At 63.9% G+C, this 56,802-nt stretch carries 51 protein-coding genes and 1 pseudogene (1 of these 52 only partly in view); 20 read left to right on the plus strand and 32 right to left on the minus strand.

Annotated features, from left to right (window positions below; genetic code table 11):
• A pseudogene (locus tag Q3C01_RS20000) lies at positions 1-318 on the plus strand (flagellar biosynthetic protein FliO); the annotation flags it as partial.
• On the plus strand, positions 315-1,070 hold the full coding sequence (gene fliP / locus Q3C01_RS20005) for a flagellar type III secretion system pore protein FliP (RefSeq protein ID WP_458147025.1): 756 nt from the start codon (positions 315-317) through the stop codon (positions 1,068-1,070). The pseudogene Q3C01_RS20000 and the gene fliP, both read left to right, overlap by 4 nt.
• A gap of 112 nt (positions 1,071-1,182) precedes the next feature.
• On the opposite strand, the gene Q3C01_RS20010 is transcribed toward fliP, so the two are convergent.
• The gene (locus Q3C01_RS20010) at positions 1,183-1,419 is read right to left on the minus strand and encodes a hypothetical protein (RefSeq protein ID WP_458147026.1); all 237 of its coding nucleotides are present in this window, start codon (positions 1,417-1,419) and stop codon (positions 1,183-1,185) included.
• A 95-nt stretch (positions 1,420-1,514) separates the two neighbouring features.
• The gene (locus Q3C01_RS20015) at positions 1,515-5,228 is read right to left on the minus strand and encodes a tetratricopeptide repeat protein (protein ID WP_458147027.1); all 3,714 of its coding nucleotides are present in this window, start codon (positions 5,226-5,228) and stop codon (positions 1,515-1,517) included.
• Between the two features lie 243 nt (positions 5,229-5,471).
• Between Q3C01_RS20015 and Q3C01_RS20020 the strand changes: the two genes are divergently transcribed.
• The gene (locus tag Q3C01_RS20020; RefSeq protein ID WP_458147028.1) at positions 5,472-8,267 is read left to right on the plus strand and encodes a UPF0182 family membrane protein; all 2,796 of its coding nucleotides are present in this window, start codon (positions 5,472-5,474) and stop codon (positions 8,265-8,267) included.
• A gap of 323 nt (positions 8,268-8,590) precedes the next feature.
• Here the strand turns inward: Q3C01_RS20020 and Q3C01_RS20025 are convergent, their stop codons facing one another.
• The 3 genes from Q3C01_RS20025 to Q3C01_RS20035 form a co-directional block, all read right to left on the minus strand.
• Positions 8,591-9,454 (minus strand): tetratricopeptide repeat protein, encoded by an 864-nt coding sequence (locus Q3C01_RS20025; RefSeq protein ID WP_458147029.1) that lies wholly within the window; start codon positions 9,452-9,454, stop codon positions 8,591-8,593.
• A 51-nt stretch (positions 9,455-9,505) separates the two neighbouring features.
• Positions 9,506-10,174, minus strand: a complete 669-nt coding sequence (locus tag Q3C01_RS20030) for a FecR family protein (protein WP_458147030.1) — start codon at positions 10,172-10,174, stop codon at positions 9,506-9,508.
• Between the two features lie 399 nt (positions 10,175-10,573).
• A complete protein-coding gene (locus Q3C01_RS20035; RefSeq protein ID WP_458147031.1) occupies positions 10,574-11,098 on the minus strand; it encodes a hypothetical protein in 525 nt (174 codons plus the stop codon).
• A gap of 15 nt (positions 11,099-11,113) precedes the next feature.
• Here Q3C01_RS20035 and Q3C01_RS20040 point away from each other — a divergent pair, with 15 nt between their 5' ends.
• Together Q3C01_RS20040 and Q3C01_RS20045 are read left to right on the plus strand one after the other, a co-directional pair.
• Positions 11,114-13,783, plus strand: a complete 2,670-nt coding sequence (locus tag Q3C01_RS20040; protein WP_458147032.1) for a VCBS domain-containing protein — start codon at positions 11,114-11,116, stop codon at positions 13,781-13,783.
• Positions 13,784-13,931: 148 nt separating this feature from the next.
• Positions 13,932-14,120 (plus strand): hypothetical protein, encoded by a 189-nt coding sequence (locus Q3C01_RS20045; RefSeq protein ID WP_458147033.1) that lies wholly within the window; start codon positions 13,932-13,934, stop codon positions 14,118-14,120.
• 1,637 nt (positions 14,121-15,757) lie between these two features.
• On the opposite strand, the gene Q3C01_RS20050 is transcribed toward Q3C01_RS20045, so the two are convergent.
• The 4 genes from Q3C01_RS20050 to fliL are packed head-to-tail and all read right to left on the minus strand — an operon-like array spanning position 15,758 to position 18,703.
• The gene (locus Q3C01_RS20050; RefSeq protein ID WP_458147034.1) at positions 15,758-16,534 is read right to left on the minus strand and encodes a MotE family protein; all 777 of its coding nucleotides are present in this window, start codon (positions 16,532-16,534) and stop codon (positions 15,758-15,760) included.
• Between the two features lie 7 nt (positions 16,535-16,541).
• On the minus strand, positions 16,542-16,985 hold the full coding sequence (locus tag Q3C01_RS20055; protein ID WP_458147035.1) for a DUF6468 domain-containing protein: 444 nt from the start codon (positions 16,983-16,985) through the stop codon (positions 16,542-16,544).
• Complete coding sequence (fliM, locus tag Q3C01_RS20060; protein ID WP_458147036.1) at positions 16,982-18,184, minus strand: flagellar motor switch protein FliM; 1,203 nt, start codon at positions 18,182-18,184, stop codon at positions 16,982-16,984. The genes Q3C01_RS20055 and fliM overlap by 4 nt, the downstream gene beginning before the upstream one ends.
• 18 nt (positions 18,185-18,202) lie before the next feature.
• Entirely contained in the window at positions 18,203-18,703 is a 501-nt protein-coding gene (fliL, locus tag Q3C01_RS20065) for a flagellar basal body-associated protein FliL (RefSeq protein ID WP_458147037.1), read from the minus strand.
• 386 nt (positions 18,704-19,089) lie between these two features.
• Here fliL and flgF point away from each other — a divergent pair, with 386 nt between their 5' ends.
• Genes flgF through flgH form a run of 4 tightly spaced genes read left to right on the plus strand, consistent with a single transcriptional unit; the run spans position 19,090 to position 22,539 of the window.
• Positions 19,090-19,851 carry a flagellar basal-body rod protein FlgF gene (gene flgF, locus Q3C01_RS20070; RefSeq protein ID WP_458147038.1) on the plus strand — a complete coding sequence of 254 codons (762 nt, stop codon included), beginning with the start codon at positions 19,090-19,092 and terminating at the stop codon, positions 19,849-19,851.
• Between the two features lie 21 nt (positions 19,852-19,872).
• The gene (gene flgG / locus Q3C01_RS20075; protein ID WP_449377073.1) at positions 19,873-20,661 is read left to right on the plus strand and encodes a flagellar basal-body rod protein FlgG; all 789 of its coding nucleotides are present in this window, start codon (positions 19,873-19,875) and stop codon (positions 20,659-20,661) included.
• 9 nt (positions 20,662-20,670) lie between these two features.
• Entirely contained in the window at positions 20,671-21,771 is a 1,101-nt protein-coding gene (gene flgA, locus Q3C01_RS20080; protein WP_458147039.1) for a flagellar basal body P-ring formation chaperone FlgA, read from the plus strand.
• Between the two features lie 3 nt (positions 21,772-21,774).
• Entirely contained in the window at positions 21,775-22,539 is a 765-nt protein-coding gene (flgH, locus tag Q3C01_RS20085; RefSeq protein ID WP_458147040.1) for a flagellar basal body L-ring protein FlgH, read from the plus strand.
• 282 nt (positions 22,540-22,821) lie between these two features.
• On the opposite strand, the gene Q3C01_RS20090 is transcribed toward flgH, so the two are convergent.
• The 5 genes from Q3C01_RS20090 to Q3C01_RS20110 all read right to left on the minus strand — a co-directional run bounded on the left by Q3C01_RS20090 (position 22,822) and on the right by Q3C01_RS20110 (position 27,344).
• Positions 22,822-23,601 (minus strand): 2-keto-4-pentenoate hydratase, encoded by a 780-nt coding sequence (locus Q3C01_RS20090; protein WP_458147041.1) that lies wholly within the window; start codon positions 23,599-23,601, stop codon positions 22,822-22,824.
• Between the two features lie 89 nt (positions 23,602-23,690).
• Positions 23,691-24,719, minus strand: a complete 1,029-nt coding sequence (locus Q3C01_RS20095; protein WP_458147042.1) for an SDR family oxidoreductase — start codon at positions 24,717-24,719, stop codon at positions 23,691-23,693.
• A gap of 376 nt (positions 24,720-25,095) precedes the next feature.
• Entirely contained in the window at positions 25,096-25,905 is an 810-nt protein-coding gene (locus Q3C01_RS20100; protein WP_458147043.1) for a phytanoyl-CoA dioxygenase family protein, read from the minus strand.
• 247 nt (positions 25,906-26,152) lie between these two features.
• Entirely contained in the window at positions 26,153-26,518 is a 366-nt protein-coding gene (gene dksA, locus Q3C01_RS20105) for an RNA polymerase-binding protein DksA (protein WP_085966600.1), read from the minus strand.
• Between the two features lie 214 nt (positions 26,519-26,732).
• Positions 26,733-27,344: an NAD(P)-dependent oxidoreductase gene (locus Q3C01_RS20110; protein ID WP_458147044.1), complete on the minus strand. Its 612-nt coding sequence runs from the start codon at positions 27,342-27,344 to the stop codon at positions 26,733-26,735.
• 129 nt (positions 27,345-27,473) lie between these two features.
• Between Q3C01_RS20110 and Q3C01_RS20115 the strand changes: the two genes are divergently transcribed.
• On the plus strand, positions 27,474-27,845 hold the full coding sequence (locus tag Q3C01_RS20115) for a winged helix-turn-helix transcriptional regulator (RefSeq protein ID WP_027526331.1): 372 nt from the start codon (positions 27,474-27,476) through the stop codon (positions 27,843-27,845).
• Between the two features lie 188 nt (positions 27,846-28,033).
• Here Q3C01_RS20115 and Q3C01_RS20120 read toward each other — a convergent pair whose 3' ends face one another.
• Positions 28,034-28,447 carry a flagellar assembly protein FliX gene (locus Q3C01_RS20120; RefSeq protein WP_458147045.1) on the minus strand — a complete coding sequence of 138 codons (414 nt, stop codon included), beginning with the start codon at positions 28,445-28,447 and terminating at the stop codon, positions 28,034-28,036.
• Positions 28,448-28,717: 270 nt separating this feature from the next.
• On the opposite strand from Q3C01_RS20120, the gene Q3C01_RS20125 reads away from it, so the two are divergent.
• The 4 genes from Q3C01_RS20125 to Q3C01_RS20140 all read left to right on the plus strand — a co-directional run bounded on the left by Q3C01_RS20125 (position 28,718) and on the right by Q3C01_RS20140 (position 31,251).
• A complete protein-coding gene (locus Q3C01_RS20125) occupies positions 28,718-29,842 on the plus strand; it encodes a flagellar basal body P-ring protein FlgI (protein WP_458147046.1) in 1,125 nt (374 codons plus the stop codon).
• Entirely contained in the window at positions 29,842-30,207 is a 366-nt protein-coding gene (gene flgJ, locus Q3C01_RS20130) for a flagellar assembly peptidoglycan hydrolase FlgJ (protein WP_458147047.1), read from the plus strand. The genes Q3C01_RS20125 and flgJ overlap by 1 nt, the downstream gene beginning before the upstream one ends.
• A 12-nt stretch (positions 30,208-30,219) precedes the next feature.
• Positions 30,220-30,735, plus strand: coding sequence for a hypothetical protein (locus tag Q3C01_RS20135; RefSeq protein WP_458147048.1), 516 nt, complete (start codon positions 30,220-30,222; stop codon positions 30,733-30,735).
• Between the two features lie 153 nt (positions 30,736-30,888).
• Positions 30,889-31,251: a hypothetical protein gene (locus Q3C01_RS20140; protein WP_458147049.1), complete on the plus strand. Its 363-nt coding sequence runs from the start codon at positions 30,889-30,891 to the stop codon at positions 31,249-31,251.
• Here the strand turns inward: Q3C01_RS20140 and Q3C01_RS20145 are convergent.
• The 4 genes from Q3C01_RS20145 to Q3C01_RS20160 all read right to left on the minus strand — a co-directional run bounded on the left by Q3C01_RS20145 (position 31,248) and on the right by Q3C01_RS20160 (position 35,745).
• The gene (locus Q3C01_RS20145; protein WP_458147050.1) at positions 31,248-31,613 is read right to left on the minus strand and encodes a hypothetical protein; all 366 of its coding nucleotides are present in this window, start codon (positions 31,611-31,613) and stop codon (positions 31,248-31,250) included. The two genes, Q3C01_RS20140 and Q3C01_RS20145, sit on opposite strands and share 4 nt — an antisense overlap.
• Positions 31,614-31,622: 9 nt before the next feature.
• Positions 31,623-31,991 (minus strand): flagellar biosynthesis regulator FlaF, encoded by a 369-nt coding sequence (gene flaF, locus Q3C01_RS20150; RefSeq protein WP_458147051.1) that lies wholly within the window; start codon positions 31,989-31,991, stop codon positions 31,623-31,625.
• Positions 31,992-32,282: 291 nt separating this feature from the next.
• Positions 32,283-33,893, minus strand: coding sequence for a flagellin N-terminal helical domain-containing protein (locus Q3C01_RS20155; protein ID WP_458147052.1), 1,611 nt, complete (start codon positions 33,891-33,893; stop codon positions 32,283-32,285).
• Positions 33,894-34,140: 247 nt separating this feature from the next.
• Entirely contained in the window at positions 34,141-35,745 is a 1,605-nt protein-coding gene (locus tag Q3C01_RS20160; RefSeq protein WP_458147053.1) for a flagellin N-terminal helical domain-containing protein, read from the minus strand.
• 326 nt (positions 35,746-36,071) lie between these two features.
• Between Q3C01_RS20160 and flbT the strand changes: the two genes are divergently transcribed.
• Positions 36,072-36,509, plus strand: coding sequence for a flagellar biosynthesis repressor FlbT (flbT, locus tag Q3C01_RS20165; protein ID WP_458147054.1), 438 nt, complete (start codon positions 36,072-36,074; stop codon positions 36,507-36,509).
• 76 nt (positions 36,510-36,585) lie between these two features.
• On the opposite strand, the gene Q3C01_RS20170 is transcribed toward flbT, so the two are convergent.
• The 9 genes from Q3C01_RS20170 to Q3C01_RS20210 form a co-directional block, all read right to left on the minus strand.
• Positions 36,586-38,088, minus strand: coding sequence for a pyridoxal phosphate-dependent decarboxylase family protein (locus tag Q3C01_RS20170; RefSeq protein ID WP_458147055.1), 1,503 nt, complete (start codon positions 38,086-38,088; stop codon positions 36,586-36,588).
• Complete coding sequence (locus Q3C01_RS20175) at positions 38,085-39,338, minus strand: ATP-grasp domain-containing protein (RefSeq protein ID WP_458147056.1); 1,254 nt, start codon at positions 39,336-39,338, stop codon at positions 38,085-38,087. Before Q3C01_RS20175 ends, Q3C01_RS20170 begins: the two co-directional genes overlap by 4 nt.
• A 1-nt stretch (position 39,339) precedes the next feature.
• Positions 39,340-40,920 (minus strand): hypothetical protein, encoded by a 1,581-nt coding sequence (locus tag Q3C01_RS20180; RefSeq protein WP_458147057.1) that lies wholly within the window; start codon positions 40,918-40,920, stop codon positions 39,340-39,342.
• Positions 40,921-40,929: 9 nt separating this feature from the next.
• Positions 40,930-41,712: a hypothetical protein gene (locus Q3C01_RS20185; protein WP_458147058.1), complete on the minus strand. Its 783-nt coding sequence runs from the start codon at positions 41,710-41,712 to the stop codon at positions 40,930-40,932.
• A gap of 71 nt (positions 41,713-41,783) precedes the next feature.
• The gene (locus Q3C01_RS20190; RefSeq protein WP_458147059.1) at positions 41,784-43,685 is read right to left on the minus strand and encodes a flagellar protein; all 1,902 of its coding nucleotides are present in this window, start codon (positions 43,683-43,685) and stop codon (positions 41,784-41,786) included.
• 20 nt (positions 43,686-43,705) lie between these two features.
• A complete protein-coding gene (gene flgK / locus Q3C01_RS20195; protein ID WP_458147060.1) occupies positions 43,706-45,574 on the minus strand; it encodes a flagellar hook-associated protein FlgK in 1,869 nt (622 codons plus the stop codon).
• A gap of 38 nt (positions 45,575-45,612) precedes the next feature.
• Positions 45,613-47,391, minus strand: coding sequence for a flagellar hook protein FlgE (locus Q3C01_RS20200; RefSeq protein ID WP_458147061.1), 1,779 nt, complete (start codon positions 47,389-47,391; stop codon positions 45,613-45,615).
• A 179-nt stretch (positions 47,392-47,570) separates the two neighbouring features.
• Positions 47,571-48,083 carry a peptide-methionine (R)-S-oxide reductase MsrB gene (msrB, locus tag Q3C01_RS20205; RefSeq protein WP_458147062.1) on the minus strand — a complete coding sequence of 171 codons (513 nt, stop codon included), beginning with the start codon at positions 48,081-48,083 and terminating at the stop codon, positions 47,571-47,573.
• Positions 48,084-48,180: 97 nt separating this feature from the next.
• Complete coding sequence (locus Q3C01_RS20210) at positions 48,181-49,647, minus strand: NAD(P)/FAD-dependent oxidoreductase (RefSeq protein WP_458147063.1); 1,467 nt, start codon at positions 49,645-49,647, stop codon at positions 48,181-48,183.
• Between the two features lie 89 nt (positions 49,648-49,736).
• Here Q3C01_RS20210 and Q3C01_RS20215 point away from each other — a divergent pair, with 89 nt between their 5' ends.
• Genes Q3C01_RS20215 through Q3C01_RS20225 form a run of 3 tightly spaced genes read left to right on the plus strand, consistent with a single transcriptional unit; the run spans position 49,737 to position 51,254 of the window.
• On the plus strand, positions 49,737-50,273 hold the full coding sequence (locus Q3C01_RS20215; protein ID WP_458147064.1) for a SixA phosphatase family protein: 537 nt from the start codon (positions 49,737-49,739) through the stop codon (positions 50,271-50,273).
• Positions 50,274-50,333: 60 nt separating this feature from the next.
• Positions 50,334-50,759, plus strand: a complete 426-nt coding sequence (locus Q3C01_RS20220) for a universal stress protein (RefSeq protein ID WP_458147065.1) — start codon at positions 50,334-50,336, stop codon at positions 50,757-50,759.
• A 33-nt stretch (positions 50,760-50,792) separates the two neighbouring features.
• Positions 50,793-51,254, plus strand: coding sequence for a hypothetical protein (locus Q3C01_RS20225; RefSeq protein WP_458147066.1), 462 nt, complete (start codon positions 50,793-50,795; stop codon positions 51,252-51,254).
• 13 nt (positions 51,255-51,267) lie between these two features.
• On the opposite strand, the gene Q3C01_RS20230 is transcribed toward Q3C01_RS20225, so the two are convergent.
• Entirely contained in the window at positions 51,268-51,504 is a 237-nt protein-coding gene (locus Q3C01_RS20230; protein ID WP_458147067.1) for a DUF1127 domain-containing protein, read from the minus strand.
• 186 nt (positions 51,505-51,690) lie between these two features.
• Here Q3C01_RS20230 and Q3C01_RS20235 point away from each other — a divergent pair, with 186 nt between their 5' ends.
• Positions 51,691-53,034 carry an aminotransferase-like domain-containing protein gene (locus tag Q3C01_RS20235; RefSeq protein ID WP_458147068.1) on the plus strand — a complete coding sequence of 448 codons (1,344 nt, stop codon included), beginning with the start codon at positions 51,691-51,693 and terminating at the stop codon, positions 53,032-53,034.
• A 13-nt stretch (positions 53,035-53,047) separates the two neighbouring features.
• Here Q3C01_RS20235 and Q3C01_RS20240 read toward each other — a convergent pair whose 3' ends face one another.
• A complete protein-coding gene (locus Q3C01_RS20240) occupies positions 53,048-53,620 on the minus strand; it encodes a YdcF family protein (RefSeq protein ID WP_458147069.1) in 573 nt (190 codons plus the stop codon).
• A gap of 87 nt (positions 53,621-53,707) precedes the next feature.
• The gene (locus tag Q3C01_RS20245) at positions 53,708-54,310 is read right to left on the minus strand and encodes a hypothetical protein (RefSeq protein WP_458147070.1); all 603 of its coding nucleotides are present in this window, start codon (positions 54,308-54,310) and stop codon (positions 53,708-53,710) included.
• A gap of 76 nt (positions 54,311-54,386) precedes the next feature.
• Between Q3C01_RS20245 and Q3C01_RS20250 the strand changes: the two genes are divergently transcribed.
• Positions 54,387-54,821: a hypothetical protein gene (locus tag Q3C01_RS20250; protein ID WP_458147071.1), complete on the plus strand. Its 435-nt coding sequence runs from the start codon at positions 54,387-54,389 to the stop codon at positions 54,819-54,821.
• Positions 54,822-54,824: 3 nt separating this feature from the next.
• On the opposite strand, the gene Q3C01_RS20255 is transcribed toward Q3C01_RS20250, so the two are convergent.
• Positions 54,825-56,802: the 3' portion of a putative bifunctional diguanylate cyclase/phosphodiesterase gene (locus Q3C01_RS20255; protein WP_458147072.1), read on the minus strand. Its footprint extends 419 nt past the window's final position; the window shows 1,978 of its 2,397 coding nt (coding positions 420-2,397); the start codon falls outside the window, past its right edge; it ends in the stop codon at positions 54,825-54,827.

A 56,802-nucleotide genomic window follows, 5' to 3' on the forward strand; every position in this document is an offset into this window, starting at 1 on the left:
GATGGCGCAGGGCGGCCTCGAGCCGCTGCGCCATCTCGGCGAGGTTCTGCTCGGCGCTGGAAGGCACGGCCGGCGCCTCCGCCGCCGGCCGTGCCTTCCAGCGCCGAGCAGAACCTCGCCGAGATGGCGCAGCGGCTCGAGGCCGCCCTGCGCCGGCCCGCTGGCGAGACGGTCGCGCCTCCCGTTGCGCCCGAGCCGCCCGCGGTGCGCCCGTCGCGCAACGAGGCACCTGCTCCGGCTGCGCCCGCAAAGACGAGCTTTGAAAATCTCGAAGACGAGATGGCCTCCCTGCTCGGCCGTCCGAAGCCGCCTTCGTGAGGCACTCGGCTTTCCCGCGTAGAGTTTTTTTCGTTCCTGTCCTGATTGGCGCCGCTCTCCTGGCGGCGCCTGCGCATGCGCAGGACATCAGCATCAATCTCGGCGGCCAGGGTGGCGGGGGCGTCACCGAGCGCGCGATCCAGCTCATTGCGCTGCTCACGGTGTTGTCGATCGCGCCGTCGATCCTGATCATGATGACGTCGTTCACGCGCATCGTCGTCGTGCTGTCGTTGCTTCGCACCGCCATGGGTACCGCGACCGCGCCGCCGAACTCGGTGATCATCGCGCTTGCGATGTTCCTCACCTTCTTCGTGATGGGGCCGGTCCTCCAGAAATCCTATGACGACGGCATCAAGCCGCTGGTCGCCAACCAGATCAGCGTCGAGACCGCACTCGAGCGTGCCTCCGTGCCCCTTCGCGGCTTCATGCAGAAGAACGTTCGCGAGAAGGACCTGAAACTGTTCATGGACCTCTCGGGCGAGCCGCCGCCGGCAACCCCCGACGAGCTCGCGCTCCGCATCCTCATCCCCTCGTTCATGATCTCGGAGCTGAAGCGCGCCTTCGAGATCGGCTTCCTCCTGTTCCTGCCCTTCCTGATCATCGACCTCGTGGTCGCCTCCGTCCTGATGTCGATGGGCATGATGATGCTGCCGCCAGCGGTGGTGTCACTGCCGTTCAAGCTGATCTTCTTCGTGCTGGTGGACGGCTGGTCCCTGGTAGCGGGAAGCCTGGTGCAGAGTTACGGCGGGTAAGCTGTTCGACGTTGGGTAAGCTGCGCGCCATACACCCAGCGTCATCGCCGGCTCGACCGGGCGATCCAGTATTCCAGAGACAGCGTCGTTCAACCGAGAAACGGCGCTGCCCCTACCCCTTCAGGTCATATTGCTTGCTGAGGTGATCGCCGATCTGCACGAGCATGGCGACGCATTCGGGGTAGCCGGGCTTGTCGATGGTCGACTGGTCGGATTCGTCGCGGAACTCCCAGCTATTGCCATCGCGGAGAACGATGATCTTCATGCCGTCCGAACAATCGGCATGGACCTTCAATTCGGCTTTCGCCATGGCGATTAGTTCGGCTTCGGTCTTGACGGGCTTGCTCATACAATCCCCTCCCGGCATCGGCGTGGACCCGCGCCTTGAGCCGCAAATTGCCGCCTTGGCGGGTGGATGTCGAGAGGTCGAAGGTAGGAGATGGCCTAGCGGGTCATCTTGATCTGCCTCACGGGCGGGATCGCGGGCAGCGAACCGGTGTGCTCGGTCTCGTCCTTGGCCTGCGGCGGCATGGGCGCGCGGGCGGTGGCGTCGGGGAAGCGCTGCTTCATCTCGCGCAGGAAGCCGTCGAGCGTGTCGACGCTGGCAGCGAGCTTGGCGATCTCGGCGAATTCGGCGCTGGAGGCGGCCGCCGGCTTACTCGCAATATCGAAGGCGAGCCGGTCGGAGCTCTCGCTCATCAAGGGCGCGTATTTCTCGCGGAACCGAGACAGCCCGATCGCATCGTCGGCAAGCGCGTAACCGACGGCGGCGCGGATCACATCGCTCTTCTCGACCGCATTGAGCGGCTTGAAGTCGCGAAAACGCTCGCCGTAGTAGAGCTCGATCTGCTCGGCGGATTCGCGCCAGCGCCGCGCCGCCCAGAAGATGTCGGAGCGAAGGCGAATGGCCTCGCGGCCGGTGACGTTGGAGACGATGTCGAGCGCGAGGTCATGGCGGCCGACGTCGCTCTGCGCGCGCGCCTCGAGCAGCAGACGCTGCTGGCGCAATTCGCCGGAGAGATCGCTGATGCGGCTCGCGCGCAGCGCCGAGATCGCCATGTCGGGCTTGCGGTTGGCGAGATAGACCATCGCAAGGCGGGCCGCAACCTGCGCGCGCGCCGCGCCTTCCAGGCGGTGATCGACCTGGTATTGCAGGAGCTCGGCGGCCTGGTCGAGCAGGTCGATGGACGCCAGGCGATCGGCAAGCTTGCGTATCAGCTCGTCGCCGCGCCGGCCGATCGGCGTCAGCTCGCGGAACTCGTAGAACATCCCGAGCGCCTCGATCGGCGGAAGATCGTCGCCCTTGGAGCTCAGGAATATCTGCGCGAACAGCTCCTGCGCAAGATCCTGCGCCTGACGCGAGGCGTCCGCATTCGGCTGGAGTTTTGTCGCGGTGCGGGCCGCGGCGAGCGCATCGCGGTAACGGCCCATGTCGGCATACATCCGCGCCAGCATCTGGAGCGTCTTCACCTCGATGGCGTCGCCGCGCCAGGTCATCGCGAGCGTCTCGAGCTCACGCAGCGCATCATCCTTGGTGATCTCGTCGCGCTTCTGCCGCAGCGCGACCTCGAGCTGCTTGGCTTCGGCGGCGGCCGGCCGGTCGTCCGAGCCGACCGCGAACTTGTAGTCGTCGAGCGCGTCCTTGTCGTGGCCGAGCGCTTCGGCGAGCCTGCCGCGCAGCACCGCAAAGGACGGCGCCATGTCCGGCGGCACGCCGACGACCTCGAGCTCGCTGCGCCGCTTGGAGGCGCCGGCATAGTCCTTCACTTCGAGCGAGGCCCGCATCGCATCCATCGTCACGATGCGCTGGACGTCGAGCGGCAGCGAGGCGATGGCGAACTCGACATTCTTGAACTTTTCGCGCGCATCCGCCCATTTGCCCTGGCGCGCATAGGCGAGCGCCTTCCAGAGCTGCGAGTCATGGCTGTTGCCGATCACGGGATTGGAGAGATCCTTCAGCCCCTGCCCGGGACGCCCGATCAGGATGCTCGCGATCGCATGCATGATCAGCGCCGAGGATTCCTCCTTGTTGAGGGGATCGGCCAGCATGACGTCGGTCATCGCCTTGGCCTCGTGATACATGCCGCGCGACATGTAGAAATGCGCGAGGTCAAGCCGCGGGATCGAGCGCTGCGCCGGCTCGACCGCCGCGATCGCTGCGACCAGCGCGCTCTGGCGGTTCATGAACAGCTCGGACTGGCCCTTGCGCCACTCCTCGATGTTGAAGACCGGCCGCACCGCGGTCGGCGCGCGCTCGGCGGAGACGTCGACCGGCGAGAGCGTCAGCCCCCCCTTCTTGCCGAGGATCACCTTGTCGGAGCCAACCTCGACGCCGACCTCGTCGGAGTTTGGACGAATGGCGATGCCGTGCGCGGATTCGAGCAGCGAGAGATCGACCAGGTCCTGCCGCTTGATGAAGCCGCGCACCGGCCGCGGCGCGGTGACGACGTAAAGCGTGTCGCCGGCGTCGGGATCGGTCAGCTTGTGCAGCAGGCCCGGATTGGCGAAGGGGATCGCAATATTGGCGAGCGCGGGGTCAGTGATGTTGCGCATCATCATCAAGGGCAGCGGCGTCGCCTGGATCTTGTCGGCGAGCGTCAGGAGCCAGTTGGTCTCCTTGCCGTTCTCCTCGCTCGACAGCGAATAGACCAGCGGCCGGTTGAGGCGGATGCGGATGGCCTGGCCCTTGTCGAGCGGCGTGCGGCTGACCTCGCCGATCATCGCGCCGCCCTTGGCGCGGATCGGCTCGACGTCGATGGCTTTCTGTGTATCGAATACGAGCCAGACGGTGTCGCCGCGACGGAATGCGGCGGCGGGTGTCGAAACCGAGAGCGGGAACGCCACGCGCAGCCCGTCGCTGTCGCGGCGGGCGTCGACGCTGGGCGCGGTGTCCTGCGAGACGGCCGGAGGCGGCACCTCGACGGCCTTCGCCATGTCCTTCGGCGCGTCCACGACCGGCTCCTTCGGCGCTTCGGCGGCCATCGGTGCCATCGGTTTTGGCGCGGCGGCCTCGGCGACCGGCGGCGCAGGTTTCGGCACCTCGGCCGGATGCGCAGCTTCAGCCGCGACAGGCTCGGGCGCGGCCTGCACCGGCGCGGGCTTCGGCGCCTCGGCAGCCGACGGCGCGCCGGCAGTCTCGGGCTTCACCACGATCTTGGCCTCGCGCGCGATGGTCTCAGAGGTCGGCGGCGCGATCTCGCGTGGCATCTCCTTCTTCTCAGCCGCCGCGTGCGATCCTTGCGCCGCGGCCGGCTTTGCCGGTGCCAGGACCTGCTCGGCCGTCGTCGCGGCCTTGTTCTTGTCCGGCTGGAAGGCGACGTCGACGACATAATTCTTGTCGTCGCGGAAAGAGTGCACGTCGGCCTCGCCGATCAGCGTGATCTCGACATTGGTCTGGTCGATGTCGGCCTTCTGCTTGATCGAGGCGACGTTCGGCGGAGCTGCCACGACCGCATCAGCGAGATCGAAGTTGAGATTGGCGTTGAAGGCGAGCGTCAGCTTCTGCTCGTTGAGCACCGAGGACACGCCGACACCGTCGGGCATCTCGAACACGAAGCGCACGAAGGTCGGCTGCACCGACGCGCGAACGCGGATCGGCGGGCGCTTCTTGGTCTCGGCGGCCACGCGTTGGGCGCGCAGCGCACGCTCGGCAGCGCGCGCGCGCTCGGAGAGTTCCTTCACCACGTCCATCGGCAGGCTCGGCGGTGCGCCCTTCCAGCCCTCGGGCAGAAGGTCTACGAAGGTCCGCTCACCGGCGTTCATGGTGTTGACAGTGACACGGCGCGCCAGCGACAGCCGGATCGCGCTGCCGTCAGGATCGCGCCGCGCGGAGTTGACGTAGTCGGGTGCGCCTTCCGGAATGCGATCGACCGGTACATCGACCGGTCGCTCGAAGCGGATGATCAGGATCGATCCCGCAGTCGTCACCTCGGACGAAACGTCCTCGCCGAGCTTGATGACGAGGCGCGCAAAGCCGCCGCCGGCCGAGAACGTCGCCTCACCTCGCACCGGCTCGGCGCGCGCAGGCGATACCAATCCAATCAGCAGGCAGGCAGCCAGCACCGCAACGCAGCTGGCATAGCGGCGCGCGCCCAGCGCCGAGGTCAGTACCAAGGCACGGGCTTGCGACCAAAATCCAGCGGCAGCCTGTCGCGCCATTGGCGGCATTTCATCCGGTCCGACGATTCATTGCCGGCAATGGGGGCCGGCGCGTGCCCTCGACTTTAAGGTTTCGCCAATTAAGGACTTGTTAATGCTGTCGGATTGATTTGACCTGCACTCGCCGCGCCGCACCATCGTTCCCGAAACGGCCAGTCCGGGCCTCCAGCCTATCGTCAGTTCGCTCCATCGGTCGCACGTTGAGGGAGCGCCGCCCCGGCGCCATTCTGCTATAGTGCGGACATGACGATCGGGATCGCCGGCCCCGGCCAGAAGGCGCCGCGGCGCAGTGCTGCGGTGGGGTTCATTATCGCGGCCATCGCCGTCGTCATTGGTCTGATCCTGCTCGCTCTCGTGAGCGACGTCCTGGTCGACTGGATGTGGTTCGCCTCGGTCGGCTACAGGCAGGTCTTCTGGATCACGATCGGCGCCAAAACCGCCGGCTTCCTTGTCGTTTTCGCAGCGACAGCCACCATCTTGTGGCTGAACGCGCGGATTGCGCTTGGTCTTGCCGGGCGGCGACCCCGATTGCCTGCGGCCTTTGTCCCAACACTTGCGGCCTCTGCGTCTCAGCCTGATCCGCTTGAATTCCTGCGCGAGCGACTGCCGTGGCGCGGCGTGATCGCCGTCAGCAGCGGCTTCTTCGGCTTGCTTGTCGCCTGGGGCGAGGTCGGCAACTGGATCACGCTGCTCAGGTTCATCTATCAGGTGCCCTACGGCAGCAACGATCCCCTGTACGGCAAGGATATCGGTTTCTACCTGTTCTCCCTACCCGCCTTTGTCGCCATCAAGAACTGGGCAATGCTGACGCTCGTCTTGAGCGCACTGTTCGCTGGATTTGTCTATTGGGTGCATGGCGATATCGAGGACCGGGCCCAGCGAATGTCGCCGGCGGCGATCTCCCACGGTTCGGCGCTGCTTGGCCTTTTCTTCGGCCTGAAGGCGTGGTCCTACGGCCTCGACCGCTACCACCTGCTGTTCGGCGACAACGGCGTGGTGGTCGGCGCAGGCTATACCGACGCCAACGTCGAATTGCCGGTCCTGTGGATCCTGATCGCGCTGTCGATCGTCGCCGCCTTGGCCGCATGGGCTAACCTGTGGGTGCGCACCTACCGCCTCCCCACCGCCGCGATTGCGCTGCTGTTCAGCGCCGCATTCCTGCTATCGGGCATCATCCCCGCGGTTTTTGAACGGTTCTATGTCAAACCAAACGAGCTGGACTGGGAGCGTCCCTACATCGAACGCAACATCGCGCTGACCCGGGAGGCCTACAATCTCAATCGGATCACACCGAAGCCGTTCCCTGCGGACCAGACACTGACCTTCAGCACGCTCGAGGCCAACAAGGCTACGATCGAAAATATAAGGCTGTGGGATTGGCAACCATTGGCCGACACTTACGCGCAATTGCAGGAGATCCGCACCTACTACAAGCTGCGCAATCTCGATGTCGACCGCTACTGGCTCGGCGGCACCTACCAGAGCGTGATACTCTCGGCGCGCGAGCTGAATTCCGAGCTTCTGCCGCCCAACGCGCAAACCTGGGTCAACCGCCACATCCTGTTCACCCACGGCAATGGTGCGGTGATGAGTCCGGTCACCCAGAAGAGCAGCGAAGGGCTTCCGCTGCTCTATCTGCACGACGTTCCTCCGGTCGCGCAGGGAGGTCCCGACATACGCGAGCCGCGCATCTACTACGGGCAGCAAACCGAGGACTACGTCATCGTCAAGGCAACCGTGCCGGAGTTCGACTATCCGAAGGGGAAGAACAACGTCTATGCGTCCTATGACGGCGTCGGCGGCGTTCCGCTGTCGAGCATAGTACGGCGACTGATCTTCGCCCACCATTTCAACGACGTGAACCTGTTTCTTTCAGACTACATCGGCGACGGCAGCCGGATCATGATCCGACGCAACATCCAGGAGCGGGTCAGCACGATTGCCCCCTTCCTGATTCTGGATCGCGATCCTTACCTCGTCGTCAGCGAGGGCCGGCTGTTCTGGATTCAGGACGCCTACACGACCAGCGAATACTTTCCTTACGCGCAGCGCGCGTCCGGCCTCAACAATCTCAACTACATCAGAAATTCGGTGAAGGTGATCATCGATGCCTATAACGGCACCGTCGACTTCTATCTGATGGACCAGGCAGACGCGATCGCTGCGACCTATCGTCGAATTTTCCCGGCTCTCTTCAAGCCGTTCACGGCAATGCCGGCCGATCTGCAAAGGCACATTCGCTATCCCGAGGACCTGTTCCTCATCCAGGCTCGGCTTTTCCAGACCTATCACATGGAATCTGCCGATGTTTTCTACAATCGCGAGGACCTCTGGCAATTCCCGCGCCAGCCGGCCGGCGATGGCATCTCTTCAATGGACGGCACGACCGCGATGGCGCCCTACTACATCATCATGCGGCTGCCTGGCGAATCGCAAGCCGAGTTCTTTCTGATGATCCCGATGGTACCGAGCCGCCGCGACAACATGATCGCATGGCTCGCTGCGCGCTGCGACGAGCCCGGCTATGGCAAGCTGATCGTGTACGAATTTCCCAAGGAGAAGCTGGTCTACGGACCATTTCAGATCGAGGCGCGCATTCATCAGAACACGGAGATATCCCAGCAGATCTCGCTGTGGAACCAGATGGGATCGCGGGTGATCAGAGGAAACCTCCTCGTGATCCCAATCGAGAATTCAATCCTCTACGTGTCGCCACTGTATTTGCGGGCCGAGCAAGGGCATTTGCCTGAGCTGAAACGGGTGATCGCCGCCTATGGCGAGCACGTCGTCATGAAGGAAACGCTTGAGGAGGCTTTGTCGGCACTCTTCGCGAACAGCGGTCCCGCAACGGCAGTGCCGGGTTCGACCGCAGAGTTGCCCAGCGAAGGAGCCGCGGCAGCACGCGCGCAGGAGGCGCTAGCCCACTACAATCAGGCCATGGAGCGATTGAAGTCCGGTGATTGGGCAGGCTTCGGCAAGGAGATCGATGCGATGCGCAGCCTGCTCGAAGACATCCGCCGGCAATCAGGCGGTCCGTGAGGGGCCCGGCCGATCGAAGTCCGCCATTCGCCTCACGCAGCCGTCGTCACGACAGCCGATGACTTCCGCAGGGTCAACAGTTCGCGACCCACGGTTGTCTTGAAAACAAAGGCCCGCCCCCGAGTGTGGGGAAGAACGGAAAGATTCAAGAGTTGGAGGCGGGCCATAAGAGCATGCCTACTCCAAAGCGGCGGGCGGAGTCCGTAAGCCAGCGCCCGTCACGTCATGACGCAGGTGAAGTCTAAGCACCATCGAACCTGCTTGAATACAGGATTTTGATACCTCGACAGTCAGTCCATGTGCGCGACCGCGGGCCGCAGCATCTACCGCACGCCGTAGCGCGCGAAATCGTCGCCAATCCTGGGCTGAATTGTCTCTGCCGCCACGATATCGGCATCACCGCCAGCCTTGTCGCCTTGTTTGAGCCGGGCGAGGCCGCGACCATAAAGCGCACTCGCCAGCTTCGGCTCGAGCCGCAGCGCCGAGCCATAGTCATCGATGGCCGCGGCGAGCTGGCGCATCTTCAGGTGCACAAGAGCACGTGAATCGTACGTTGCCGCATTGCTCGATACCGATTGAAGCGCCTTGTTACAGTCGTCGAGCGCGGCCTGCAGAGCGCCCAGCATGGCTCGGGCCCAACAGCGTCCGCTCCACGCGCCCGCCAGATCTGGCCGCACACGAATGGCCTGGTCGTAATCCTGCGCCGCACGATCGTACGCGTTCTTTCGCAGGTTGGCCTCTGCACGGTTCGCGAAGGCCTCGGCGTAGTTAGGATTGAGCTTGATGGCCTCATCCAGAGACCCGATCGCGAGGTCGTATTCGCCTTTCATCAGCTGGGCCACACCGCGGTTGTTGAAGGCTTTGACGTAGCCCGGATTAAGCTCGATCGATCGATCGAAATCGCGGATAGCGCGGTCATAGTCTCTCGTTTCGGCATAAGCGTTGCCACGATTGTTATAGGCGATGGCCAGGGCCTTCGTCGCGCTTCCGTGCGCGTCGATGAAGGCGGTACAACCATCAATTCGCGCTTCGAGCGATTCACGCGCGACGCTGTTGCACTGCTCAATCGTCTTGAGATAGCTCCCCTCCTGCTTCGGCGCCTGTGCCACCGCCGGCAGCTCGAGCAATAGCAGGACGAGACCAGACGCCACGACGCCGGTGATGGTTCCTGTCGCGCTCGGCCTCATATCAGGATCCCCGATCACGGATTGGGAAGTCTCTATCCGTGGTGAAGGCTTCTAGCACCGTCGGCAGATGTTCAAGTTGAGCTTGCGGTCGGCTTTCTGTTCGGATGGCCCAGTGGATGCTGCGGATTTCTTCGTCGTCTTGCTCTTGCCCTCTTCGATGAGGGTAGAAAACTTCACCGACCCGTTATCGGAGATCTCGACATGGGGTATGGTGCCTCGGATGCCCATTGTGGCGACCGGGGTGTCGATCTTCATGTCACCAGTTTTCGCGACCTTGCCAGCAACGAAGGTGAACGTCCCTTTGGCCAAGCTGAAGAAAGTCGAATTGGACTTTCCGTTTGGGTCGTAGACGTACTCGTCCAAGGTCATGTGCGCATTGCTCGACAGATTGAACGAGCTGCCGTCGGTAAAGTTGATGCCTATTCGACCGTCATTCGCCGTCCGCACCACGTCCCCCAGATAGACGAGATCGCCAACTTTCGTCTGATTGGCTTGGGGGGGCAGGTTGGCCTGAACAACGACCGCATTCGCGTGCTCGATCGTGACGGAGCCCGCGGCGGTTACGACCTTCCCGATTGGCTGCGATGAAAAGTTCTGAAGAGCAGGCTTGGCGGAATCGACCTGCGCACGCGCAGCTTCGGGCAAAAAGCCGGCGAGCGGGAGAATGAAAGCGACCACCAATCCAAATATCGAATGTGCACGCATGACCTCCCCCTTCATCGAGAAGATCTTCGTTTCAAATCCTGCGGCTTTTCCGAACTCGCAAGTACAACACCTTATACTATAATTTAATTGTTGTTAAATCCACCCCGCCGGCCTATTTTTGTTCCGCAGATCCGGAATACCGCGAAAATTGCACTACCTCTCATTTGGAAACGCAAATCGCTTCGATGGAAGGGGCCGGACTCCCCGCGAGACGAAAGTGGTTCACGGCGACCTCGCGCTGAACGCGTCTCTTTCTTGAATCGACTTGGGTCATCTCAATCAGGATTTCGGCGGGCAAGCCTTGGGCTGCCGGCGCCATGATTTGTTGATCTCGTGGCGAGGGCAGATCAGAACGAAAGAAAAAAGGCGCCGCGCCGAGTCTGAGTTCCTCGACTGACGAGGTCGAAGGCTATGTTAGTTGCGTCCGGCGTTGAGGCCGGAGACGTGACCTCCGTGGTCGCGCCTCCGAAGATAATCGGCACCGTTCACACGGCGATCGGTTGCGGCATCCTGAGGCGTGCGAGCGGCGTCGCCACCCAGATCGTGGTTGGCGATCCACTCTGCCTCGGTGACGTGATCGAGACTGCCGCCGACGGGCAGGTCGGCATCCGCTTCATTGACGACACCATTTTCAACCTCTCCAGCGACGCTCGCATGGAGCTGAGCGAATTCGTCTGCGATTTCGACGGCACCTCGCGTTCGGCCCTGTTCACGATATCCAAAGGCACCTTTGCTTTCGTTGCCGGCCGGTCGGCCAAGAGCGGTGCCCTCACGCTCGAAACCCCGGTCGGGAGCATTCGCGGCCGGATCCATACGGGCGGGTTCGGAATACTGACGCTCGGAGCATTGATGTTCTCGATGCTGAAGGGTGCCGAGGCCGCGGACGCGAACATCACGTTCCTGGACAATGACAGCATCACGTACAAGGACGTCGAGCACGGCACGTTCGAGCTCGTGACCAAGGAGGCGATCCCGCGACACATCATTGTCGAGGATCCCGGCGAGACGGTCGTACTCAACAAGGTCGGGTCTTCAGTCAGCATCAGCCAGGTCGCCAATACCCCGGCTCGCATGGAGGAGCTCCAGGCGGCGGAGCATGACGTGTGGGCCAATCTCTCGAGGGAGATCGGGCCAAAGGGCTCCGGCACGACTCCCTTCCCGGAGGGGCTGCCGTTGGAGCCAATCAATTTCACAGAGCCTGATGCTCCTGCGCAGCTACATTCGCTTCCGATCATACTGCCTAGCACCATCGTCGTTCCCGAGATCTTTCATTCGCCGCCGACGTTCAATATTCAGTCGGGACCGGTCGAACTCGATACGGCGGTGTTTGACAACTTCACTGCGACCAGCGGAACGTTCAGCGCGAGCAGCGCCAGTGGCGCGCCGCTCGTCTTCGGTATCAGCGGCGGGACCGTCGGCGATACGGTCCTGGCTGGAGTGACATATGATGTGTCGAAAGGCAGCCCCTATGGCACGCTCTATGTCAACAGCGCCAGCGGCGCCTATACCTTCGTACCAAACAGTGACGCGATCAACGCGCTGACGGCGCCCACGACGGATCCTTTTGTCATTACGGTCTCGGACGGCAACCAGTCCACTTCTCAGACCTTCACAATCAGCATCGATGGCGTCAATGACGCCGCCATCATTTCCGGCGTCACGACCGGTTCGTCAGTCGAAGCGGGCGGCGTTGCCAATGCCGCGACCGGAACACCGAGCGCGACAGGCACACTCACCGATAAAGACGTCGATAATACGCCCAACACCTTCACAGCCGTGAGTTCGCCAAAGGCCAGCACGGGCGGCTACGGCACGTTTACGGTGACGGCGGCGGGCGTCTGGACCTACACGGTCGACAATGCCAACAGCAAGGTGCAGGCGCTCAATGTCGGCGACACGTTGACCGACACATTCACCGTGACGACCATCGACGGTACGCCGCAGGTTGTGACGGTCACCATCCACGGCGCCAACGATGCCGCGATCGTCTCGGGCGACACGACCGGCTCCGTGACCGAGGCTGCCGGCTGCAATCCGGGAATTCCGACCGCGACCGGCACGCTGACCGACACCGACGTCGACAATACGCCCAACACCTTTGCGCCGATCGTCTCGCCCGAAGCTGGCCACTACGGCACCTTCACGATGACGGCGGCCGGCGTCTGGACCTACACGCTCGACAACAGCAAGTGTGCAGTACAGGCGCTCAATGTCGGCGACACATTGACCGACAAGTTCACCGTGACCACCATCGACGGCACGCCACAGGTAGTGACGATCACCATCCATGGGGCCAACGATCCCGCCATCATCTCCGGCAAGACGACCGGATGCGTGATCGAAGCGGCCGGCTGTAAGCCGGGTATGCCGACCGCGTGCGGCACGCTGACCGACACTGATGTCGACAATCCGGCCAACACGTTCACTGCGGTGTGCTCGCCCGAGGCCAGTGCGAAAGGCTACGGCACTTTCACAATGACGGCGGCGGGCGTATGGACATACACGCTCGACAACAGCAACAGTGCGGTGCAGGCGCTCAATGCCTGCGACAAGCTCACCGACACCTTCACTGTGACGACGATCGACGGCACGCCGCAGGTCGTCACGATCACCATCCACGGCGCCAACGACCCCGCCATCATCTCCGGTACCACCACGGGCTCGGTAACCGAGCCCCTCTGCAAGACTCCGGAGGCACCGAAGGCCACCGGCACGCTCACCGACACCGACGTCGACAATCCGGCCAACTCGTTCACGGCGATTTGCGCGCCAAAGTGCAGCACGCACGGCTACGGCACCTTCACAATGACGGCGGCGGGCGTCTGGACTTACTCACTCGACGAGGACAATTGCGCGGTCCAGGCGCTCAAGGCATGTGACACGCTGACCGACACCTTCACGGTGACCACGATCGACGGCACCCCGCAGGTTGTGACGATTACCATCCACGGGGCAGGCTTCCGGGACCTCGACAACCCAGCCACCGCAACGCAAACGGATCCGCCACCAACCGACGGGACATCGAAACAAGACGGCACAGCTGGCGGAAGCGACGCCAGTCAGACACTTCACTCGGCAGCCAGTCCAGCCTCAACGAACGACGCCAGCCAAATCGACGTGGCCGCGAGCAGTTCCAGCAGCACGACGACGACCGGCAAAAGCGGGGACAACATCAGCCAGGCTGAATCGAAGCCTGAGACGATCAGCAGGCTTGATGCCGACCATCTCGCCAACAGCGACCATTTTGTTTTTTCGTTCGCGGCCAATCCGGTCTCCAGTGCAGGAAGTGAGCAAGGCATCGCGCCCACTCAGACCGCCGCGGATCATTCTGAAGCGTCAGATCCAGCCCCCCCGCTCCCGGACTCACACCCTCTGGCAGTGCTCAGCGCTGAAGAGGTCTTTCGCTTCAAGGTCGAATTGGCCGATGCCAAGGGCCCGGGCGCCATCGGGTTCGCAGAGCTGCCTCCTACCCCTTCGTCGGTCGATGCAAACGCAGCACACCCGGGACTTCTCCGAGCCCCAGCAGTTGAGCCGCTTGCGCCTGGGCACGACTTCGCTGATCCGCCGATTGCCGTTCATGAGGCAACCGCTCTGCCCGCCTTTCATCATGAACTGATGGTTTGAAAAATTTCGACCGGCGGACTGCTTTGCCGCAGGTTCCGATCGAAACAAAATTTGATCATAGGCCTGAGGAAAACGTGAATATTCCCCAAAAGTGACTTGATCTTTTCTACCTCTTATCCTGGGTGAATTTGTGGATGGGTAAGCAATAATGACCGATCAACAATTGGCACTTGATGCGATTAGCGAAGCTCAATCAATCCTCGAAGAATATCTCCAGCCGCGACCTCAGAGCACTGAGCGTGTTCTCGATAAGCTGATCGAAGTTCTCGAACGTCCAGACTTGGTCGTTGCCGTAAATCGCTTACAGCAGCGAAACAGTTCCTTTACAGACCGATGAGGAACCAGCTCCCATCGGTCGCCCTTGCCGCGTGCGCGGCCTGGCTTTTGCCAGCCGGCATACCCGCTGTCGTGGCGAAGCAGCAATGCAGCAGCGCGATACCTTCGTCGACGCAGGGACGCTGGTGGTCCTACCGCATCATCGACGGACGGAAATGCTGGTACGAGGGCAAGCCGATGTTTCCTAAATCGGAGCTGGAGTGGCCGAAGCAGAATTCGGCACGACCAGTTATGGATGCGGACGCGACAGGCGCGGTGGCAGCAAGTCCGACCAATCCATTGAACTCGCAAGCTTGGGCCGTGGACTACGACACTTTCGAAGCCCGCTGGCGCGCTCGTATCGGAGATCGCTGACCCAAACCAGACCCGGCACCGCATCGGGGCTCATTCAATGCCTCACAACGTCGTGTGTTGATCGCGAACTTTGGTTATTTGGCAAGGCTCCTTCAATGTGGCCTGCCGATCCAATCCGACGAGCCCTGGTGCCGGGAACAAACGTCATCGTCACTGTCATCCCCCTCAGACTCAGAGGGCGGCAATGCGTGCTGATGACTCAAGGTCGATGTCCAGGCGGACGTCATCGCCGCGATCAGCAGACGATTGATGGCCTCAATTGCGCGCTCCGCTATGGATGAGCAGTGGTTCATCGCTCCCTCCGCGCCGCTGATTAGCGAATGGCCCCACGCTAGTCCCAGTGTGCGCTGTGCGACTGTCGTCCATCTCACATTTGTGCGCGTCAACTGATCGCACGTTCAGAACGTGAAGCGCCATCTGACTGCATCTGCAACGCGAGGCAGGCGCTTCGTCACGCACTTCATGAGCGAGAACGATCTACGCGGTAAGGTTTTCCAAGCGCGCCCGCTCAACCATTGAGATGTTGCTACCGGTGCGCGACTCAGAATGAAATAGCGTCGTGACGATCCGATTTCGATTGATCAGGCGGGGGCTCGATCGATGCGCGGGGAAGCCAATTGCATCATATGCAGCAGGGCAAGAGCACTCATAGCTCTCGTTCCAGTCGCCAGGGGATATGCTCTGAAGGTCTACGAGTGCTCCTGTTGCCATAGCACTCTGCATCTGGTGACGCGTGTCACGAAGGCGGAGCTGATCGAGCAACGATGCGGGACGCCGCTTCCCGTCGGAAAGTGGTTCGACGCGACGGCTGCCAGAATCGGAGGTCGCGGGGTTCAGCCGCGGGTCGCGAACTAGACAAACGGTCTGGACGCGCCTTAGCCGAACGACCTCATGATCTGAGACAGCATCGCAGTTGCGCCTCGGGTATACCGGGCGCCGAATAATTGCTCGTCCACGTAATGAAGCGCGAGGAGAGCAACAAGTGCGGCCATTGCAACTCTCATGCGGAGAAGCATGCGCCGCAGAAGCTAATGGCGCCTTAATCCAGTCTCGCAGCGACCGATGTTGCACTGCAGAGAAACGCGGGACGGAGGGGAGTGGTGCGCTGAGCGAGTGGTCATGGGCGAACCAACAACGCCTCGGATTAGCCGCCAACACGCCCGAATCACAGACGCAGATTGGCCTCGCCGGGGGCTTCGCTTGCGTATTGAGGTTCGCCGGCTCCGCTCCACCGCGAACTTCAGCCCCCAGCCCCATCGCGGTGGAGCGGGAAGCCCCTCCATGTCAATTCGGCTTTTGCGTCGGGCGCCCCTCGATCTTGGGCAGATCGGCCGCATCGGCAGAGCGGTCTCCTCCGCCACCGGCGCGGCGGGCCATCTCGACCGTCAGCCGCTCGGCAGCCTCGGGCTGCATCAAGCCCATGATGTCCGACATCTTGCGCGGCGCAATCTGCGTCGCGATCTCGATCAGCACACCCATCTCCAGGCGATCGAACACACGCGCGGCGTCCTTGGGCTTCATGCTCTCATACATGGTCACGAGGCCTTTCAGGCGCTGAGCTTCCGCCGCCTTCTGCTCGGCCGCTGTGGCGGAGATGCGGGATTCCACCGCCTTCATCTCCTCGACCTTGGACTCGATGCGCTTCTCGGCCGCCTTCAACAGGCTCTCGCGAATGTCGATCTCGCGCTGGCGCGCTTCGAGCTCCTGGCGGCGGTTCTGCAAGCGCTCCAGAATCGCGCGCTCGGCGGGCGAGGTCTGCTCGCGGGATTCTTCCGGCTTGATTACCTGACCTTCGGGCTTGGTCTCGGGCGCGGCCGGTTTCGGCGCATCCTCCTTGGACGCCTCCTTCGGCGCGCCGTGCGTCGAGCCGGTGATGTCGGGGTCTTCGCGGCCGGTCGGGAAGTTGAGGTTCTCCTGAGCCCAGGACTTCTTGGTCGTGTTCGGCTGATAGTCGAACACATAGCCGCCGTTGATCACGAGGCCCGCGACCTTCAGCGTGGCGAGGGCGGCGACTGCGATCAGTACGACGGGAATGACGCGGATGTTACGGAAGGATTTCATAGCGACTTTATGCGGCAATCCCGTTGGATCTTCTGCGCTCGGTGAAGGCTTCTGCAGCCGCCGCCACCGCCTTCGCCGCCGAGGGCTTGGCGACCGGGGCTGCTGCTTCCGGATTCGTCACGGGGCGTGCGGCGATGGCGATCTTGGAGAGGCGCCGAACCACGTTGTCGGCCTCGCCGAGCTGGCGGTAGAGCTGGTCGGACATCTGTGTTGCGGCGGCGAGCTGGCTGCCGAGATTTTCGTTGACGTCGCGAACGGCGAGCTTCAGCCCGCCGATCGCACGCTCGGCGATCTCGGTCGCGGTGATCAACTCGGCGATGACGGCCTTCAGCGAATGCTCGTCCGCCTTCAAACGTGTCAGCCGCTTGTTGAGCAGGATGCAGTAGCCGATCGTCAGCATCAGGAGGATTGCGACCAGCATCTCGATCGCCATGCCTAAGGAGTGGTTCATGGTGCCTCCATCATCTTGTTCTGCTCGTCGGCCTTCTCGAACATCGCAAGTGTCGTACCTGGCTTGCGCAGGGGTTTCGTCACACGGATCGCGACGCGGTCGCCGACGCGTCCCATCCGCCCTTCGGTGAGCGTGACGCTGCCGCAGCGTACGGTCACGTTGGCATCCGCGCGCATGTCCAGTGGCAGCGTGTCGCCGACCTTGAGCCGCATCAGTTGCTTGAGCGGGATGTCGGCCTCGTAAAGCACTGCGTCGACCGCGATCTCGGCCTGCACGATCTCGGTCGCGAAATGACCTTCCCAGATCGTGTCGCGGCCGAACTTCTCGCCCATGAACATCTGGAGCAGGACGCCCCGGATCGGCTCGATGGTCGCGTAGGGCAGCAGCAATTCGATGTTGCCGCCACGATCTTCCATGTCGATGCGCAGGCGCACCAGGATCGCGGCGTTGGCGGGACGGCTGATCGCGGCGAAACGCGGATTGGTCTCGAGGCGGTCGATCGTGAAGGTCACCGGCGACAGCGGGCGGAATGCCTGTTCGGCATCGGCCAGCACCACCTCGACCAGCCGCTTGACCAGTTCGGTCTCGATCGTGGTGTAGGGCCGGCCCTCGATGCGGAGCTGGCTCGTACCGCGGCGGCCGCCGAGCAGCACGTCGATCATCGAATAGATCAGGCTGGAATCGACGGTCGCCATGCCGAAGTTTTCCCACTCCTCGGCCTTGAACACCGAGAGCACGGCCGGCAGCGGGATCGAGTTCATGTAGTCGCCGAAACGCACCGAGGTGATGCGATCGAGCGAGACTTCGACGTTATCGGAGGTGAAATTGCGCAAGGAAGTCGTCAGCAACCGCACCAGGCGGTCGAAGACGATTTCGAGCATCGGCAGACGCTCGTAGGAAACCATCGCCGAATCGATGATCGCGCGAATGCCGGAATGGTCGTCGAGCGTGACGTCGCCGACGGTGAAGCCCAGGAGATTGTCAATCTCCTCCTGCGACAGCACCCGCTCGCCTGAGTTCTTGCCGTTGCCGAGATCGCGGCTGCCGTCCTCGACCATGGCCGCCCATTGCAGGGCCATGGTCTCGGATAGTTCGTTCTCGGCAGCAGCCTTCGCGGCCTCCGCGGGATCCTCGGAATCAAGCGAGGCCTCCCATTGGGCGGCTATGGCATCTTGGTCGACTGGATCGTTGCCCGCCATGGCGCTAGCCCATTACCCTCACTGCACCACGACTTCCTTGAACAGCACCGCGCTGACCTGGATCGGCGCGACCGCCGCGTTGACACGCTTGGTCAGCTCTTCCTTGAGGCGGAAGATGCCGGCCGAGCCGTTGAGGTCGGAGGGGCGGAGTTCCCGCACATAAGTCTGGAAGATGTCGGTGACGCGCGGCATCGTCGGCTTGATCGCCTCGATCTGCTTCTCTTCCTTCAATTCGAGCACGATCTTCAGCCGCAGATATTGCACGCGCTCGCCGGGCGCGCCGGCGAGGTTGACCATCATGTCGGGCACGTCGACGAAGGCCGGCGGCTTCGGCGGCGGCGCGACCTCGGCATGGTGCTCATCATCGCCGTGACGGAGGAAGAGGAACCAGGTCGCCGCGCCACCGCCGAGAATGGCGAGCACGGCGACAGCGATGATGATGAGCTTGAGCTTGTTCTTCGGCGGGGCCGCCTCAGTGCCGTCAGTGGCTGCGCCGCCTTCCGCTTCGTTCTCTGCCATGGTCGCCGCGCTCGCTCACTATAAAGGGTCTGAGAGAGCGAAGCCTCTGGTCGGCCAGTGACGCGATACAAATGCCCCAGCGCGCAACGCGCTCCTCATAGCTGCAAACGCTAAGGTAATGATGGTTAACAGAACCTTTCGATTGCCCTTGCGCTAGGAAAAATCTGCCGGGCAAACATGGTCAACAGAACCTTTCTGCCGCCCCTCGCCCACCCCTTCCAAACACCTAAGCACCTGTAAATACGTCCCTTTCTGCGTTGGCACGGCTTTCGCTCAGGAAAGGCCGAGACCGGACGGTTTGGGAGAGCCCGAAGGTCTCATCGACGGGTCGGCCAAGACGCTTGGGAGAGCGGCGAAGCAGGACCTCCACAGGGGAGAACCATCCGATGCAGAACGCGCTTCTGGTCGGTTTATCGCGGCAGATGACGTTGGAACGGCAGATGGATGTCATCGCCAACAACGTCGCCAATGCCAACACCAACGGCTTCAAGGCCGATCGCACGCTGTTTGAGGAATTCCTCAACTCGGGCGCGCATGAAGACAATTTCGTCGGCTCCGACCGCCGGGTCTCCTATGTGCAGGACCGCGGCACCTTCCGCGACGTCGGCCAGGGCCCGATGGAGGAGACCAAGAACCCGCTCGACCTCGCGGTCGACGGCAATTCCTATTTCGCGGTGCAGACCGCCGGCGGCGAGCGCTACACCCGCGACGGCAAGTTCTCGCTCAACAACCAGGGCCAGCTCGTCACATCGGATGGCAATCTCGTGCTCGGCAATGCCGGCCCGATCACCTTCCAGCCGACCGACCATGACATCAACGTCGCGCCCGATGGCACGGTGACGGTGCTCGAGGGCACGGCCCGTGTCGACTCCATCCGCGGCAAGATCCGCATGGTCGCCTTCGACGATCCGCAGAAACTCGCCAAGCAGGGCGCCAATCTCTACGCCCAGGGTTCGGCGAACCAGCAGGCCGACGCCAAGTCCACCGTGCGCCAGGGCTACATCGAGAAGTCGAACGTGAATTCGGTCGGCGAGATGAGCCGGATGGTCGAGGTGATGCGGATGTACACCCAGGTCGCCAACCTGCTCCAGCAGCAGAGCGACATGCACAAATCGGCGATCGAGAAGCTCGCCGACGTTCCAGCGTAACGCCATCAGGAGACGATTGACATGCAAGCGCTTCACACCGCTGCGACCGGAATGGCGGCACAGGAACTCAACGTGCAGGTCATTTCCAACAACATCGCGAACCTGCGCACCACCGGCTTCAAGAAGCAGACCGCGGCGTTTCAGGACCTCATCTACGAGCACATCCGCCGCGTCGGCGCGCAGTCGTCCGACCAGGGCACAATCCTGCCGGTCGGCGTCGATATCGGCGGCGGCGTCAAGACGGTCGGAACGCCGCGCAGCATGACGCAAGGCACGCTGTCGCAAACCGGCAACGATCTCGATCTGGCGGTTTCAGGCGAGGGCTTTTTCAAGATCCTGATGCCTGACGGGACCTACCAGTACACCCGCGATGGCACCTTTCAGATGGACAACCAGGGCCGCATCGTCACCGCGCAGGGCAATCCGGTGCAGCCGACCATTACGATCCCGAACAACGCTTCGGGCCTCACCGTCAACGTGCAGGGCCAGGTTTCGGTGACACTGCCGGGCTCGTCGACCTCGTCCATCATCGGCCAGCTCGCGCTGACGCGCTTCATCAATAAGGCGGGCCTCCAGCCGGTCGGCAACAACCAGTTCACCGAGACGCCCTCCTCCGGTGCGCCGCAGGACGGCACCGCGAGCTCCGAGGGCTACGGCACGATCACGCAGGGCAGCCTCGAACAGGCCAATGTCGACGTCGTCTCGGAGATGAGCGACCTGATCGCGGCCCAGCGCGCCTACGAAATGAACGCCAAGGTGATCAGTGCTGCCGACCAGATGATGCAATCCACCACGGCGCTGTTCCGCTAGGGAGTAACGATGATGCGCAAAACCATCACCACTCTCGCCGCCCTGCTCGCGCTGTCAGCACCAGCGTGCGCCGCCGACGACGGCATCGCGCCGCCGACGCTGCGCGCCAGCATCACCGTCACCTCCGACGTGGTGCGAGTCGGCGATCTCATCGAAAATGCGGGCTCTGCCGCGCAGATCCCGGTCTATCGCTCGCCCGATCTCGGCACCACCGGCGCGCTGCCGGTCGCGAACGTCCTGAGCGTGCTGCGCGCAAAACAGGTCATCGGCGTGATGACCGGCGACCTCAAGGAAGTCACGGTCACGCGGCTCGCGCGCACGATTGCCAACAAGGATCTCGAACTCGCGGTCGCCTCCGCGCTCGAGCACCGCTTCGGCCTTGGCGACGCCGCGAACATCACAGTCACCTTCGATCGCGGCGTCTCCGATGTGCGGCTGGACGCCTCCAACACCGGCGCGCTCCAGGCGACCGCCACACGCTATGACGCGCGCAGCGGCCGCTTCGACCTGAGCTTCGAGATCAATAACGAGAATAGCCTCGCGCCGACCAGGCTGCGCCTCACCGGCGCCGCGATCGAGACCGTGGAGGTCGCCGTGCTGACCCGCGACATCGACCGCACCGAGATGCTGAAGTCGTCCGACGTCGTCCTGGAGCGCCGCCCGAGGGCGGACGTTCAGGGCGAAGCGGCCTCGCGCGAGCGCGCGGTCGGCATGCAGCTCCGTCATCCGATGCGGGCGGGCACCCCGATCCGCGTCGCCGACATCGCAAAGCCCGACCTCGTGCAGCGCGACCAGAACGTCACCATCATCTACCAGGTGCCGGGCCTCTACCTCACGACCCGCGGCAAGGCGGTCGACAGCGGCTCCGAGGGCGATACCGTCTCCGTCCTCAACATGCAGTCCAAGCGCACGCTCCAGGGCATCGTCACCGGCCGTGGCCAGGTCACAGTGCAGGGCGCGAGCCAGTCCGCGCCGGCCGCGCCCGCGGTCGAGCAGACCTCATCCCTCAAGCACGAGGAGACGCCGGCAGCGGCCGCCCTCGCCCAAAGCCTGATCCAGACCCCGGTTTCGCCAACCCAGATCGCGCAAGCACAAGCCAAGTCAGAGTAAATCATGTCCAAGTTCAGTTCCGTGGCCCGTCTTCGTCGTATCGCCCTCTCCGGCACACTGCTCGCAACGTTCGCCTTTGCGAGCGGGTGCTCCTCGATCGACCGCCTGTCGCAGATCGGCGAGCAGCCGAAACTGTCGGCGATCGACAATCCGACGACGCAGCCCGGCTACAAGCCGGTACAGATGCCGATGCCGAAGCCGGAAGTCGCCTCCTACAATCCGAACTCGCTATGGCGCAACGGCAGCCGCGCCTTCTTCAAGGACCAGCGCGCCCATCAGGTCGGCGACCTCCTGACGGTGACCGTGAACATCACCGACAAGGCCAATATCGAGAACGAGACTCAGCGCAGCCGGACCAACAAGGAAGACTCGGGCATCACCGACTTCATCGGCTCCAAGACCATCACCCAGGCCAACAAGATTTTGCCCGGCCGCATCCTCACAGCCGACTCGACGGCCTCCAGCGACGGCAAGGGCAGCGTGGCGCGACAGGAAGCCCTGCAGACCAACGTCGCCGCCGTCGTCACCCAGGTGCTGCCGAACGGCAACCTGGTCGTCGAAGGCAAGCAGGAGATCCGCGTCAACTACGAGATCCGCGAGCTGATCGTCGCCGGCATCGTCCGCCCCGAAGACATCCAGAGCGACAACACCATCGACTCCACCAAGATCGCCCAGGCCCGCATCGCCTATGGCGGCCGCGGCCAGATCATGGACGTGCAACAGCCGCGCTACGGCCAGCAAGTGATGGACGTGCTGCTGCCCTTCTAGCCTTCTCCCGAGCTCCCACATCTCGTTGTGAACCTAGGCACAACGCGATGTTCTACGCGGCCTCCGGTAGCTCCCCTGCCGGAGGCCGCATGATTTTTGGTCGATGTTATTGTGGCTGTCGGCTCGCCACGATTCCGGTAGTTGGGACAAACGAACACTGTCATCGTCCGCGAAGGCGGACGATCCAGTACTCCGAGACGCCTTTGATTCAATCGCTATGCTGCGGCGTACTGGATTCCCCGCCTTTGCGGGGAATGACTGTGGGAAATGAGGCTATTGCCCTCATGTAAACTTCGCCTCCACCACGCCGAGCCCGTCCAGCTCCATGCGGACCTTGTCGCCGGCCTTCAGCCACAGCGTTTTCACGAGGCTGCCGGTGAGCACGAGCTGGCCAGCATGCAGGCCCTTGCCTTCGGCGGCGAGATGATTGGCAAGCCAGGCGAGCGCGTTGTGGGGATGGCCGAGCACGTCGGCGCCGGTGCCTTTGCCCGCCTCCTCGCCATTGACGAGGGCGCGGCCGGTGACCGCCCGAAGATCGGGTACATTGGCGCGGTCGACTGTGGCGCCAAGCACGCAGCCGGCGGCGAAGAAATCATCCGCGATCAGCGTCGGCGCGCCCATGGTTTCCCACTTCACATAACGGTCGTCGACGATCTCGATCGCGGGAGCGTAAGCATCGACCGCCTCTCCGACCCATTCGGCGGTGAACGGCGCTTCGCCAGGGGCAAGGTCGCGCTTCAGCCGCACGGCGATCTCGCATTCGACGCCGACGCGGACATAGTCGGAAGTGGCCAGCTTTGCGCGGCTGTCATACACGACCTTATCGAACACGCCGCCGGCGCAGGGATGGTCGATCTGCATGTAGTCCTGCATGACTTGGCTGGTGCAGCCGATCTTGTAGCCGACCAGTGCGCCGATATGGGGCAGCAGCAGGTCGTGCAGTGCACGCTGGATCTGGTAACCCTCCGCCTCATCCCTGGGTGGAACCTCGAGCGTCGCGAGCGGGGCATGATTGCGGCGCGCCAGCGCGATCTCCTTTGCGGCTGCGAGAATTCTGTCCATCGTCGCCGACTCCCCACGCTACGCAACTCGAGGCAGCACTTCAGCATTCCCGCCCCCGCCTGACAAGCGCTGCGGGTGCGCCCGGCCTCTCACGCCTTGACGAGGCCAAGCCGGATCAGACTCTCGGCCGAGCTCAGGATCGCCTCGTCGTTGGTGCGCGCCTGCCAACCCAGCAGCCGCGCCGCCTTGGCGCTGGTCGATCGCCGCACCTTGCCCAGCATCGGCAAGGTGTAACGCAGCACGGGAACACCGGTCGCGGCGAGGCGCACCAGCCAGTCCGGCGCCTGGAGGCGTGGAACCCGTCGCGCCGCTGGCCCCAGCTCCCGCCGCAGCACGTTGGCGATGTCGAGCAGCGACAGCGTCTCGCCTGCGACCGCGATGAAGCGCTCGCCCTTGGCCTCGGGCGCGGTCATCGCTCGCAAATGAAGGTCGACGACGTCCCGGACGTCGACCAGGCCGAAATAAATCCGCGGCACCGCCGGCATGGCGCCGTTGAGGAGCATTTTGACGATCTCGATCGAGCCAGAGAAATCCGGCCCGAGCACCGGACCGAAAATGCCGGCGGGATTGACGACGGCAAGCTCAAGGCCGCCTCCTTCGCGGGCGACGAAATCCCAGGCCGCCCGCTCGGCCAACGCCTTGGATTTGACGTAGGGCTGGACGTCGTCGCCGTCGAGATTGGTCCAATCGGTCTCGTCGAATGGCGTGGTGCGCGGCGGATGGCCGTAGCCGATCGCGCCCAGCGACGAGGTGATGACCACGCGCTTCACGCCCGCCTCGCGCGCGGCACGCAGCACCCGCAGCGTGCCGTCGCGGGCCGGGATGATCATCTCGTTCTCGTCCTTGGGGACACTGGTCGAGAGCGGCGAAGCCACATGCAGGACGAAGTCGCAGCCTGCGACCGCTTGGCGCCAGCCCTCGTCCCCGGTCAAGTCGGCGATAAAGAAGGCGATCCGCTCGGCCGGATCGACACCGCCCTCGCGCAGCATCGCCAGCACATCGGCCTGCCGGTCCGGTCGGCGGACCGTGGTCCGCACGTCGTGACCGGCAGCCAGCAATTGCAGGACGGTATGGATGCCGACGAAACCCGATCCGCCCGTGACCAGAACAGTGCTCATGTCGCACTCCTTCTGTCGCGGGTCGGCAAATTTGTCCACCGAACCTTGCCGCAGCATTTATGGAGTTGTTGAGCCGGCCCAGGCTTTATGGCCGCGCGCGCCTCGCGCTCACGTAGGATGCCGGACGAAAGCGACACTTCGAGCCGCCGGTCGCATCTTTAGAAGTCGAGTCGATCCCGTTGCCCCGACTCGCAAAAACATCTCACCTGAAGTGAAGGCTGTTTCTCATGCGAGCTCACGTAAGCATGAAGGAGTTGAGCCTAGCCCCTTGATTGCGATTCAGTTTTCCCGTTCGCGGTGAACGGCGTTGCCGCCCAATATAGTCGTGGCGCGCGAACGCGCGCCACGACAGCATGAGCAAACAATACCGCTTGTATCACGCGCGTCCGAGCGCGATGCGGATTGCAATCTCGACCGGCGAATAGTCACCGTCCGCGCGTTCGAGCCGGTACGGCTCGGCCGGAGGCAGATCGGGCTGTGCCATGAAGCGCGGCGTTGTTCCACGATGCTGCTGCGCCGCATGCACCAGGAAGGGATGGCAGAGATAGACCGTGCCCGCCTCGCCGGTAGCGAGTGCAATCTCGCAATCGGCGCCCATCTCATCCAGCACCATGCGCGACCGCCCCGCCTCGCCTGCCGGCGCCAGATAGCGCGCCATCGGGAAGTGCGAGCCGACGCGGATCCGGGTCGGCGCGTCATCCTCGCCGACATCGGAGAACAAGAACAGCATCAACAGAGCTCTGCCGCGCGAGACAATGTTGGCTCGCCAGGCCGAATGATCGTGCCGCTCGTTGGGGTCGCAGTCCTCACCGGGGAAGCTGAGATCGATATGCCAGCCGGCATCACCGGGATCGTCGGGATGCGGGAAGCGCACCGCGAAAGTGCCGCCGATATCCTTGCGCGGACGCCAGCGGCCCGCACCGACCAGCTGGTCGAACGCGCGATGCAGCACCGGCGTGTTGGCGATTTCCGGGAACGGCGGATTGCCATAGCCGGACAGCCGGATCACCGGGCGTGTCCAGGTCGACGGGTCGTGCTCGCTGCAGGGCAGATCGCGCCACAAGATGACACGGCCCTGCTCGGCAAGCTCGCGCGGAAAGGCGTTGTCGATCCTGACAAAGCCCTGTTCGATGAATTGCTGAATTTGCACGCTGCTGAGCGCAGGCGCGTCGTCTCGATCGGTCATGATTGACGCTCAAGCTGTCGTCAGACGTCCTTGGTCCGCATCGTGCGTGCGGAACCCGGCCGGCTCATTCGGTTCACTGGAATCCCGCGGACGGCAGCCCGCAGGGTCGATCAGCGCTTCCGCGTGGAAGCGGGATCAGCCCAGGAAGAAGACCGATGCGATGTTGAGAGAACAAATCATCATGGCGGCGCGAATCTACGCGCGGGATCCGCGGCATTCAAGCGGCGGGCGCCTTTGGCCTTACGGCCTATTCGTCGCGATAGACCTTCTCGCGCTTCTCGTGGCGCTCCTGCGCTTCCACCGACAGCGTTGCGATCGGGCGGGCTTCCAGCCGCTTCAACGAGATCGGCTCGCCGGTCTCTTCGCAATAGCCGTAGGTGTTGTCCTCGATACGCTGAAGCGCTGCATCGATCTTGGCGATCAACTTGCGCTGGCGGTCGCGGGCGCGGAGTTCGATGGCACGGTCGGTTTCGGACGAAGCCCGATCGGCGAGATCGGGGTGGTTCACGTTCTCCTCCTGCAGGGCTTGCAGGGTGAGCTTGGACTCTTTGAGGATCTCATCCTTCCAGGCGAGGAGCTTCAAACGGAAGTACTCCTTCTGCCGGTCGTTCATGAAAGGCTCTTTTTCGGTCGGTCGGTAATTTTTCAACTTTTCCAAGGGCGGCCTATTCTTTTTTTAGCAACGACTCGCGACGGACAGGGTCCGTTGAGCCGGGCTTATATAGCGGCCTCTTGTGACAGACAATATTTCCCTGATGTTGGCGTTACCGCCCCCAAGTCCTTGCACCGGCAGCTTTATCGGCAAGCGCTTGGGGGCGGTTATCCACTTAATAGCCGACCGTGAAACGCTTCCGCAGATGCGAAGGCCGCTCGATCTCGTCGGCGAGTGCAATGGCGTAGTCGGCGAAGGTGATCCAGCTCTTTCCGCTCGCATCTGCGAGAAGCTGATCGGTCCCAAGCCGGAACTTGCTGGTCCGCTCACCCTCTACGAACAGGGCCGAGGGCGAGATGAAGGTCCAATTCAGCTCCTTTTCCTGCCGCAGCAGGTCGAGGAATGCGGAACCCTTCTCCGCTTCGGCCTTGTATTGGGCGGGAAAACCGGGAGTTGTGACCAGTTTCACGCCGGGGGCGACTTCGAGACTGCCGGCACCGCCGACCACAAGGTAGCGACCAACCTTCGAGTCCTTGGCAGCGCCGATCAGCTTGTGCGCGTCGCTGGCGAGGAAGTGGACGGAACTGATCGCGACGCCATGCCCGGCCCAGAGCTTGGCGAGGCCGGCCTGGTCGAGCACGTCGCCCTTGGTGGGGGTGACGTTCGGCAGATGAGCGATCTTCTCCGGGTTCCGGGCGATGGCGGTGACGGCATGGCCGCGGCGGGACAGTTCCTTGGTGATCTCCGAACCGGCCCGGCCCGAGGCGCCAGCGACTGCGATTTTCATGGAAGGCTCCTTTGCTTCTGTGGTAACTAGTGGAAACTAGATATCGCAAAGAATGCTGGTGTTAAGAGAGCACTTTTGGCTTACCTGCTTACGCAGGGGTAACCGGAACAGATCGCGAGGAACGGAGACATGAAGCCCGACGTCTACGCAGCCAATTGCCCGACACGCCAGATCCTCGATCGTGTCGGCGACAAATGGGCGGTGCTGATCCTGTTGCTGCTGCGCGAGGACGCGATGCGTTTCAATCAGTTGCGCCGGACGATTGAAGGCATTTCGCAGAAGATGTTGAGCCAGGTTCTCAAATCACTCGAACGCGACGGATTGATCAAGCGCCGCGCCATCGCAACCGTTCCGGTGACGGTTGAGTATTCGATCACGCAGCTCGGGCTGACGCTCGCTGCCGCCGTCGATCCCTTGCGCGACTGGGCCGAGCAGAACCTGAAGGACGTCCTCGCCGCACAGCGCCGCTACGATGCGCAGCAGAAGCAGGAAGCGGCGTAAGAAGACCCGTCATCCTGAGGTGCGAGTAGCGCGGTGCGCAGTACCGCGCTGGGAGCCTCGAAGGATGAACGGCTGAGATGGATCAGCGTGCTCGATGCCCTTGCGGGAACAACCGGGCCGTCGCCCTTCGAGGCCTCCGCTTCGCTTCGGCACCTCAGGGTGACGGATAACTAACTGACGATAACCCGTCAGCCCTGCCCTGCCTTGGCAAGCTCAACCTCGACGCGCAGCTCGATCTCGGAGAGCACGGCATCAAGGCCGGGATCACCGGAGGACGATTTGAGGTTTGCTGCCGCATCGCGCAGGCGCATAACCGTCGAGGCGTCGAGATTGCCCGACAACAATCCCATCTTGAGATCGTCGAGCACGTCGAGTGCGGTCTTGCCGCGGGCGACCGAGCGCTTGCGCCGCTCGACCGGGTCCTCCTCGATGCCCTGCAGCGCGAGCAGCGCATCGATGTTGGCGGCTGCCTTCGGCGCGGATGCGGACTTGGTCTCCTGCGTCGAAGAGGTGTCGGGCAGCACGAAGGTGCCGGAGCTCGTCCGTCTGGCCTGGCTGGCGGGCGCTCCAAGCGTGGTGCCGTTCGGTCCGTAGATGCGCATCGAAGGAATCCGCGTGGTCGATGACGGCAGCTTCGCCGCATTATGGTTAATGAGGCGTAAACAGCCCGGCAAAATCTGCCGACAGGCGGCAGTTTCGCTCCGTAAGGCGAACGCCGGCTGGCGCTGATGACGCGCAGTTTAATCAACCTATTCAACCATCTAGGTTCACCGCACCACGCTGGCACGACGCTCGCATAGAGAGGTTCGGACCAGCTCGTCATGGGAGTGTCGAACAGGTCCGGGATCTAAAGGAGCCTCGGGGAGCAGAGGATGCCAGGCGTGCGTTGGGCAAAGTTATTGGGAGTGGCATGTGCCGCGCTGTCAGCGCTGGCGCTCACGGCCGCGCCTGCAAGCGCGACCTCGCGCATCAAGGACCTCGCCAATATCGAAGGTGTCCGGCAGAACCAGCTCATCGGCTACGGCCTCGTCGTCGGCCTCAACGGCACCGGCGACACCCTCAACAACATCCCTTTCACCAAGCAGTCGCTGCAGGCCATGCTGGAACGCATGGGCGTCAACATCCGCGGCGCCACCATTCGCACCGGCAACGTCGCCGCCGTCATGGTGACCGGCAATCTGCCGGCCTTCGCGACGCAGGGCACGCGCATGGACGTCACGGTATCCGCGCTCGGCGATGCCAAGAACTTGCAGGGCGGCACACTGCTCGTCACCCCGCTGCTCGGTGCCGACGGCAACGTCTATGCAGTCGCCCAGGGCTCGCTCGCGATCTCCGGCTTCCAGGCCGAGGGCGAAGCTGCAAAAATCGTCCGCGGCGTGCCGACGGTCGGGCGCATCGCCAACGGCGCCATCATCGAGCGCGAGATCGAGTTCGCTCTAAACCGGTTGCCGAACGTGCGGCTGGCATTGCGCAACGCCGACTTCACCACGTCAAAGCGCATCGCGGCCGCCATCAACGACTATCTCGGTGTCAAGAGCGCCGAACCGATTGATCCCTCCACAGTGCAGCTCTCGATCCCGCCGGAGTTCAAGGGCAACGTCGTCGCCTTCCTCACCGAGATCGAGCAGCTTCAGGTCGATCCCGATCTCGCCGCCAAGATCATCATCGACGAACGAAGCGGCATCATCGTGATGGGCCGCGACGTCCGTGTCGCCACAGTCGCTGTCGCGCAGGGCAATCTCACGGTCACGATCTCCGAGAGCCCGCAGGTGAGCCAGCCCAATCCGCTGTCGCGCGGCCGCACCGTGGTTACCCCACGCACCGGCGTCAGCGTCACCGAGGACGGCAAGAAGTTCGCGGTCGTCAAGGACGGCGTCTCGCTCCAGCAGCTCGTCGACGGCCTCAACGGCCTCGGTATCGGTCCGCGCGACCTCATCAGTATCCTCCAGGCGATCAAGGCCGCCGGCGCGATCGAAGCCGACATCGAGGTGATGTGATGCAGGCCGGCACGATCAGCACGCCCGCCATCGCCTCCTCAGCCTTCTCGGTGCAGAGCCGCAACGGCCGTCCCGACTTCGAGCTCGCCAGCGCCCTGCAGAAGGTCTCGCCGCAGCAGCAGGCCAAGGCTCAGAAGACCGCGACCGACTTCGAGGGCATGTTCCTCAACGCGATGTTCTCGCAGATGACGTCGGGTCTGAAGGGCGAAGGTCCGTTCGGCGACACCGTCGGCACCGGCGTGTGGCGCTCGATGCTGACCGAGCAGTACGCGAAGAATTTCGCCAATGCCGGCGGTGTCGGCGTGGCCAGCGAAGTCTACCGCACCCTCATCCTACAGCAGGCGAAAACCGTCCGCACGGCATAAGGTCCAAACGACATGAACCATTTCAACGCGTCACGTCAGCCGGTGCCCGCCCCTCGCGCTGCCGCGGCACCCGGCAGCGCGAGCGCACCGGGCAGCGCCGATGCCCGCAAGCTCGCCGAGGACCTGATGGACGCGATGAGCGCGTTGCTCGGGCTGATCGAACGGGAGACCGAGCTGGTGCGTGCCGGCCGCCTGCGCGAGGCGCTGGCATTTGAATCGAAGAAGCAGGAATTGTCCCGCCGCTACGTCGGCGCCGTAAGCCAGCTCAAGGCGAACCAGACCCAGCTTGCGAAATCCGCGCCCGAACTACTCTCGACGCTGCATCGCCATCACGACGCCTTCCGCGCGATGCTTCAGGTCAACCTCACCGTGCTCGCAACCGCACACGCGGTGTCGGAAAGCGTGATCCGCGGCGTCAACGCCGAGATCCAGAAGCGCAACGTGCCGAACACCTACACTGCCGCCGGCCGGCGCGCGACACCAGGCCCGCGCCACATCACGCCACTCTCGGTCAGCCGCTCGCTCTGAGAATCCCGATAGGGCCGATTTGATGAAAATGCGCGCCGCGAATCAGGTGCGCCGTTAGCCATGTTCCGTAACCGGACCTTTAATAGTAGTTCCCCATAGTTGCGCGATTGGACGGGGTGGGATTTGACTCGGGGGCAAGGCCAGGAGGCTGCCGTGAGTACAGATTTCAGTATCAGGCCGGTGGGGATACCGGCCGCTACGTTGCCCATATCGGCGTCGAGCACGGCGGCGAACGACGCCGTGCAAACCGATTTGCCGGCAAGCCAGACGGTCGCCGCAAGCGATGCGAGCGCGGCCGCGCGCAATGATTTGCAGGGCAATGAGAACGTCTCGCGCCAGGTCGTATTCAACCAGGCCGCGGCTTCGTTCGTCTTTCAGGTCGTCAATGAAAAGACAGACGCGGTGGTGACGCAATTTCCCGACGACGCGATGCTGCGCCGTCGCGCCTATTTCCACGCCCTCGATCTGAGCAAATCCGAGCTCCCGCGTCCGATCTCGACCGACCGCAGCGCCTAGGTGCTCAGCGTGGCCTGCGCCGTGTCGAGATAGCTCGAGCCCGTCACGGGATCGGTGACGACGTTCTTGATCTGCGCCTTGCCGGAACCGGTCAGCGTGAACTTCGTATTGCCGAAGCGAAACGAAGAGTCCTTGATCAGGACCTGCTGATATTGCGACGTGCCGCCGCTCTGATACCTGACCTGTGCGCGGAATCCACTGACTTCCGAGATGGTGAGCGAGAACTTCTTGCCGTCGGAATATGTGCCGGACCAGGTGCCCTGGTAGAGCGTCGCGTCAACCGCAACGTACTTGGTCTTGCTCGGAACCGACATGCCGGCCGATTTATACGAGCTCGACAGGATGCTCATCACGTCGGCCACGAGAACCTCCTACGACCGGCCGGACAGACCCGCGGCGATGTTACGGTTGATCTCTATCAGCGGACGGAAGTGATCGAACTGCGGGCTGGCCTGCAACGCTGCGGTCTGGCTCAGCACGAACACGCTGATGTTGGCAATCTTCTGCCGCACATCGAGCGGCTGCGGATTGGTGTCGCGCATCGCCTCGCTGAGGAAAATCGTCCAGAGCTTGCGGTTGAACATCAGCGCCTGCATCGTCTGCTCGCTGAGCGGATCGGCGCTATTGATCGCGTCCTGCAGCTTGTTCGCGGCCTTCAGCAGCGTCTGCGCCTCGATATCGCGAGGAGATGCAGTGGTCGTGGCGACACGCGCGTAGGCCGAAGCAGCAGAATTCGACATTGATCACCCTGGAGGCTTCCTAGCCCGTTGAACAGGCTTAAGGATTTGTTTCCCAACCCTAGGCAGCACCGCTTAAGATTTGCTTACGTGAGAGTGTGGAAGCACTCCGGACAAGTACGGGTCGCGGATTCTTCCCTCACGTCAAAGCTAAATGCGAGTGCATGCGCTGTAAATGACAGCACGTGTCATACATCGATCTCAGCTAATCGAGTCTTAGCGATCTCATTCAAATAGAACGGCGAGGCACCAGCCTCGCCGCGATATCTCGAACTAGGCCCGTGAGCTCCGAGACTACTTGAGCAATTGCAGCACGCTCTGCTGCGACTGGTTGGCCAGCGACAACGCGGAGACCGCGATCGACTGCCGCGTCGACAGCGCCTGACTGTTCGCTGCCTCCTCGTTCGTATCGGCGAGAGTCAGGCTGGAGGAACCGGTCTGCAGCACGTTGATCAGGTTCTTGCTGAAATCCTGGCGAATCTGCACGATCGACAAATTCGAACCGAGCGTCGATGCTTCTGCACGAAGTGTCGTACTGGCCGAATTGAGCGACGTAAGGACGGCGTTCGCCGAATTGGTGTCGAGGAAATCGACGCTCTGGGTCAGTGGCGCAAGGCTGAGACCGGCATAGTTGAACGTTACGCCCTGAATGGTCAGCGTGGATCTTCCGGTTTCGTTGAACACGAGCTTCAGCGTGTCGCCATTCAGCAGGTTCACACCATTGTAGGAGGAGTCCTGCGCGGTCGTGTTGATCTGTGCCAGCACGTTGTTGTACTGCGAGATCAGATTCGCACGAGTGGCCTGCGAATCCGGATCGGCGACAGGGGCCGGCGCGACCAGGCCATAGAAGGGCTGACCGCTCGCCGCAGCCGTGCCGCCGATCGTGCCGATCGTCGAGGAAGCCGCATCGTTGGAACTCACGATGTTGAGGTGGCCCGTCGTGTCGATCGTTGCCTGCAGGTTGTTCGCCGCCAGCGCCGCATTGAGCTGATTGAGCGTCGAGATCTGCCCGGTGCCGGTGCCGAAGGTGATGCTGGTCGGGGTGCCGCCACCGGTTGCACCGATCGTCAGCGTCTCGCCGCTCAGCGGGGGCGGGATGCGGGTGGTGGTGCCGGCGCTGAGGCCGAGCGCCGTGAGCACGTTGCCTGAGCCGGAGATCGTCAGATCCTGCGTCGTGCCGGTGCTCAGCACAAGCTGACCGCTACCGTTGACGGTCGAGGCCGTCGCGGCGCCGGTGATGCTGTCGATCGCGGACAGCACGGTCTGCACCGTCAGGTTGCTGCCAGCGCCGATACCGATGGTGACGTTGCCAAAGGAATCGGTGGTTGAGCTGGTCTGCGAGGTCGAGAAGGTGATGGTCTTGTTGTCGATGGTCAGGACCGAGCCATTGGTGATTGCGGTACCGAGGTCGTCGGAGCCCGCGCCGGCGGTACCGACCAGCTTGGTCGCCGCGGTGATGTTGGCCGCAGCGGTGGTGTTGTCATTGGTGACCGTGCCGCCGGTGGCCGTGTTGTTGGTGTAGGCCGTGCCGAGCAGGTTGTTGGGGGTTGCACCGGTGATCGCAGCCGACGTGACGTTGGATTTGGGCGAATAGCCTGTCGGGCTCTGCAGCACCTGGCTCGCGATCGACTTGGCGCTGTCGACCAGCTTCTGCAGCGAGGTGATGCCGGTGTTGGCCGCCTGCAGCACCTGAACGCCGTTGCTGATGCCGTCGAGGAGATTGCTGATGTCGCTGGCGCGGTTGTCGAGCCCCTGGGCAGTGAAGAAGTTGGTGGGGTTGTCGAGCGCGGTATTCACCTTCTTTCCGGTCGCAAGGCGCTCCTGCGTCGTCGCGAGCAGGTCTGCCGTCGACTGGAGCGACAACAGGTTCTGGCGAACTGATGCCGAAAGAACGATGTTGGACATTGGCGGATCTTCCTGTTGAGACGCGAAACCGGGTACGAATCGGGGCTCGCCGATCTGGAGAATTGGCTTTTGTCCAGTTTTAGGGGCTGTCCTTTAAATTAAGGTTAATGGCGGCTTAAGCCGCAAGGTTAACGATTGGTTAATCCCACGCCCCGCCCCTGGCCAAGCAGTGGTATCGCGAGACGAAAAAAAAGCGGCGGGGCAAATGCCCCGCCGCGATGTTTTGGCTGGCGATTTTCGCCGCGTATCAGCGCAGAAGCTGCAACACGCTCTGCTGCGACTGGTTGGCCAGCGACAGCGCCGAGACCGCGATCGACTGGCGGGTCGACAGCGCCTGGCTGTTGGCCGCTTCCTCGTTGGTGTCGGCCAGCGTCAGGTTGGACGAACCGGTCTGCAGGACGTCGATCAGGTTCTTGTTGAAGTCCTGGCGGATCTGCACGACCGACAGGTTCGAACCCAGCGTCGATGCCTCCGAGCGCAGCGTGCTGCTGGCCGCATTGAGCACGGTCAGCGCCTTGTTTGCCGAAGCATTGTCCAGGAAGTCGGTGCCCGAGGCCAGGGTCGACAGACCGAGGCCGCCGGTGTTGAAGGTAACACCGGTGATGCTCAGCGTCGACTTGCCGGTTTCGTTGAACGTCAGCTTCAGCGTATCGCCATTCAACAGGTTGACGCCGTTGAAGGACGCGTCCTGCGCCGTGGTGTCGATCTGCGCGAGCACGTTGTTGTACTGCGCAACCAGGCTTGCACGCTGGGCCTGCGAGGTCGGATCGGCGACCGGAGCCGCCACGGTGGCGCTGTGGAACGGACCAGCGCTGGTAATGGCCGTGCCGCTGAGCGCGCCGATCGTCGAGGACGCCGCGTCGTTCGTGGTCGTGATGGAGATCACGCCGGTGGAGTCGATCGAGGCCTGCAGGTTGTTGGACGCCAGCGCCGCATTGAGCCCGTTCAGCGTCGAGACCTGGCCGGAGCCGGTGCCGAAGGTGACGGTGGTAGCAGTACCGCCGCCGGTCGCCTGGATCGTCAGCGACTGGCCCGAGATGGCGGGCGGGGTGCGCGCGGTGGTGCCGGCGGTGAGGCCGAGCGCGGTAAGGACAGAGGCTGTGCCTCCGAGCACCAGATCCTGCGTCGTGCCGGTCGAGAGCACGAGCTGACCACTGCCGTTGACGGTCGAAGCCGTCGCGGTGCCAGTGATGCTGTCGATCGCGCTGAGCACCGTTCCCACCGTCAAGGTGCTGCCCGTACCGATGCCGATGGTGACGTTGCCGGCGCTGTCGGTCGTGGAGGTGGTCTTGGAGGTGTCGAACGTGATGGTCTTACCATCGACGGTCAGGGACGAACCGTTGGTAAACGTGGCTGCCAGCGTGTCGGAGTTGGTTGCGGAGACCAACTGGGTAGCAGCCGTGATGTCCGCCGGGGTGGACAGGTTGTTTTGAACGGTGGTGCCGGGGGTGGAAGTAGCGTTGGTGTAGCCCGTGCCCAGCAGGTTGCTGGCGGTCGCGCCGGTGATGGCGGTCGAGGTGAAAGTCGACTTGGTCGAATAACCCGTCGGGCTCTGCAGCACCTGGTTTGCGATCGACTTGGCGCTGTCGACCAGCTTCTGCAGCGAGGTGATGCCGGTGTTGGCGGCCTGCAGCACCTGGACGCCGTTGCCAATGCCATCGAGCAGGTTGCCGATGTCGCTGGCGCGGTTGTCGAGGCCCTGGGCGGTGAAGAAGTTGGTCGGATTGTCGAGAGCCGAGTTCACCTTCCGGCCAGTCGACAGACGGGACTGGGTGGTGGCGAGGAGGTCGGCGGTGGACTGGAGGGAGAGCAGGTTCTGACGAACCGATGCGGAGAGAACGATACCGGACATACTGTTACCTTTCTGGTAGTAGCTACGCGTCCTGTTTGACCGAGATTGATCAAACGACCGGCGGACGGTGCGTCCAAGCTTCTAACAATCCGTGAAATGGAACCCCCGCTTTTGTCCGCGTCGAGCGGAAACGGCCTCCCGCAACGGTTCAAGCCAGGCGCGTGCCGGCCGCAGCCGATTGAAATTATTGGCTTTTCGGCCACGTCCGCCGGCGTTTACGACGCGTTAACCACATTCAGCAAGGATTAGGCCCAACCAGAGCCGACAGCCGTCATTGACTGGGCGCGCCAGTCGCTCATTTACAAAAGCGTTGATGGAGAACAGGCATGGCTCTCAAAGTCGAGCTCAGACCGCACGAACGCATCATCGTCGGCAACTGCGTGATCACCAATACCGACCAGCGCGCTCGCCTTTTGATCGACGGCGAGAATGTGCCGATCCTGCGCGAGCGCGACATCCTCACGCCCGAGACCGCCAACACGCCGGCGAGGCTCGTCTATCTGGCGGTGCAGCTCATGTACATCTCGCCGGATCCGCAGAGCCAGCACGGCACCTATTTCAACCTGGTGCGCGACATCGTCACCGCCGTGCCGAGCGCCTGGCCGATCATCGAGGGCATCAACAACAACATCATGAGCGGCGATCTCTATCGCGCGCTCAAGGATGCCCGCAAGCTGATCGCCTATGAGGACAAGCTGCGGGAGCAGTTCGAAGCCACACATCCCAAGACCGAGGTCAAGGCCGACGTCAACTCGGCAGCATAAACGCCTCGCGGATCTCAAGACGAAATCGTCCCGGACCTGGTCCGGGGCGATTTCGTTTGCAGACGCTCGTGGAGGATTACGGCGCCGCGAGCGGCGGCGCGTCGATCTCGATCAGGCCATCGCCCGATCGCTGCGCGCCGAAATCCAGCACCGCGGCAACCAGCGCATCGACGTCAGCCACATCCGTGCGGTGATTGACGATCGCTGCGCGGATCGCAAACTTGCCGTCCAGCGTCGTGCTCGAGGGCGCGGCAATGCCTGATAGCTGGATGTCGGCAACGATCTCGCGATTGACCTCGTCGTCGGCACGATAGCGGAAGCAGACGATGTTGAGATTGACGGGTGCCAGGAGTTCGAGCCGAGGCTCGGCGATGATCCGCGCCTCCAGATATTTGGCGAGCGCGCAGGTGCGCGCGATCATGGCGCCCAGCCTGTCGGTGCCGAAGGTCTTCAGCGTAAACCAGGTCTTCAGTGCGCGGAAGCCGCGCGACAGATCGGGACCGAAATCACACGGCCAGTGCGAACCAGCAGCGAGCCCCCTCGCCTCGCGGCGCAAGTACGCCGCAGGCTGCGCAAAAGCCTGCCGATGCTTCTCACCGTCGCGGACCATCAGGAAGCCGGCGTCATAAGGCACCTGCCCCCATTTGTGGAAATCGAGCGCGATGGAATCCGCAAGCTCGATGCCGGCAAGGCGCGGCGCAAGCTCAGGCGAAAGAATCGCCAGCGCACCGAACGCACCGTCGACGTGGAACCAGATCCCCTCCTCGCGGCACAGTCGGGCGAGATCGACGAGATCATCGATGGCGCCGATATCGACGGTGCCGGCCGACGCAACGACGAGGAAAGGCTTGAAGCCGACCGCGCGGTCGACGGCGAGCTGTGCGCGCAGCGCGGCGATGTCGATGCGATGCTCGGCATCGACATCGATCTGGCGCAGCGCATCGGTGCCGAGCCCAGCCATGTCCATCGCCTTCGCGATACAGCCATGCGCAGCCTTCGAGGTATAGGCGGTGAGCAGCGCGCCGCCATTTCCGATGCCGTGCTGACGCGCAAGCGTACCCAGCGCGCTCGTGCGGGCAACCAGCACCGCCATCAGGTTCGCCATCGACGTCCCCGTGACGAAGATGCCGCTCGCACCTTGCGGAAAGTCGAACAGCTCGCGCATCCATGCGGTGATCTGCCGCTCGACTTCGATCGGCATGTGGTCGCGGCCACCGAGATTGGCGTTCAGCCCGGCGGCCAGCATCTCCGCGAGCACACCGACCGCGGTTCCGCCGCCATGCACCCAACCCATGAAACCGGGATGGACGTTGCCGGTCGCGTAAGGAGCGATCACGTCCGAGAATTCGCGATAGACCTCGCCGAGATCGGTCGATGCACGCGGCACATCGGCTCTCAGTTGAGCGCGAACACGGTCCGGCGCGGGCTGCCACACCGGCCGCTCGCGCACATTGGCGATGGAGTCGATGGTTTCGTCCAGCATACGGTGAGCCAGCGCGCGGAGCTCGCTCCAATCCTGCGGATCGAGCGAGGTGGTCGTGAGCGCACTCTGGATATTCTCACGGACGATCTCGTTCACGCCGCGCTCCCCAGACCCGTCTTCGCATGACGCGACAACATCGCCGTGAACGCGGCAAAGATCTTGCGCATCTGCGGCTGCTTGTACGGGAACACGTCCGGCGAATCCATGTTGTGCACCACGGCCGTATTGTCGGCCTCGAAGATCAGGAGCTCGCCGCTCTTGTTCTCCGCGCAATCGATGGTGAAATAGTCGAGCCCGACGCGCTTGATCATCTCGTCGAGCGCCGCATGATGACGGCTCGCGAAGGCCGCATCGAAATCGCGCATGAAGGCCGCCTCCTCCGCGCGCTTCTCTTCGCTGAAGGCCATGTAAGCGTTGAGATACCAGATGTCCCAGCGATCTGCGATCGCCATGTGACAGGCGTAAGGCTTGCCGTCGACGATGGCGAGACGATATTTACGGAACAGTCCGTCGGCGCTGGAATAGTCGACGAAGCGCGCGACGAAGAATTCCTGCTCCTGCCGCGCGGCCAGATAATCCGCAAGCGCCGCGGCATCATCGACCTTCGCGAGTCCCACACCCGCATGCGTGCCGCGCGGCCGCACGATCATCGGGAAGTGCAATTCGCTCGTGACGTCCGCGCACCGGATCCGCGCTTGCGACAAATCCGACAATTGCGCGCGCGTCGCGCAGACCGTCGCAGGAATGTCGAGGCCAGCCGTGCCAGCGAGGAGGCGATGCAGCTTGTCGCGATCGAGATTTGCGATGCGATCCGGGCGATTGAGCAGCGGCCGTGGCCAGCGCGAGGAGGCATTTTCGATCGCCGCGAGCGCCTCGCGACATTCCTCGGAATCGGATGCGACGACGATGGCAACGTCGTGATCTGGCAGCGGCTCCGGCAGGCCGACGCCGTTGACGACGTAGAGCGTCAACAGCTCGATGTCCGAGCTTTCGAGCAGGAATTCGATCGGGGTGTTGCCGCCCATGTCGATAGCCGCCGCAAGCGCGAGCACGCGCAGCGTGGGCTTTGCAACGGCGCAAGGCGACCGGAACAATTGATGGAAGGCGAGCACCTCGGCCTGGATCGCAAGACCCGCCTCCTTGTCACCGAGAAGTTGCGCGATCAGCGACAGGTCGAGCCCCTCGCCGGCCTGCACGGTGCCGTCGGCGATCTTGCTCACGAGCTGATCGCGCAGCGGCCGCAGATCGACGCCGACGAACGCCTCGTAGGTCAACCGGGCAAAGCCGATACGATCGGCGACTTCCGGCGCGCTCACGCCGAACGGATGCGAATCTTCAGACTGCATTTCAGGCTCCGGATGCGGATGCCGCACTGTTCGTGCGGCCGAGTAGCAGCTCGATCTTCACCAGCACGTTGGTGAGACAATCGAGGACCTGCTGGAGATTTCTTTGCGCTTGCGCCGCGTCCGCCGACCAGGTGCCGGTCACGAGCTGCGCGCCGATGCAGAGCCGCAGCAGCGCGGCTTGCGTGCCGTCAGGCCGCTCCAGCCGCACTGGCTGGCCGACGAGACAACGCTGCGCGGCCACCTGCCCGTGCGCGGCACCGCCGGAGACGTCGTCGTTCAGGTCGCGCGCGAGCGCGCGATACACCGCGTTGGTGTCGGCGATCGACACCGGCCGGCCATCGCGCAGGAGCATGACGGGAAAAATCGTGTCGTGGACGAACTCCTCGTCGTCCACGCCGCTCCGGCGCGCGCTGGACGCGAACGCGCCGAGCGAGGGCGTCAAGGCGATCATGTCGTCGATGCCGGCCCTGAGATCGCTCAGCGCCTTGGCGCGGAACGCACCGGGCAGCGCGTAGTAGCTGGCGATTTCTGCCAGTGCCGCCTCCCAGCGCAGCCACTGACCGAAATTCGGCCGGCGCTCGAAACGTGACCGCAAGCCGCTCCAGCCCTTCGGCCAGTCGAAGCAGCTGGCGTAATTGAGGAAGCCCGGCGCAATCTCGTTCAAGCGCCCGAGCGCGCGCGCAAATCCCTTGGGCACCAGCAGCGCGCCGCTGAAGGCCGGTCCGCCGAAGAATTTCGAGCCGGTGACCAGTACCATGTAGCCACGATCGAGATAGAAGCGCAGCCGTCGCCGCCCCAGCCGCATCTGGCAGGCATCGACCGCGATCTGAACCCTGCCCGGCCAGCGTCTTGCAATCTCGTCGAGACAGGCCTCGCTCGGCGCCCGCCAGCCGAGCTTCGAGGAGTCCATGATCTGGAGAAGCACGGGCGCGCCTTGTGCGAGCGTGGTCTCGATTGCGCGGAGCACCGCCGAGTCGGCGTCCATCTCAGCCACCAGCGGCAGCCCAATACTGTGGCCGCCGAGTCCTGCGACCGGACTGTCCTTGCGGACCGACACACCGCTCGCCGTCACAGAGCTGAAATGGCGCCCGCGCGCGGTGAACGCCGTTCCGCTTCCCGTTTGGTCGGAGCCGACGACGATGGTGACCGGCGACGCGCCGAGCGCGGCGCGCGCCAGGAACAGCGCGTGAAGCTGCGCATCGGTGCCGGAGGGCGAGAACACGACATCCACCCGCGGCGAGAGCTGGAGATGGGTGCGCAGTTCATCGCGCATGTCCTCGAGGCGGGCGTCGAAGGCGATCTCCACCTCGTCGAACAGCGATTTGTGCACGAGCTCCTCGCGCGCGAGCGCGGCGCGCTCATAGGCCGCTTGCGAGATCGAGGATGCGGTCGAGGATGCGAAATTCCAGGTCTCTGGCGTCGGATGCGGCGCGCAAGCATAGGCGTTGAGTCCGTCACGCGGGTCGAGCGCCAGGCGCTGGTCGCCACCGGAGGCGAGCAGCGTCTCCAGCGGCGTGAAGAGGTCGCGCAGCCCGTATCGCGGGCCGTCCTCAGCTCGCAGTCGGGGTACGCCGACGCTCATCCGGAAAGCTCACGCGGCGTCTGCTGCGGCGGCGGGTGCCGTCGCGAACTGCGAGGTGATGTCGCCGTGGAACACTGACGGCCCGACATGGTCGAGCGAGCTCTGGATGTCGGCCCAGATCTCGCCGCCGATATCGGTCCAGCGCTTGCAGAAGGCGAAGTCTTCGGAAAGATAGGTGCCGGTTGCCGAGTCGATCATGCATTCAAACAGCGCGAACCGGTTCTGGCTCGCAGCCAGCGTGTCGTGCGAATGCTCGCGGAAAAATTGCAGGCCCACGTAGTTCGGATGCCGGCACATCGCCTCCAGCACGTGACGGCGGATCATCAGGAAGCCGGTGCCCGCATAGCGCACGCGGGTAAATCCGTTGACGACGACGATGCGGTCGGGATCCTCGATCTCGAGTACGTAGTCGAGCGAAGCCGCCGGCAGGTCGGCCCTGCCGGCCTGGATCGCCCGCTTGGCCTTGTCCCAGTTGACGCGCTTGATCGGATAGCAGCCGGCGACGACGTCGGCCCCGCACTCGATCAGCCGGAACACCTGCTCGGGCGCAAAGCCGATGTCGGCGTCCACGAACAGGAAATGCGTTGCCTTGGGATCGTCGAGGAACATCGCGACCAGATTGGCCCGCGCGCGGGTGATCAGCGCGTCGCCGTCACGCAAGAGCACCTTGAGCTCGAGATTGGACATGCCGTGCACGGCGCGTTGGAGCGCGAAGATCGAGCTGGCATAGATGCTCGACACCTGCCCGCCGAAGCACGGCGTTGCCACCACAAGCTGCATCCGATCCGACATCAACGGCCCCGCGCGCCCTAAATCCTCACCAAGAGGTAAACAGGCATGGTTAATGGAGCCTTAACGCTCCCTTACAGGAACTTGACGAGCGAGAGCTGCGCCAGGTTCGCGGTGGTCTGGTAGGACGCCTGGAGCGCGTTCTGGAGCGCCAGGATCTCGCTCGCGACCTGGTCGGGAGACGCCGACTCCGCCTGGTCGATGATGGTCTGAAGCTGCGCCTTGGCCTGGGTCTGACGCGTGGTCGCGTCCTTCATCGTATTCTGGGCCATCGCAATATCGGTCTGGATGTCCTCGATCTTCTGTTGCCCGGGCTGCGGCGTCAGCGCCTGCGTTGTGCGCTGGCTCAGCGCTGCAACCTGCGCCCCGGAATATTGCCCGGTCGGCGAGGTCGAGAACGTGCCGAACACGGCAATCGCCTGCAACTGGCTGCGGATCGCATCCTCGTCGGCCTGCGCGCCGTATTGCACCGTGACGGAATCGTCGACTCGCGCCACCGCGGTCGAGCGCGCCGAGCCGGGCCCGTCATTGCCCTGATACCATTTCACGGTAGTGGCCGAGCCGTTCACCAGCGTCGTCGCCGAGCTCGCCGGCGACGAGCCGACGCGCAGCGGCGGCTGCGTCGCCGTAATCGGGGACGAGCTGAACCCCAGCGTGTTCAGCGCGGCCGTGGCGCCCGGAGTCGAGCCCGAGATGTTCAGGCTCGCCGCATCGTCGGTGTTGATCGTGATTACGCCGCCATGGATGGTCGACGGCGTCGAGGTGCCCGTGATCGAATCGATCTTGCTGAGCAGGGTCTGGATGCTGTCGGTGACGTTGAGCTGATTGCCGGTCGCGCCCGAGGCGACGAAGCTGAGCGTGGTCCCGTTGACGGTGATGGAATCGCCGACGGAGAAGCCGGGTGAGATCGAGTCCGAGGGAGCCGTGCCGGACAGCGCCGTCGCGCCCGTGGCAGTGGTCGAAGCCGGCGGCGCGGCCTGATTGGAGACTGCCGCCGTTCCCGTCGCCGAGCTCGCGGTGTTGAAGAAATTGTCGCCGGCGACCACGGCGGACGCCGCCACCAGCGAGGTGTTGGCAAGCTTCTGGATCGCGGTATTCAGCGCGGTGTTGAGATTCGACGCCGTGTTGTTTGGATTGACGGGGGTGCTTGCGTCGATCGCAAAGCTCCCGGCTGGCGTCGGCGTCGCGCTGGACGCTGTCAGGTCGATCTGCTCGGTCGAACCGTCCGGCAGCGTGAACTGAACGCTCAGCTTGTCGCCGTCGTTCGGGTTAACGCCGTTGAGATCGACCGAGAACGACACCGGCGAACCGCTCGGACCCGTGACCGTCGCGCCCGTCAGTGTCGAGGAGACCGCGGCGATCTTCAAGCCGAACGGCGATCCCGCGACATCCTCCGATACCTTCACCGAGCTCGGCGTCGGCTGCGACTGCACCAGCCGGCCCATGCCGTTGGCGCCGAGGTCAGCGGCCTGACGCTCCGCCATGACGGTCTTCAGGCCAGCCTGCGTCGTGGTGCCGTTGATGATGGTGCCGGCGTCGGCGACCGACTGCGTGTTGAAGGCGGTTCCGGAGAACAGGTAGCGGCTGCCCGACTGCGTGTTGAGGACGCCGACCATCGAGGCGAACTGGGCGGCGGCAGTGTTCTGCGCAATGGTCTGTCCGTTGACGTTGAGATCCTGGGCGGTGCTGGCGGAGCCCGTCTGCACCGTATTGCGGATCGTCGTCAGCGACTGGAGCGCGGTGTTGGCGAGGTTGATGCTGACGTTGACGTTGGTGATCGTGTCGGTATAGGCGGCGATGTTCGAAAGCTGCGCCCGCGAGGCGATCGCGAAGCCTTCGTTGGTCCCCATGCCGGAATAGTTCTGCGACAGCTTGCCGGTCGAGAGCTGCGTCGACAGGTCTGTGAGCTGCTGATTGATGTTGCGGATCTGCGCGCCGAGAACCGACGAGGAGTAATTGATGCTGGCGATCGACATCTTTCAGAGCCCTACACTGGTTACGTTTGAGCCTGGAGCAACGTGTTCATCATGCTTTGCACCACCGACATCACGTGGGCATTGGCGGCGTAGGCATTCTGGAGCTGGATCAGGTTCGACATCTCCGAGTCGATGTTGACGCTGGATGTCGAGTTGAACTTTGCCTGGAGCGTCGAGACAACGACGCTCTGGCCCTGCTGCAACGCCGTCGCCTGGGTCGAGGCGTTGCTCTGGATGCTCAGAAACTGCTGTAGATAGCTCGAGACCGTGCCGGTGAACTGCTGGCTCGACGAGCCCAGCCCCGTCGTTGGCGAGTAGGAGAACACCGAGCTGGTGAGCTGCGTGTAGAGGAAGTCCGAGCGCGTGGTGTCGCCCGCAGGCGTCACCGGCGAAGTGCTGTAGACCGAGAGCTTGCTCGGGTCGGTCACTACCGCCGCGTTCACCCCGATGCGCCCGGCGAGCCCGGTCATCTGCGACCCCGACGAGGTGATCGCGCCGGTGTAGAGCGCGCTGCCGTCGGTGAACAATGGCATTTGCGCGTTGCCGGACTGAAGCGACGAGATCGTCTTGGTCACAGAGGCGGAATTGACCGTGCTCGAACCGGTGCCGTCGTCCGTGATCTGGAGCGTCGTGCCGGAGCCGGAAAACGACAGATGCGCGCTGCCGGCGAGCGCGGTGTTGAGCGTGGATAGGATCGAGGCCATCGGCGCTGAGAAGTCAACGCCAACTTTCAGGGGATTGGCATTGGTGGCGTTTTGCAACGGCAGCGCCGCCGGATCGGTCACATTGACGATCGTGATCTGGCGCTGGGTGTTGGTCGCGGTATCGGTATAGGTCAAATTGACCGAATTGCCAGGTGCCGTATTGGAAATGTCGACCGTGAAGCCGGACGGAGGGCCGGTGACGGCCGTGCCTGCCGTCGTCTTGTCGGACATCGCGCTCGCCATCGTCGCTGCGAGCTGGTCGACCTGGGTCTGCGCCTGCACCAGCGTCTGGTCGCGCAGCTTGAGGTCGGCGGCGATCTGCCCCGACGACACCACGTTGTTGGCGACGACGTCGATCGACGAGCCGTTCGGCAGCGAGATGTTGAACGCGCCCACGCCGGATTTGGCCGGATTGCTGTCGTAGAGCGAGTTCGCCGTCAGCGCGCCTGCGGACGTGAAGGTGAACTTCGAGGCGAGGCCCGCGCCGACGAGCTGGATGCCGGTGTTGGTGTAGACGTTCGCTTGGTTGGAGCCGTCGGTGACGACGCGGACGTCGACATATTTCGACAACGTGTTGATCGCCTGGTCGCGTTGATCCATCAGCGTCGCCGCCGACGGATCGTTCGAGCTCAGGCCTTGCAACTTGGTATTGATGTCGGCGATCTGCTGCATCGCCGCGTTGGCCTGCTGCGCCGAGGTGCCGAGATCCTGCTCGGCATTGCTGCGCAGCGACTGGATGCCCTTGGTCGTGAGATTGAGCTGCTGCGCCAGCGACTGCGCCGCGGCAACCGCGACGGTCTGCGCCGACGACGAGCCCGCGCTCGTCGACAATGCCTGCAACGAGCTCGTGAAATCGTTGAGCGCGGTTTCGAGCGTGCCGCTGCCGCCGGGGTTGCCGTAGACATTCTGAAGCTGCTTCAGGATGTTGGCCATCTGGTCGGCATAGCCGCCGCCGCCGGTCTCGGTGCGGAGCTGCCCCTGCACGTAGGTATCGAGATCGCGGCTGACGCCGGTCGTCATCACCGTCGAGCCGAAGTTGCCGGTGGTGACCTCGATCTGGTTCGGCGACTGGGCGACGTAACCTGGCGTCTGCGAATTGGCGACGTTCGAGGAGACGATCGAAAGCGCGGCCTGGTTGGCACGCAGGCCGCTCATTGCGCTGGCGAGGGATGAACTCAAACCCATGCTACTGCCCGCCTCTGGTTACGCTGCGTCTGCGCTGATCAGCGCAACACGTTCAGGAGATCCTGCACCATCGAGTTCGCCGTCGTGATGACCTTGGTGTTGGCCGAATAGGCCTGCTGGGTCACGATCAGCTTGGTGAACTCGTCGGCGATGTCGGTGTTCGACCCCTCCAGCGACGAGCCGCTGATGGTGCCGGAAGCACCGTCGATCGCCGGGCCCGACTGGTCGGTCACCGCGTAGGCGCCGCCGTCCATCGCCTTCAGGTAGTTGGTGCCGTTGAAGTGTGACAGCGTCACCGCAGCGAGATCGAGGTTCTGGCCGTTGGAGAAGGTGCCGACCACGATGCCGTTGTTGTTGACGGCGACTGAGCGGAGCTGGCCGGCGGCGTAGCCGTTCTGCGTGATGGTGTTGATGGTGACGGCGCCGCTGGTGCTTGCATATTGCGTCAACCCGCCCGAGGAGATGTTGAAGGCGACCGAGCCGAGCTGCTGGTGGTCGACGGTGACGTTGGGGATGGTGATGCCCGAACCGCTCGGCGAGGTGAGCGAGCCGTCGCTAGCAAAGGTGAAATTGGTGCCGATGTTGACCCAGGCCGTTTGCGTGCCGGTCGCACTGGCGTCCGACTGATAGAACAGGTTCCAGGTATCGGAGTGCCCTTGGCCGAGTGAGGCGCTGTCGACTTTGGCCCATCGCAATTGCAGGTTCACCGGCGTACCGGAAGCATTGTACGCGGTCACCGCGCCACCGCTGATGGACTCCTTGGTGAAGGTCGAAAGGTCGTTGCTGGTCACGGCGCTGCTGCCGGTGGCGCGGGCCTGCGATACCGGGCTCGTGAAACCGAGCGCGGAAAAGGCGGACGACGCACTCGTGATGCTGAGGTCCTGCATGGCACCGGTGTGAAGCGTGATGGCGCCGCCGCTGATTGTCGGTGCCACGCCGGTGACCCCGCCGATTGCCGAGAGCAGATCGCCGACGGTATCGTCCGCGCGGACATGGGTCGAATCCTGCAGGCCCGTGCCGGCCGCGGTAATGTTGATCGTGGTGCCGTCGACCACGATGGTGTCGCCAGCGGCGAAGTCCGTCGTCAAGGAGTCGCTACCCGCGGCGCCCGACAGCTTCGTCGCGGAGGTGATGGCAGCAGCAGCCTTGTTGTTGACGGCCGTGCCGGCGATCGTGTTATCGGCATAGGGCAACGGGCTCGACGCGAAGTCGGACGGATTGAGGCCACCATAGGCCACGAGGGAGCCGCTCGTCGCCGTCGAGCTCGCCACCGTATTCGGCTGGGTCGGCAGGTTCGCCGCGTATTGGATTGAGGTGGTCGCCTGTGCCGGGACGAAGTTGTTCTGGAATTGCAGCACCGTCGGCACGTTGCCGAGCGCGTTACCGGTCTTCGGGTCGACCGCAACGCCCATCAGGTAGTAGCCGGCGCCGTTGACGAGATTACCGTTGGCGTTGACCTGGAAGTCGCCGCGGCGGGTGTAGTAGTTGACGCCGTCGAACACCGGCACGTTGTCGACGACACCAGTCGCCTTCTGCACCGAGAAGAAGCCGTCGCCGGTGATCGCCATGTTGGTGGCGACGCTGGAGGACGAGATCGTGCCCTGGGTGGTGATGGTCGCCTGTGCATGCGCGGTGACGCCGCCGGCGACCTGCTTGCTCGGCACCGAGGCGTCGGGAATGAGATCCTCGAAGCTGGTTCCGATGCCCTTGTACCCGGTGGTGGAGGAGTTCGCGATATTGCCGGAAATGTTCTGAAGCGCGTAGGACTGCGCCTGCAGGCCACCCACCGAGGTGTTCATTGCATCGAAGATACCCATAACTTTGTCTCCAAATCCGATCTCGGCGGCCGGCCGACCCATGGCCGCAATCGGAGGAGACTTCGCAAGGCCTATGCCAATGCGGGTATTCTCAGGAAATCAATGACTTAAATAGACATGCCCCGGCCGAGAGACCGGGGCACAATTGCCGGGCCGGCAACAATTGCCGGGCGCAACCCTTACGTCGCGGACGCCGCCGCGGGGTGGAAGACCAGCCCGAAACCGTCGATGCAGTAGCGCAATCCGGTGGGCTTCGGACCGTCGTCGAAGACGTGGCCGAGATGGCCGCCGCAGCGGCGGCAGTGCACCTCTGTGCGAACCATGCCGTAGGTCCGATCCTCGGTCTTGCCGACGTTACCCTCGATCGGCTGGTAGAAGCTCGGCCAGCCGGTGCCGCTCTCGAACTTGGTGTCGGAAGCGAACAGCGGCAGGTCGCAGCCGGCGCAAGCGAAGACGCCCTTGCGATGCTCCTTCAGAAGCGGACTTGAGCCGGGCCGCTCGGTGCCTTGGTTGCGCAAAATCTCGTACTGCTGAGGCGTGAGCTGGGCGCGCCACTCGGCCTCCGTCTTCTCGATCTCGAATTTCTCCGCGGCCTTCTCTCCAGCCTTGGCCGGGGTCGCTCTCAGCCAGCGGAACGCCGTCAGGCCGAACAGGCCGGCGACGGACGTCAACAGGATGCGGCGGTCAAACATCTCTTTCTCCGTGCGAGGGGACTTTTCACCTGTCCACGCGCTGAGATACGGGCTTCAACGCGCAACGTTACACAGTCAGGCGGAGTTTTTTCTCAAATTATTGCGAGACGCCCTGCTCTTCTGGCACGGCTTCCTCGGCATGCGGAACCGGTTCCGACCGCGGCGCCGGCCGGACCGGGCGCACCGCCCCGGGCGGCGGGCGCCGCGGCCCGGTTCCGGCGGCGCGGTTGGCCGCAGCCAGCTTCGCCTCACGCTCACTCTCCTTGACCCGCACCCGCTCGCGGTAACGGGCGAGCGAGCCGGCGGCGGCTGAGGTCGCCCTGCCCCAGAGCCCGATCACCTGGCCGGCGGCCCGCCCCGTTATCCCGCCTGCCCAGACCAGCTCGAACGGCGAGAACAGGCGCCAGCGCTCGTCGCCCCGAAGGATGCTGCGAACGATGAGCTGTCCAGCCATGGCCGAGGTGTTCATGCCCTGGCGGCCAAAGCCGCTCGCCACCCACAGGCCTTTGCGGAGCTGCCCGATCTGCGGCATGCCATGCACGGTCTGGCCAGTGGCCCCGCCAAACATCTCGGCGATCTCGACCTCGCCGAAATCTGGAAAGATCGTGCGGATCCGGCGCTTGATGGCGCCGGCGAAGCGTTGCGGGTTCGCGGCCCAGGTCGTCTCCGGGCTTTCCCATATCAAGCGGTCGCCATCGACGACGCGGAAATGATCGAGCCCGTCGGTATCCATCACCGATCCCTCGAAGGCGAGGATCTCGGAGAGGCGCTCGCCGAGCGGTGCGGTGATTCCGGCATAGCGCCAGACCGGCAGCAGCGTGTCCGACAGGCGCTTCAGCGGCGTGCCGAGATGGATGTTGCCGGCGAGCACGATGTGCGTGGCGCGCATCCGCGCCGACGGCGTCACGATGCGCTTGCGGATGCCGGAATGATCGATACTGACGACCGGCGTGTCCTCGAAGATGCGCGCGCCCGCCCGCCGGGCCAAGGCCGCGAGCCCGTGGACATATTTCCGGCCGTCCACCTGGAACGCCCTCGGATAATAGATGCCGTGGAAATAGCGATCGGTCTTGAGCACCGCGCGCACGCGGTTGGCCTGCCAGCCTTCAGCCTCGATATCGAAATCCTCGTTCAACATCTGCAGCCGGCTGATCAGCCGGTCGCCAGCATCGACATTGGAGACCTCGAGCACCCCGTCGCTCACGTCGATCCCCGGCATCGTCTGTTCGGTGGCGTTGGCGCGCACGAACTCGGCGCCCTCCTTCGACAGCGCCCAGAGCTCGCGCGCGTCCTCGAAACCGACGCGCTCGATCAGGTCGGCGGGCGGCAGCGCAAAGCCCGGCATCACGGTGCCGAGCTGGTTGCCGGAGGCGTTCCAGCCGACATGCCGGCCCTCCAGCACTGCGACGCTGGCGCCGAGCCTAGACGCCTCCAGCGCGATCGTGAGCCCGGCAAGTCCGGCGCCGATCACGCAAATGTCGGCGTCGAGATCGAACGACAGCCGCTCGCGCTCGCGAAAGCCGGCTTCTTCCTGGGGGCACGCTCTTGTGTAAGTCTCGCTCATGTCGTTTTCTTAAGGCACCGGTCAGGCGCTTGTCACCTTGTCCCCCGGAGCCTGTACATTAATTACGACCATGATGATTCGAGAATGCCATGCGCCGTTTGATGCTGCTGCGTCACGCCAAGACCGAGACTGACGCACCGAGCGGCCGTGATCAGGACCGCCGCCTCGACGACCGCGGCCATCGGGATGCAGCCCAGATAGGCGACTGGATCGCCCATCATCCACCATTCCCCGATACCGTGCTGGTCTCACCGGCCGTACGGGCCAAGCAGACCTGGGACATCGCCTGGGACGCGATGAAGGACCGCGTCGAGGCGCCGGAGGTGGAATTCCTCCCGGAACTCTATGGCGCAAACCCCGCGCAGCTCCTGGAAACCATTCGCACTGCAACCATCCCCGTCAACCCGAAGCGATTGATGCTGGTCGGCCACAATCCCGGCATGCACGAGCTTGCACTGATGCTCATGGGCAGCGGCGACCACTCCAGCCGCAAGGCTCTCCACGACAACCTGCCCACGGCGGGGCTTGCGGTCTTCGACTTTGACGTGAAGGATTGGGGTGACGTGGCGTACCGCCATGGCAAGCTGGTGCTGTTCGTCAGCCCCAAGCTGTTGAAGCAGGTCTAGGGGCGACAGGACACCGTCGCAGGATGGTATCTTGGGCCGTGGAAAGACAGGGAGGCGCAGATGTTCAAGTCCATTCTCGTGCCCATCGACCTCTCCGACACCGATCTCGCAAAACCTGCGATCGCGACGGCTGCGACGCTGTCGCAGACCTGGAACGGCACGGTGCGCCTGCTCAACGTGCTGCCGATGACGCCGGTGATGCTGGCTGAATACGTGCCAGCCGATTTCGACGAGCAGCAGCGCCAGACCTCGGAGGAGGCGCTCGCAATCGTCGCGCGCGAGTCCGGCATCGACGCCCCGCACATCTCGAGCGTGGTGCGCCAGGGCGGCATCTATCACGAGATCCTGGAAGAAGCGGCGCATATGAAGGCCGACCTCATCGTCATGACCTCGCACCGTCCCGCGATGCGGACCTATTTCCTGGGCTCAAACGCCGGGCATGTGGTGCGTTACGCCAAATGCTCGGTGCTGGTGGTCAGGCACTAGCCTCTGCTCGGATAACCACCTCGGAGCAATTGCATGCGGGACTGGTGGCGCAAATGGAGTTACGAAGTCCCTCTCGCGATCGGCGATGCGCTGTGGCAGGTACTGGTCGTGCAATTGGCCGCGGCTCTGGACAGGCTGACGCTGCGGCAGGTCATCGCCCTCATCCCTGTCGTCATTCTGGTCCTGGCCTACTATCACAGGATCCCGATCCCGCCCGAGCTGATGCTGGTCGGCGATTTTCTTGCCTATATCGACGTGTTCTCGGTGTTGTTCCTGCTCGGCGTTCTGAGCCGTGTCACGACGATTCTGTTCGTCGTCAAACAGGCGTCGGCGCGGATCGCAGCACTCGCCGACAATGTCGCCACGTACGTGCGACGTCTCGGCCTTCGACACCGGCGCGAACACGGCGCCTCGACGAGGCCACGCCGCAAGCCCGATCGTTCCGAGGACGATCGAGCTTTTGGCGGAGCATGGGGACACGCCGCAATCGCCTGATCCCCGCAGTTGGTTACAGATAGCGCGTCAGCTCGGCTTTCACCTGCCCGTAAACGGCATCCTCGATCTGCGAGCGCGTGATCCCGATGTCGCGCAACGCGCGGTCATCGAGCTCGCTCAGCGTCTTGACGGCGGCGCGACGCTCCAGGAAGTCGAGCAGCGCCGAGGCGCCGTTGACGACGGAGCGGAGGAAGCCGCCTGACGAGGGTGGGCTGAGAGACTGCCCGGCAGTTTGCGAGATGGTGGTCATGTTTCTTCTCCGGCAATCGGTCCACGTGGCGAAGCAGGTGCCGTTGGCGCACACGCCGCTTAAGCGCCTGCACCTTCAATGCCCTCGGATTGCTCTCGCATCCGGGTTTCAATCGCGGACCTTGATGGAACCAAAATGCTCCAGTACAATCCTCGGTGCAAGTGAAACATTGCTCTCGGTGCAATAATGTCGAAGTTCGAGTACGTGAAGCTGGCCGATGCCGTTGCCGCAGACATAACTAACGGGACGTTAAAGCCGGGCGACCGCCTGCCGCCGCAGCGCAATTTCGCCTATGAGCGTGGCATTGCAGTCTCGACCGCGAGCCGGGTTTATACGGAGCTGCTGCGTCGCGGCCTCGTCGTCGGCGAGGTCGGCCGCGGCACGTTCATTTCCGGCGAGGCGCGGCGCGGTGTCTCGGCTCCCGCGGAGCCGCGCGGCGCGCGCATCGACTTCGAGTTCAACTATCCGCTGCTGCCACAGCAATCGGCGATGATCGCAAAGAGCCTCGCCGGTCTCGAGCGCCCCGAGGGGCTGGAGGTCGCGCTGCGGCCCGCGACCAGCACCGGCACGCAGGCCGCTCGGAGCATTTCCGCATCATTCCTCGCGCGCAAGGGTTGGGCGCCGAGCGCCGACCACTTCGTCTTCACCTCGAATGGACGGCAGTGCATTGCCGCCGCGCTTGCCGCGCTCGTGCCTGCGGGCGGGCGCTGCGGCGTCGAGGCGCTGACCTATCCCTTCATCAAGGGCATCGCCGCACGCTTCGGCATCACGCTGGTGCCGCTCGCGATGGACGAGCACGGCGTGCGTCCGGACGCGATCCAGAAGGCGCATCGCGAGGCGCATCTTGCCGCGCTCTATCTCCAGCCGACGATGCAGAACCCGCTCGGCATTACCATGCCGCTCGGCCGCCGCAACGACGTGCTGCGCGTCGCCGAGAAGCTCGACCTTCCGATCATCGAGGACACCGTCTACGGCTTCCTCAACGACGAAGCGCCGCTCGCCGCGCTGGCGCCGGACCGCTGCCTCGTGCTCGACAGCCTGTCGAAGAAGGTCGCGCCGGGGCTCGCGCTCGGCTTCATCGTCGCCCCGCCCCACTTGCGCGAAAGCGTGCTGGCCTCCGTGCGCTCGGGCGGCTGGACCGCGTCCGGCTATGCCTTTGCGGCCGGGCAGCGGCTGATGGCCGACGGCACCGCGGCCGAATTGTCGCGCCTCAAGCGCATCGATGCGGGCAAGCGCCAGCACCTGGCGGCGCAGCGGCTCGCCGGCTTCGACATCCAGGCCGATCCGAAAGCCTATCATCTGTGGCTGTCGCTGCCGCCGCATTGGCGCTCGCAGACGCTGGTCGCCGCGGCCGGCCGCCGCGACATCGCGCTGACGCCGTCCACGACGTTCGCGATCGCCAATGGTCACGCGCCCAACGCGGTCCGCCTTGCGCTCGGCGCACCGACTTTCGAACAGCTCGATGCGGGCCTGCGCACACTCTCGGCGATGCTGCGCTCGAAGGAAGAGGATTTCGATTCGACGGAGTAGGTGGGCCGGCCTCTCAAGCCACCGGCCACTCTGCGATGAACCCCTTCGCCTTGTACGGCTCGATCTTGTCCCACTCATGCAGCACGCGGCGGCGTAACTCGGCATCGGTGTGCCAAAGCCCGCGCGGCGTCGCAAAACTGTCGACCGTCAGAAGCATCTTCGTCACGTCCGGCCAGTGCCGGTGCAGCGTCATGGGGTATCGACGCGCCGTCCAGGTATTGCCGAGGCAGATCACGCTGCGAATGTTTTGCAGCCCGAGCGCCGCATCGATGACCGGCAGCGAGAAGACGACGTTCTCCCCCGTATTCATCGCCCGGTGCTCTTCGAGGATGCGGCCCGCCGGAATGCCGGCTTCGACCATCGCTGCCTTGATGAGTTTGCACTCGGATTGCTCCGAGCCCGGCGTCACCCCGCCGCTGACAATCGACCAGCGGAAATAGCCGTCCCGCCAGAGCCTTGCCGCGGTATCGGCGCGCAGCGCCACGTCCTCGCGCGTACCGAACAGGAACAGCAGGTCAGCCGGTCGAAGCGGTGTCTCGATCAGGTGCGTGGCATTGATTGCGGCAATCTCATCCACCGTCGGCATGCGGGTGCTGCGGTCCATGACGACAAGGATGCGACATGGGCGCGCTCCTGCGAAGTCACGTTTGATGACCGCCGGTTGCAGCCATCCCTATGGCAGCAGCGCCTCTGGCAACCGGTCAAAGCTGTAGCTGCGCGGCTGGTTGCGGCGGATGAAGCCGCCGATCTGCCAGGTAAACAGGGCGGCGAAGCCGATGATGAACAGCGCGCCCGTCCATTCGCCGGTCGTGATCGCGCGGATCAGAAGCCCGGCCATCGCCACCGCCAGCAGCGCGAGCAGCGCGAGCGCCACCGTGTAGGCGGCGCACCCAAGGCCCGCGGTCAGCCTCGCTAGACTGCCCGCCTTCGCCATGTGCTCATGCAGCGCGACGATGAAATCGCGAAAGCCATGATCCTGCGCCGTCATCAGTGCCGCGGTCTGCCAGGTCGTCGACAGGATCGCGATGCGGCCGCCATCCGCATGGCGGATATCGGCGCGAAACCGGTGCTGCTGCATCGAGACGGGCCGGTAAGACAGCCGGATCGCCGAGATCTCGCCATAGCGCCACAGGCCGGAACGGCCGGCGATGCGCCACGACAGACCCTCATCCGTCAGCTCGAAGCGGTGCGCCGAGCCGATCAGCGACGCCTTATAGGCGTAGCTCGTGATCTGCTCGCTCGTGGCTTGCGCAGCGGCCTCCTGCAGCTCGGACATCTCGATCGACCCTATCAACTCCGCACGCTGCCTGATCGGCTTGCACGACCGCCCTCACCCATTCTACAAACCAAGCATGGCTGAGACGATCTTTTTTCCCCGTCACCTGATTCTCGGCGCTGCGCTGATCTCGGGCGTGCTGCTAGCGCTCGCGGTGCACATGCTGGGCGCGCGCTACGGGCTCGACCTCGGCGGGCTTTGGCGCTCGGACACGCGTGAGTTCATGCCGGCCGGTGCGGCGATCGCGTGGTGGCTGATCGCCACCGTCGGCTTTTCGGGCGGCTACTTTACCGCGACGCTGATGCAGAGCGCCGTGTCGGGCCAGATCCCGCGAAGGATGCGGCAGTTCCTGATCGCAGTCGGCGTGCTCTTGCTCGCCGGCGCCGGACAGGCGGCCGCCGCACCAAGCCCGATCCCGACCATCTCCGGCGTGCTGGCAGGCCTCGCCGCACTGTGCCTCGGCGCAGTGATGGCATTCTGCGGCGCGCATTTCGCACTCCGCAAGGCCTGACGTTCAGGCAGAGGCGCGCAGGCGGGGCTTTGCCAGCATCATCGCAACCTCGGACGCTGGCCGCGGCGCGCTGAACAGATAGCCTTGCGCCTGGGTGCAGCCCTCGCGCCGCAAGAGCTCGAGCTGCGCATCGTTCTCGACCCCCTCCGCCGTGGTCGCGATCCCGAGGCTGCGTCCGAGGCCGGTGACGGCACGGACGATTGCCATGGAATCTTCGCGCGTCGAGAGCTCGGATACGAAGGAGCGGTCGATCTTGATCTTGTCGAAGGGGAAGCTGCGCAAGTAGCTGAGCGAGGAATAGCCGGTGCCGAAATCGTCGAGCGATATCCGCACGCCCTGCGCGCGCAGCTCGTGCAGGATCGCGAGCGTCGCCTCGCTGTTCTGGAGCAGCACGGATTCAGTGATCTCGAGTTCGAGGCGCTCGGCAGCGAGCCCCGAGGCGACCAGCGCCTCGGTCACCGAGGCGACCAGGTTCGGATTCTTGAACTGCACCGGCGAGAGGTTGACGGCGACGCCGATCTCCTCGGGCCAGGTGGCCGCATCGGCGCAGGCGTTGCGCAGCACCTGCTCGCCGAGCTGCACGATCAGGCCGGTCTCTTCCGCAAGCGGAATGAAGGCGGCCGGCGAAATCAGGCCGCGCTGCGGGTGATTCCATCGGCTCAGCGCCTCGAAGGCGACGACGCGGTCCCTGGCGACGTCGCGGATCGGCTGGTAGTGGACCTCGAACTCGTTCCTGCCCAGCGCCGCCCGCAGATCCATTTCGAGCAATCGCCGCGCCTGCGCGCGGGCATCCATGCCGGTCTCGAAGAAGCGATAGGTGCCGCGGCCGTCGGCCTTGGCGCGGTACAGCGCGAGGTCGGCGTTCTTCAACAGCGCGTCCGGATTGCTGCCATCCTGCGGCGACAGCGAGATGCCGATCGAGACGCCGATGATGATCTGATGGTCGGCGATCTCATAGGGCGCGGAAATCACCTCGACCAGACGTCCGGCGAGCGCGGTGGCCGCCGCCTCCTCCTTACCGAGCTGGACCACGGCGAACTCGTCACCACCGAGCCGCGCCACGGTGTCTCTCTCTCCGACACAGGCAGCTAATCTGCGGCCGACCTCTTTAAGCAGCGCGTCGCCGATCGGATGCCCGAGCGAATCATTGATGTCCTTGAAGTGATCGAGATCGAGGCACAACACCGCGAGCTGGTCGCCGGGCCTGGCGAGGCGCAGGCCCTGCTCGAGCTGCTCGTGGAACAGCACGCGGTTCGGCAGATTCGTCAGCGCGTCGTGACGCGCCATGTGAGAGATCTTCTCCTGAGCCGCCAGCCATTCGGTGATGTCCTCGAAGGTTGCGACCCAGCCGCCCCCTTGCATCGGCTGGTTGACGACACGGATCGAGCGGTTGAACCTGCTGACGATCGTGGTCGTGGTGCGGCTGTCGCGAGCGTCGGCGACGAGTTGCGCGAAGAACTGGTCCGGATCGCCCTGCCAGTGTCCCCGCGCCTGCTCTTCGCGCAGCACCTCGAGCAGCAGGCGACCGGCGAGCTGCATGTCGGTCCGGCGCAACATCGCGGCGTAGCGCTCGTTGAAGAGGAGGATCTTGCCGTCGCGGTCGAACATGCACAACCCCTGCGACATGTTCTCGAGCGCGGTGTCGAGCACGACCTGCTGACGCCCCAATTGGCCCTTGGCGCGGCGGTCGAGGATTGCGGCCACGAGCGCGATGGCGATGATGGCGGCTGCGGCGCTCGCGGTGAGCAGGGACAGCGTCGCCGGCGCGATCGACAGCCCGCTGATCGCGAGCGTCGGATCCGGCGTCAGCTCGACGGCCCCCATCGCCGTGAAATGATGCGAGACGATGGCGAGCGTGAGCATGCCGGTAGCAGTCACGGCATGCGAAAGGTCATCGCGCCGCGCTGCGACATAGATGGCCGCTGCGCCGAACACGATTCCGAACAGGATCGAAGCCGTCACCGTGCCGCTCACCCAGCCG

The organism is Bradyrhizobium sp. UFLA05-109 (genome assembly GCF_054185165.1).

Coding starts and splice junctions, on each gene's coding strand:
- Q3C01_RS20010 (WP_458147026.1), bottom strand. CDS start 1,419: ATGAGCAAGCCCGTCAAGACCGAAGCCGAACTAATCGCCATGGCGAAA.
- Q3C01_RS20015 (WP_458147027.1), bottom strand. CDS start 5,228: ATGGCGCGACAGGCTGCCGCTGGATTTTGGTCGCAAGCCCGTGCCTTG.
- Q3C01_RS20020 (WP_458147028.1), top strand. CDS start 5,472: ATGACGATCGGGATCGCCGGCCCCGGCCAGAAGGCGCCGCGGCGCAGT.
- Q3C01_RS20025 (WP_458147029.1), bottom strand. CDS start 9,454: ATGAGGCCGAGCGCGACAGGAACCATCACCGGCGTCGTGGCGTCTGGT.
- Q3C01_RS20030 (WP_458147030.1), bottom strand. CDS start 10,174: ATGAAGGGGGAGGTCATGCGTGCACATTCGATATTTGGATTGGTGGTC.
- Q3C01_RS20045 (WP_458147033.1), top strand. CDS start 13,932: ATGACCGATCAACAATTGGCACTTGATGCGATTAGCGAAGCTCAATCA.
- Q3C01_RS20050 (WP_458147034.1), bottom strand. CDS start 16,534: ATGAAATCCTTCCGTAACATCCGCGTCATTCCCGTCGTACTGATCGCA.
- Q3C01_RS20055 (WP_458147035.1), bottom strand. CDS start 16,985: ATGAACCACTCCTTAGGCATGGCGATCGAGATGCTGGTCGCAATCCTC.
- fliM (WP_458147036.1), bottom strand. CDS start 18,184: ATGGCGGGCAACGATCCAGTCGACCAAGATGCCATAGCCGCCCAATGG.
- fliL (WP_458147037.1), bottom strand. CDS start 18,703: ATGGCAGAGAACGAAGCGGAAGGCGGCGCAGCCACTGACGGCACTGAG.
- flgF (WP_458147038.1), top strand. CDS start 19,090: ATGCAGAACGCGCTTCTGGTCGGTTTATCGCGGCAGATGACGTTGGAA.
- flgG (WP_449377073.1), top strand. CDS start 19,873: ATGCAAGCGCTTCACACCGCTGCGACCGGAATGGCGGCACAGGAACTC.
- flgA (WP_458147039.1), top strand. CDS start 20,671: ATGATGCGCAAAACCATCACCACTCTCGCCGCCCTGCTCGCGCTGTCA.
- flgH (WP_458147040.1), top strand. CDS start 21,775: ATGTCCAAGTTCAGTTCCGTGGCCCGTCTTCGTCGTATCGCCCTCTCC.
- Q3C01_RS20090 (WP_458147041.1), bottom strand. CDS start 23,601: ATGGACAGAATTCTCGCAGCCGCAAAGGAGATCGCGCTGGCGCGCCGC.
- Q3C01_RS20095 (WP_458147042.1), bottom strand. CDS start 24,719: ATGAGCACTGTTCTGGTCACGGGCGGATCGGGTTTCGTCGGCATCCAT.
- Q3C01_RS20100 (WP_458147043.1), bottom strand. CDS start 25,905: ATGACCGATCGAGACGACGCGCCTGCGCTCAGCAGCGTGCAAATTCAG.
- dksA (WP_085966600.1), bottom strand. CDS start 26,518: ATGAACGACCGGCAGAAGGAGTACTTCCGTTTGAAGCTCCTCGCCTGG.
- Q3C01_RS20110 (WP_458147044.1), bottom strand. CDS start 27,344: ATGAAAATCGCAGTCGCTGGCGCCTCGGGCCGGGCCGGTTCGGAGATC.
- Q3C01_RS20115 (WP_027526331.1), top strand. CDS start 27,474: ATGAAGCCCGACGTCTACGCAGCCAATTGCCCGACACGCCAGATCCTC.
- Q3C01_RS20120 (WP_458147045.1), bottom strand. CDS start 28,447: ATGCGCATCTACGGACCGAACGGCACCACGCTTGGAGCGCCCGCCAGC.
- Q3C01_RS20125 (WP_458147046.1), top strand. CDS start 28,718: ATGCCAGGCGTGCGTTGGGCAAAGTTATTGGGAGTGGCATGTGCCGCG.
- flgJ (WP_458147047.1), top strand. CDS start 29,842: ATGCAGGCCGGCACGATCAGCACGCCCGCCATCGCCTCCTCAGCCTTC.
- Q3C01_RS20135 (WP_458147048.1), top strand. CDS start 30,220: ATGAACCATTTCAACGCGTCACGTCAGCCGGTGCCCGCCCCTCGCGCT.
- flaF (WP_458147051.1), bottom strand. CDS start 31,991: ATGTCGAATTCTGCTGCTTCGGCCTACGCGCGTGTCGCCACGACCACT.
- Q3C01_RS20155 (WP_458147052.1), bottom strand. CDS start 33,893: ATGTCCAACATCGTTCTTTCGGCATCAGTTCGCCAGAACCTGTTGTCG.
- Q3C01_RS20160 (WP_458147053.1), bottom strand. CDS start 35,745: ATGTCCGGTATCGTTCTCTCCGCATCGGTTCGTCAGAACCTGCTCTCC.
- flbT (WP_458147054.1), top strand. CDS start 36,072: ATGGCTCTCAAAGTCGAGCTCAGACCGCACGAACGCATCATCGTCGGC.
- Q3C01_RS20175 (WP_458147056.1), bottom strand. CDS start 39,338: ATGCAGTCTGAAGATTCGCATCCGTTCGGCGTGAGCGCGCCGGAAGTC.
- Q3C01_RS20180 (WP_458147057.1), bottom strand. CDS start 40,920: ATGAGCGTCGGCGTACCCCGACTGCGAGCTGAGGACGGCCCGCGATAC.
- Q3C01_RS20185 (WP_458147058.1), bottom strand. CDS start 41,712: ATGTCGGATCGGATGCAGCTTGTGGTGGCAACGCCGTGCTTCGGCGGG.
- Q3C01_RS20190 (WP_458147059.1), bottom strand. CDS start 43,685: ATGTCGATCGCCAGCATCAATTACTCCTCGTCGGTTCTCGGCGCGCAG.
- flgK (WP_458147060.1), bottom strand. CDS start 45,574: ATGGGTTTGAGTTCATCCCTCGCCAGCGCAATGAGCGGCCTGCGTGCC.
- Q3C01_RS20200 (WP_458147061.1), bottom strand. CDS start 47,391: ATGGGTATCTTCGATGCAATGAACACCTCGGTGGGTGGCCTGCAGGCG.
- msrB (WP_458147062.1), bottom strand. CDS start 48,083: ATGTTTGACCGCCGCATCCTGTTGACGTCCGTCGCCGGCCTGTTCGGC.
- Q3C01_RS20210 (WP_458147063.1), bottom strand. CDS start 49,647: ATGAGCGAGACTTACACAAGAGCGTGCCCCCAGGAAGAAGCCGGCTTT.
- Q3C01_RS20215 (WP_458147064.1), top strand. CDS start 49,737: ATGCGCCGTTTGATGCTGCTGCGTCACGCCAAGACCGAGACTGACGCA.
- Q3C01_RS20220 (WP_458147065.1), top strand. CDS start 50,334: ATGTTCAAGTCCATTCTCGTGCCCATCGACCTCTCCGACACCGATCTC.
- Q3C01_RS20225 (WP_458147066.1), top strand. CDS start 50,793: ATGCGGGACTGGTGGCGCAAATGGAGTTACGAAGTCCCTCTCGCGATC.
- Q3C01_RS20230 (WP_458147067.1), bottom strand. CDS start 51,504: ATGACCACCATCTCGCAAACTGCCGGGCAGTCTCTCAGCCCACCCTCG.
- Q3C01_RS20235 (WP_458147068.1), top strand. CDS start 51,691: ATGTCGAAGTTCGAGTACGTGAAGCTGGCCGATGCCGTTGCCGCAGAC.
- Q3C01_RS20240 (WP_458147069.1), bottom strand. CDS start 53,620: ATGCCGACGGTGGATGAGATTGCCGCAATCAATGCCACGCACCTGATC.
- Q3C01_RS20245 (WP_458147070.1), bottom strand. CDS start 54,310: ATGTCCGAGCTGCAGGAGGCCGCTGCGCAAGCCACGAGCGAGCAGATC.
- Q3C01_RS20250 (WP_458147071.1), top strand. CDS start 54,387: ATGGCTGAGACGATCTTTTTTCCCCGTCACCTGATTCTCGGCGCTGCG.